Origin of the sequence: Streptomyces sp. NPDC020299 (assembly GCF_044387825.1) — a bacterium.
GTDB lineage: Bacteria > Actinomycetota > Actinomycetes > Streptomycetales > Streptomycetaceae > Streptomyces.
In genome coordinates, this window is record NZ_JBIRWL010000006.1 from 179856 (window position 1) to 236545 (window position 56690).

Here is a 56690-nt window from a genome sequence, read left to right on the forward strand (position 1 = left end):
CCACCCTCACCGGCAGCGACTGTGCCTGTCGGGGGACGACCCCCGGACCCCCGGCCGAAGGCCCGCCGGCCACCCTCACCGGCAACGACTGTGCCTGTCGGGGGACGACCCCCGGACCCCCGGCCGAAGGCCCGCCGGCCACCCTCACCGGCAACGACTGTGCCTATCGGGGGACGACCCCCGGACCCCCGGCCGAAGGCCCGCCGGCCACCCTCACCGGCAACGGATACGGCGGGGGAGTACCACCGAACTCCGGACAGTGCGCCTGGTGGTCGCACCAGCCACACAGCTTCGTCGGCCGCGGCCGCCACTCACCGGTCCGCGTCGCCTCCTGGATCGCCTCCCACAGCGCCAGCAGCTTGCGCTCCACCCGCTCCAGGTCGGCGAGGGCCGGGTCGTACGTCACCACGTCACCGCTACCGAGGTAGACCAACTGGAGCCGGCGCGGGATCACGTTCTTCAGCCGCCAGACGACCAGGGCGTAGAACTTCATCTGGAACAGCGCGCCCTCGGCGTACTCGGGTCTCGGCGCCTTGCCCGTCTTGTAGTCGACGATCCGCACCTCGCCGGTCGCCGCCACGTCCACCCGGTCGATGATCCCGCGCAGCCGCAGCCCCGACTCCAGCTCCGCCTCCACGAACAGCTCGCGCTCGGCCGGCTCCAGGCGGGTCGGGTCCTCCAGCGTGAACCACCGCTCGACCAGCCGCTCGGCCTCGCCCAGCCAGCGGGCCAGCCGCTCGCCCTCCGGATCGTCCGCGAACAGCTCGACGACCTCCGGCCTGGTCTCCCGCAGCCGGTCCCACTGGCCGGGGATCAGCGACCTGGCGCGGGGCGCGGTCCGCTCGGTCGCCGGCGCGTCGAAGAGCCGCTCCAGCACCGCGTGCACCAGCGTGCCCCTGGTCGCCGCCTCGCTCGGCTTCTCCGGCAGCCGGTCGATCACCCGGAACCGGTACAGCAGGGGGCACTGCATGAAGTCACTGGCCCGCGAGGGCGACAGGGAAGCGGGCGGTACGACGGGGCGCCCGGCCGGGGCGTCCGCCGCGGTCGCCGTGTCCGGCACAGACGTCCCCGCGCCGCCCGCGAGCAGCGGATCCGCCTCCGCGCCCGCGCCGCCCCCGGCCTCCGCCGTGCCCTCGATGCTGCTGTCCATGACCACAGACCATACGGCCCGCCACTGACAGTCACCCAGTCGCGGGCCGCACCTGTGGACAACACCGCTCCCACACAGGGGGTGCCGGGGCGAAACGCACGACGACGGCCGCATACCATCGACCTCGAGACCCTTCCGCCCGGCACCCGGCAGACGCGGAAGACGCTTCGAACGAGGGGACACCGTGGACGTGAGCGGCGCGAGCGGGCAGCCGCGGTCCGGCGACGACAAGCCGACCGAGCACCCCGCGGGTCCTACGGCCCCGGCCACCGACCCCGGCCCCGGCCCGCACGAGACGCCTGCCGCCGACAGCCCGACCCCCACCCCGGAAGAAGCAGCGGACCCCACCCCCGCCACATCCGAACAGCCGACCGACCCCTCAGGCCCCCGCCCGGAGCCCGGCGAGAACACCCCCGCCGCCCCGGCGGCCCCCCCGCCCCACCAGCCCGGCGACGAGCCGGCCGCCCGCCCCGACGTGGAAGCCCACCGAAGGTCCGACGACCACGCCGGCGCACCGGCCGACCCGGACAGGGCTGCCCCGGGCACCGCACCACAGACCGGCGGCACGCCCGAGGACGCGCCCCCGCGGCAGGACACCCCCCGCCCGCACGCCGAGCCGGCGCCGACACATCCGCACCCGAGCGACACCACCCGCTCCGAAGCCCACACCGGCACCAGGAGGAGCCGCCCGCCCCGGCGCCCCCGCGAACCCGGCGGCGGCCTGCTCATGGGACGCCCCTTCGGCGTGCCGGTGTACGTCGCACCCAGCTGGTTCCTCGTCGCCGCGCTGATCACCTGGGTGTTCGGCGGACAGCTCGACCGCGTCCTGCCCGAACTCGGCGCCGCCCGCTACCTCGTCTCCCTCTTCTTCGCCGTCGCCTTCTACGCCTCCGTCCTCATCCACGAGCTCGCCCACACCGTCGCGGCCCTCCGCTTCAAACTCCCGGTCCGCCGCATCCAGCTCCAGTTCTTCGGCGGCGTCTCCGAGATCGAGAAGGAGGCCGAGACCCCTGGACGGGAATTCGTGCTGGCCTTCGTCGGCCCGCTGCTCTCCCTCGTCCTCGCCGGACTGTTCTACCTCGCCATGCTGCCCGTCGAACCCGGCACCGTCCCCGGCGTCCTGCTGGCCGGCCTCATGGTCTCCAACCTCATCGTGGCCGTCTTCAACCTCCTGCCCGGCCTCCCCCTCGACGGCGGCCGCATGCTCCGCGCCGTCGTCTGGAAGATCACCGGCAAACCCATGAGCGGCACGATCGCCGCCGCCTGGGTCGGCCGCGCCCTCGCCGTCACCGTCCTCATCGGCCTCCCCCTGCTCACCCAGTCCGGCGCGCTCGGCACCACCGCCGAGGACAACGTGGGCATGGACACCGTCACCGACGCCCTGCTCGCCGCGATCCTCGCCGCGATCATCTGGACCGGCGCCGGCAACAGCCTGCGCATGGCCCGGCTCCGCGAACACCTCCCGGAACTACGCGCCCGCAACCTCACCCGCCGCGCCGTCCCCGTGGAGTCCGACACCCCGCTCTCCGAGGCCCTGCGCCGCGCCAACGCCGCCGGCGCCCGCGCCCTTGTGGTCGTCGACGCCGAGGGAAACCCCCTCTCCCTCGTCCGCGAGGCCGCCATCGTCGGCGTACCCGAACACCGCCGCCCCTGGGTCACCGTCAGCGGCCTCGCCCAGGAACTCACCGACGGCATGCGCGTCTCCGCGGAACTGGCCGGCGAGGACCTCCTCGACACCCTGCGCGCCACCCCCGCGACCGAATACCTCGTCATCGAGGACAGCGGCGAGATCTACGGCGTCCTGTCCGCCGCCGACGTGGAACGCGCCTTCGTCAAGGCGATGGCCCGACCCACCCCGCAGTCCTCCTAGGAACCCCGCAGATGGTCGGCGACCCCCGCAAACGCCGGTAGGCTGGTCACATGTCCGAACCGACCGGTGCCGCCCGCAGGCGCGGGCCCTTCAAGGTCGGGGACCAGGTACAGCTGACCGACCCCAAGGGCCGCCACTACACGTTCACGCTCGAGGCCGGGAAGAACTTCCACACCCACAAGGGTTCCTTCCCGCACGACGAACTGATCGGCGCTCCCGAGGGCAGCGTTGTCCGCACCACCGGAAACGTCGCCTACCTCGCGCTGCGCCCCCTGCTCCCCGACTACGTCCTGTCCATGCCCCGCGGGGCAGCCGTCGTCTACCCCAAGGACGCGGGGCAGATCCTCGCCTTCGCCGACATCTTCCCCGGCGCGCGCGTCGTCGAGGCCGGCGTCGGCTCCGGCTCGCTCAGCAGCTTCCTGCTGCGCGCCATCGGCGACCACGGCATGCTGCACAGCTACGAGCGCCGCGAGGACTTCGCCGAGATCGCCAAGCAGAACGTCGAGCGCTACTTCGGCGGCCCCCACCCGGCCTGGCAGCTCACCGTGGGCGACCTCCAGGACAACCTGTCCGACGCCGACGTCGACCGCGTCATCCTCGACATGCTCGCCCCCTGGGAATGCCTGGAGGCCGTCTCCAAGGCACTGGTGCCCGGCGGCATCCTGTGCTGCTACGTCGCCACCACCACCCAGCTCGCCCGGACCGTGGAGTCCATCCGCGAGGTCGGCTGCTTCAACGAGCCGACCTCCTGGGAGACCATGATCCGCAACTGGCACATCGAGGGCCTCGCCGTCCGCCCCGACCACCGGATGATCGGCCACACCGGCTTCCTCCTCACCGCCCGCCGCCTCGCCGACGGCGTCGAGCCGCCCATGCGCCGCCGCCGCCCCGCCAAGGGCGCCTACGGCGAGGACTACGCCGGCCCCAACGCCGACGGAGGCGCCGGCCGCTGAGCCGTCACCTCCGGGCCGTCCCCTTCCGGTTGGTCGTCCCTTTCTGCGGCATTGCCACCCCTGTGACGGCATTTGCCGCCCAGCCGCACCAACGCACGGGCGCCCCGTCGAAGTTCCCGAGACCCAATCGGAACTCCGCCGGGGCGCCCGCGCGTTGACGGAGCACCAGGAACCGAGCGCCCAGCGGGCCGAGGAACCCCTGACCCTGCCGTTCCCCCGAACTGTGACGTGTGGCACCATGCTGGCCACCCCCACCGGCACAGCCCTCACAGGAGACGCTCCTAGTGCAGCAATCCGCCGTCCCGGAACTCGCTCACGCCCACCCCCGCCCGATCCACTGGCTCGCCACCGCCACGGCCGTCGCCGGAGTCGTGGCCCTCTCCTCGGTCCTCCAGCCCGGCTCCGCCACCGCCGCCCAGCCGAGCACCGGCACCGAAGCGAAGTCCGCCCCCGTGGCCGCCGCACCACCCACCACCGCGGGCGTCGCCTTCCCCCTCGCCTGCGGACGCGTGAAGGCCGTGGTGGCCAAGAAGGCGACCGGGGACCTCGACGGCGACGGCAGCCCCGAGACGGTCGCCGTGGTCCACTGCGACTCCGCCATGGGCACCCCACCCGACGGCGTCTACGTCCTCACCCGCGCCGCCGACACCAAGAAGCCGCGCGTCGTCGCCACCCTCGTCGACCCCAAGGAACGGCTCACCGTCTCCGACTTCACCGTCCGCGCCGGAGCCGTCACCGCCACCCTGTACGGCTACTCCTCGTCCGGCGTGCCCAGTTGCTGCCCCGACCTCAAGACCCCGGCCAAGTGGCAGTGGAAGGGGAACGCGTTCGTCCGCTCCACCCCGGACGAGGCCCGCGGCGTCTGAAACCGGCTCCCCGCGCGCGAACCATGTGAGAAATCAGACAATGCGCACGGCACGTGCCCGGAAGGTCACTCCGCGTCAGGACCGTAAACCTCTGTCCTGTCCGAAACCCGACGCACATGGATGCACTCGCCCGGACACTCCTTCGCCGAATCCACCACATCCGTGAGAAGCGGCAGAGGAACGGGCGTTGCGGCCCCCCTGGCCTGCAACAGCTCCTCGTCCGGGCCCTTCACGTAAGCCAGGCCGTCGATGTCCAGCTCGAACACCTCCGGCGCGTACTGGGCGCAGATACCGTCGCCCGTACACAGATCCTGGTCGATCCAGACCTCCAGCGCCTCTGTGCCGCTTCGGGTCTCCTGCTGCACGGTCATCTCTCCTGCCGTTTGATCGCCGAGCCGACGGGAATCCGGCCAGCTCTGACGGGTGTTGAACACCTCGACCCTACCCGTGGCGGCTTCCCGAGCATGTTCGGTGGGTATTCCCCTGATGCGAGGGAGAGCGCAAGGGTGAAGATCGGACACTCCTTGACAGTCTTTGTGATCTAGGGGTTTCAATCGACACCCACCCAGGTAGGGTCTGGAAGCGTCCAGCTCCCCTTGGAGGAGGTGAGGACCGTGGCAGCCCACGACGACGACATGAACCGCGGCATCCGCCCGGGACGAGGGTCCGACGACCCGTCCGGGCAGATCGCCTACCTTGAGCAGGAGATCGCCGTCCTGCGACGCAAGCTCGCCGACTCTCCGCGACACACGAGGATTCTCGAAGAGCGGATCGTCGAGCTGCAGACGAACCTGGCCGGCGTGTCCGCCCAGAACGAAAGACTCGCCAACACACTCCGCGAGGCCCGCGACCAGATCGTGGCCCTCAAGGAAGAAGTCGACCGGCTCGCCCAGCCGCCGGCCGGCTTCGGCGTCTTCCTGCAGGCCATCGAGGACGGCACCGCCGACATCTTCACCGGCGGCCGCAAGCTCCGGGTGAACGTCAGCCCGAGCGTCGAACTCGACGACCTCAGGCGCGGCCAGGAAGTAATGCTCAACGAAGCGCTCAACGTGGTCGAAGCCATGGAGTACGAGCGCGTCGGGGACATCGTCACCCTCAAGGAGATCCTCGAGGACGGCGAGCGCGCCCTGGTGCTGGGGCACACCGACGAGGAACGGGTGGTACGGCTCGCCGAGCCGCTGCTGGACGTCACCATCCGCCCCGGCGACGCCCTGCTGCTCGAACCCCGCTCCGGCTACGTCTACGAAGTGGTCCCCAAGAGCGAGGTCGAGGAACTCGTCCTCGAAGAGGTCCCCGACATCGGCTACGAGCAGATCGGCGGCCTCGGCGGCCAGATCGAGGCCATCCGCGACGCGGTCGAGCTCCCCTACCTCTACCCGGACCTGTTCAAGGAGCACGAACTGCGCCCGCCCAAGGGAGTCCTGCTCTACGGACCCCCCGGATGCGGCAAGACGCTCATCGCCAAGGCCGTCGCCAACTCGCTGGCCAAGAAGGTCGCCGAGGTCACCGGCCAAGCCGCAGGCAAGAGCTTCTTCCTCAACATCAAGGGCCCCGAGCTCCTGAACAAGTACGTCGGCGAAACCGAGCGGCAGATCCGCCTCGTCTTCCAGCGAGCCCGGGAGAAGGCCAGCGAGGGCACCCCCGTCATCGTCTTCTTCGACGAGATGGAATCCCTCTTCCGCACCCGTGGCTCCGGCGTCAGCTCGGACGTGGAGAACACCATCGTCCCGCAGCTGCTCGCCGAGATCGACGGCGTGGAAGGCCTGCAGAACGTGGTCGTCATCGGCGCCTCCAACCGCGAGGACATGATCGACCCCGCCATCCTGCGCCCCGGCCGGCTCGACGTGAAGATCAAGATCGAGCGTCCCGACGCCGAAGCGGCCAAGGACATCTTCGGGAAGTACCTCACCGAACGCCTCCCGCTGCACGCGGACGACCTCGGCGAGCACCAGAGCGACAAGTCCCTCACGGTCCAGAGCATGATCCAGACCGCGGTCGAGCACATGTACGCCGAATCCGAGGAAAACCGCTTCCTGGAGGTCACCTACGCCAATGGTGACAAGGAAGTCCTCTACTTCAAGGACTTCAACTCCGGCGCCATGATCGAAAACATCGTCGGACGCGCCAAGAAAATGGCGATCAAGGAATTCCTCGACAACAACCAGAAGGGCCTCCGCGTCTCCCACCTCCTCCAGGCCTGCGTGGACGAGTTCAAGGAGAACGAGGACCTGCCGAACACCACCAACCCCGACGACTGGGCCCGCATCTCCGGAAAGAAGGGCGAACGGATCGTCTACATCCGCACCCTCATCACCGGAAAGCAGGGCGCGGACACCGGACGCTCCATCGACACGGTGGCGAACACCGGTCAGTACCTGTAAAAGCAGGGCGGCTGCGGGTGCCCTCGACGGGTACCCGCAGCCGACTGCTTTTCGGGCACCGCCGGAGCAGGCAAATGACGCAAATGATCTCCCCACCAGCGCAAAGGCGTTCTAGGCTCTTTCCTACCGCCGAGTCGCGCAGTGCGGGGACGGGCACCGCACACGCACCGGAGCGCCAGCGGTACTTGAGCGGCGTCCACGACCGAGGGCGCCGCCGGGCAAGGAGGGCCGCATGACCGTACGGCGAGTAATGGGCATCGAGACGGAGTACGGCATCTCCGTCCCCGGCCACCCCAACGCCAATGCCATGCTCACCTCATCCCAGATCGTCAACGCCTACGCCGCGGCGATGCACCGGGCCCGCCGGGCCCGCTGGGACTTCGAGGAGGAGAACCCGCTGCGGGACGCCCGAGGCTTCGACCTCGCCCGCGAGGCCGCCGACTCCAGCCAGCTCACCGACGAGGACATCGGCCTCGCCAACGTGATCCTCACCAACGGCGCGCGCCTCTACGTCGACCACGCACACCCCGAATACAGCGCCCCCGAGGTCACCAACCCCCGCGACGCCGTCCTCTGGGACAAGGCCGGCGAACGGATCATGGCCGAGGCCGCGGAACGGGCCGCCCAGCTCCCCGGAGCCCAGCCGATCCACCTCTACAAGAACAACACCGACAACAAGGGCGCCTCCTACGGCACGCACGAGAACTACCTGATGAAGCGGGAAACCCCGTTCTCGGACATCGTGCGCCACCTCACGCCCTTCTTCGTCTCCCGCCAGGTCTTCGCCGGCGCCGGCCGCGTCGGCATCGGCCAGGACGGCCACGAACACGGCTTCCAGCTCAGCCAGCGCGCCGACTACTTCGAGGTCGAGGTGGGCCTGGAGACCACCCTGAAGCGCCCGATCATCAACACCCGGGACGAACCCCACGCGGACGCGGAGAAATACCGCCGCCTGCACGTGATCATCGGCGACGCCAACCTCTCCGAGATCTCCACCTACCTCAAGCTCGGCACGACCGCCCTGGTCCTGTCCATGATCGAGGACGGCTTCATCGCCGTCGACCTGGCCGTCGACCAGCCCGTGCGCACCCTCCACCAGGTCTCCCACGACCCGACGCTCAAGCGCCTGGTCACCCTGCGCAGCGGCCGCACACTCACCGCCGTCCAGCTCCAGATGGAGTACTTCGAGCTCTCACGCAAATATGTCGAGGAACGCTTCGGCGCGGACGCCGACGAGCAGACCAAGGACGTCCTCTCCCGTTGGGAGGACACCCTCAACCGGCTCGAGAACGACCCCATGAGCCTCGCCGGCGAGCTCGACTGGGTGGCCAAACGAGAGCTCATGGAGGGCTACCGCCGCCGCGACAACCTCGACTGGGACGCCGCCCGGCTGCACCTGGTGGACCTCCAGTACGCCGACGTACGGCCCGAGAAGGGCCTGTACAACCGTCTGGTGGCCCGCGGGCGCATCAAGCGGCTCCTGGACGAGGCCGAGGTCGAGCGGGCCCGTACGAAGCCGCCGGAGGACACCCGGGCCTACTTCCGCGGACGCTGCCTGGAGCAGTACGCCGACGACGTCGCGGCGGCCTCCTGGGACTCGGTGATCTTCGACCTGCCCGGGCGGGACTCCCTCCAGCGCGTTCCAACCCTCGAACCACTTCGCGGAACGCGAAATCACGTCAAGGCACTACTGGACCGCTGCCGCACGGCGGAAGACCTGGTCAGGGTCCTGTCAGGCGGCTGAGCGGGGCCTTTCCGGGTACTCGGACCGGCCCGGGCGGGCAGGGTGGAAATCCCGCCGCCCGGGAATCATCGAGGTGGCCCCCGCACGTTGTACGAACTGCGGGGCCGATGTCGGACCCGGCTTGTAGGGTCTGATCATCACCGATCGGCAGGAATGCCGACCTGTCGACCATGTCGGGCGAACTGAGCGGGGTGAGGGTTATGGCGACCAAGGACACCGGCGGCGGCCAGCAGAAGGCGACGCGCTCCACGGAAGAGGTCGAGGAGCAGACGCAGGAGGCGCAGGGCTCGGAGGACCTCAAGGAGCGCCACGAGAAGCTGAGCGATGACGTGGACTCCGTGCTGGACGAAATCGATGATGTGCTCGAGGAGAACGCCGAGGATTTCGTGCGCTCATTTGTCCAAAAAGGTGGGGAGTAGTACTTAATGTCCGATTTGAGTGTCGAGAAGCGACGCTCGGCATGCAAGCGGACACTTCCTGCCAGCGCATTCGCGGCCAACAGGTCCAAGCTCGAAGGGCTCCAGGATCGTTGCCGCGAATGCGGGGCAGAGGCCTACCGGCGGAGCCGCGAGGCTCAGGGCAAGAAGGTTCGCAGAGTGGATGTGCCCGAGGGGCACAAGCACTGCCTGGGCTGCGACGAGGTCAAGCCGTGGAGCGAGTGGCATAGAAACGCGTCGGCCTCCGACGGATTGTCGACGCGCTGTGAAGCGTGCCGAGCTGTCGCGGGACGCGAGCGTCACCTGAAGCGCCACTACGGCCTCACCCAAGCCGAGCGTGACGCATTGGTCGCCTCTCAAAAGAGGCTCTGTGTGATCTGCCTGAAGGCTTCGGCCGTACATGTGGATCACTGCCACAAGACGGGTAGGGTCCGTGGCGTACTGTGCTTCAACTGCAATTCGGCCATCGGCAAGTTGGGTGACGATCCCGCAGCCGTACGCCGTGCCGCTGCCTATCTGGAAGGAACCTCGTGGAAGCCAATACTCGTGGCACCGGGCGTCTACCAGCTGCCTTCCTGACGCCAGGATCCTCCTCCTTCATGGACTTCCTCTCGGACCACCAGCCCGAGATGCTCCCGGGCAACCGGCAGCTGCCCCCCACCCAGGGCGTCATCGAGGCGCCGCACGGCACCACGATCGTGGCCGTCAGCTTCCCCGGCGGTGTGGTGCTCGCCGGTGACCGCCGGGCCACCATGGGCAACATGATCGCCCAGCGGGACATCGAGAAGGTGTTCCCGGCGGACGAGTACTCCGCCGTGGGCATCGCCGGCACCGCCGGTCTCGCCGTGGAGATGGTCAAGCTCTTCCAGCTCGAGCTGGAGCACTTCGAGAAGGTCGAGGGCGCCCAGCTGTCGCTGGAGGGCAAGGCGAACCGGCTGTCGACCATGATCCGTTCCAACCTCGGCATGGCCATGCAGGGCCTGGCCGTGGTGCCGCTCTTCGCCGGTTACGACGTGGACCGCGAGAAGGGCCGCATCTTCTCCTACGACGTCACGGGCGGACGCTCCGAGGAGCACGGCTACGCGGCGACGGGCTCCGGCTCGATCTTCGCGCGCGGTGCCATGAAGAAGCTGTTCCGCGACGACCTGACCGAGGACCAGGCCACGACGCTCGTGGTGCAGGCCCTGTACGACGCGGCTGACGACGACTCGGCGACCGGTGGTCCCGATGTCGCCCGCCGGATCTACCCCATCGTCACCGTGATCACCGAGGACGGCTTCCGCCGGCTCACCGACGACGAGTCGTCGGAGATCGCCCGTTCGATTCTCGAACGGCGGCTGGAGCAGCCCGACGGTCCGCGGGCCGCGCTGCTGTAGCCCTCGGCCCTCCTCGCCCAGGTGATCGCAGTGACTTCCACAGAAAGGGACGGATAGCCGGTGTCGACGCCGTTCTATGTCTCACCCCAGCAGGCCATGGCCGACCGGGCGGAGTACGCCCGCAAGGGCATCGCCCGTGGCCGCAGCCTCGTGGTGCTCCAGTACGCCGACGGCATCGTCTTCGTCGGTGAGAACCCGTCCCGCGCGCTGCACAAGTTCAGCGAGATCTACGACCGGATCGGCTTCGCGGCCGCCGGCAAGTACAACGAGTACGAGAACCTGCGGATCGGTGGCGTGCGCTACGCCGACCTGCGTGGTTACACCTACGACCGGGACGACGTGACGGCCAGGGGTCTGGCCAACGTCTACGCCCAGACGCTGGGCACGATCTTCTCCAGTGCGGCCGAGAAGCCGTACGAGGTGGAGCTGGTGGTCGCCGAGGTGGGGGAGACCCCGGAGGGTGACCAGATCTACCGCCTGCCGCACGACGGTTCGATCGTGGACGAGCACGGCTCGGTCGCGGTCGGCGGCAACGCCGAGCAGATCAGCAGCTTCCTGGACCAGCGTCACCAGGACGGTATGTCGCTGGCCGAGGCGCTGAAGCTGGCGGTGCAGGCCCTGTCCCGTGACACCAACGGCAGTGAGCGGGAGATTCCCGCCGAGCGTCTGGAGGTGGCGGTGCTGGACCGTACGCGGCCGCAGCAGCGCAAGTTCAAGCGGATCGTCGGCCGGCAGCTCTCCCGGCTGCTGGCGGCGAACGGCGCGAGCACGGAGGCGGAGAGCGCCGAGGAGGACAGCTCCGAGGAGGAGTAGGTCCTCGTCCCGCACCCCGCCCGCCACGCGCCCCGGCCGATCCTTTCGGCCGGGGCGCGTCGCGTCAGAGAGCTCCAGAGGGCGTCGGGTGGCGTCAGAGGGCGTCAGGTGGCGCGTGGCGGCGCCGTGGAGCCCCGTACCACCAGTTCCACCGGTATGTCCCCGCCCTCTGGCCGCGCGCCCTCCAGGACCGCGAGGAGGGCGCGCATGCCGCGTTCGCCGAAGAGCTCGGCGTCCAGGCGGACGGTGGTCAGTTCGGGGTCGATGGCGGTGGCGAGGGCGAGGTCGTCGAGGCCGGTGACGGACATGTCGTCCGGGATGCGCAGGCCGAGGCGGCGCAGGGCCTTGTAGGCGCCTGCGGCGAGTTTGTCGTCGTCGCAGACGAGGGCGGTGGGGTGGGGGCCCGGGCCGGTGAGGGCGGCGGTGGTGGCGGCGAGGGCGCCTTCGATGGAGATGGGGGCGTGGACGGTGCGGATGTCGGTACCGGGGACGGCGCCGACGTGTGCGGCGAGCTCGCGGGCGCGTACCTCGAAGGTCCAGGAGGCGACCTCCGCGGCGAGGTGCAGGAAGCGCCGGTGGCCGAGGCCGAGCAGGTGTTCGGCGACCTGTCGTACGCCGTCCGCGATGTCCAGGTTGACGGTGGCGGCGCCGAGGCTGCCGTGGGGGTCGCTGTCGAGCATGACGAGGGGGAGCTGGTCGCCGCGGATGGCGGTGAGGGCGTCGGCGGCCATGGAGGAGGCGATGACGCCGTCGAGGGCGGCTGACGCGGAGGCGAAGGGGTCGCGGGCGGGGCCGATGCCTTCGGGGGAGGGGTAGAGGACGACGCCGAAGCCGTGCTGGGCGGCGACGCGGGCGGCGCCGGTGTAGACGCCGGCGAAGAATTCGGTGGTGAGGGCGGGTACGACGAGGAGTACGGTGCGGGTGCGGCCGAGGCGCAGGTTGCGGGCGGCGAGGTTGGGCCGGTAGCCGAGGTCGCGTGCGGCTTCGCGGACGCGTTCGGCGGTGGCCGCGGACACCCGGCCGCGCCATTTGTCGCCGAGGACGAGTGAGACGGCCGCTTGGGAGACTCCGGCGGCCTGGGCGACGTCACGGCTGGTCGGGCGCGTGTTGCTGGGTGCCACCGTGGGTGCGCTCCTTCGGCTGGTTCGTTGCCCCGGTCCTTCGTCTGGACGCGTGAACAGCGCACATGGTACGTATGGAAAGTTGACGTTATACGTAAAACTTGGAGGCAGTCGATGGCCGCGGGATACCTGGAGATCCTCAGAGCCAAGCACGCGGTCCGGCTGCTGACCGGCACCTTGGTGGGCCGTCTGCCGAACGCCACGGCGGCCATCGCGCTGGTGCTCTTCGTCCGCGGCCAGGGCGGCACGTACGGCCTCGCCGGGGCTCTGGCAGCGGTCTACGGTGTCGCGAACGCCGTGGGGCAGCCGGTCCTGGGCAGGCTCGTGGACCTCCACGGGCAGCCGCGTGTGCAGCTGCCCGCCGCGCTGGCCTCGGCCCTGGCGATGACGGCGTTCGCCTTTTCCGGCATCGACCCGCTGCCGTTCGCCTACGCCGCCGTCGCGGCGGCCGGGCTCTTCACCCCGCCCCTGGAGGGTGGTCTGCGGGCCCTGTGGCCGTCCGTGCTGCGGCGGGAGGAGCAGGTGCACACGGCGTACGCGATGGACGCGGTGGCCCAGGAGGTCATGTTCACGGTCGGCCCGCTGCTGGTGACGCTGTGCGTGTCGCTGTGGGACGAGCGGGCCGCGCTGCTGGTCCTGAACGCCGTGGGGGTGCTGGGCGCGCTCTCGGTGGTCGTCTCGCCGCCTTCGCGCGCGTGGCGGTCGGCTCCCCGGGAGGCGCACTGGCTGGGCGCCCTGCGTTCGCCGGGCTTGCTGGCGTTGCTGGGTGCCTTCCTGTTCGTGGGTGTCGCGCTGGGTTCCATCACGGTGGCCTCGGTGCCGTACGCCGACGGGCACGGCGGGGACGCGGTGTACGGCTGGCTGATGGCGGCGCTGGGCCTGGGCGCGCTATTGGGCGGCACGGTGTACGGGGCGCGGCAGTGGGCCGGGGTGCCGGAGCGGCGACTGAGGGCGCTGGTCGGTCTTCTGGCGGTGTGTTATCTGCCGCTGATGCTGATGCCGGGCGCGGTGGCGATGGTGCTGCTGACGGCGGTCTCCGGGGTGTTTCTCGCGCCGTGCATCGCCTGTGCGTTCATCATCGTGGACCGGCACGCGCCGGCGGGTACGGTCACCGAGGCGTTCTCGTGGCTCGTGACGACGTTCACGGTGGGTGCGTCGGTGGGAACGGGCCTGGCGGGCCCGGTCGTCGAGGCGGGCGGGGCGCTGTGGGGATTTGCCGTGCCGGGTGCCGCGGGTGCGGTGTCGCTGCTGGTCCTGGTGGCCACCGGGCGGGTCCTCGCAGCTCCTGCCGGGGGTGCGGTCGTTGCGGCTTCATCGGAAAATGATCCAAATCGTGCTGCCGAACCCCGTTTCAGCTCGGGGGATCGGGCGTAATGTTCACTCATGGACCGCCGCATTTTCGGGCTGGAGAACGAGTACGGCGTCACGTGCACGTTCAGGGGACAGCGCCGCCTGTCGCCTGACGAGGTGGCGCGGTACCTCTTCCGCCGTGTCGTGTCATGGGGCCGCAGCAGTAATGTCTTTCTGCGAAACGGCGCCCGGCTATATCTCGACGTGGGGTCACATCCGGAATACGCGACACCGGAATGTGACAATGTGACCGAACTGGTCACCCACGACAAGGCCGGCGAGCGCATTCTCGAGGGACTCCTGGTGGACGCGGAACGACGCCTGCACGAGGAGGGAATCGCGGGCGACGTCTACCTCTTCAAGAACAACACGGACTCGGCGGGCAACTCTTATGGTTGCCACGAGAACTATCTGGTGGCGCGGCACGGGGAGTTCTCCCGGCTCGCGGACATCCTCATTCCGTTCCTGGTCACCCGGCAGCTGCTGTGCGGCGCCGGCAAGGTGCTGCAGACCCCGCGTGGCGCGGTGTACTGCGTCAGTCAGCGGGCGGAGCACATCTGGGAGGGCGTCTCCTCGGCGACGACCCGCTCCCGGCCCATCATCAACACGCGTGACGAGCCGCACGCGGACGCCGAGCGCTATCGCCGCCTGCATGTCATCGTGGGCGACTCGAACATGTCCGAGACGACCATGCTGCTCAAGGTCGGTGCCACCGATCTGGTGCTGCGCATGATCGAGGCGGGCACGGTGATGCGCGACCTGACCCTGGAGAACCCGATCCGGGCGATCCGCGAGGTCAGTCACGACATCACCGGCCGGCGCAAGGTGCGTCTGGCCAGCGGCCGGGAGGCCTCCGCGCTGGAGGTGCAGCGGGAGTACTACGAGAAGGCCGTGGACTTCTGCGAGCGCCGCGGTATCCGTACCGGCACGGTCGAGCAGGTGCTGGAGCTGTGGGGCCGCACGCTGGACGCGATCGAGACCGAGGACCTCGACCGTATCGGCACCGAGATCGACTGGGTGATGAAGTACAAGCTCATCGAGCGGTACCGGGCCAAGCACAACATGACGATGTCGCATCCGCGGGTCGCTCAGATAGACCTCGCGTACCACGACATCCACCGTCGTCGTGGCCTGTACTACCTGCTGGAGAAGAAGGGTCAAGCCGCGCGGATCTGCAACGACTTGAAGATCTTCGAGGGCAAGTCGGTTCCTCCGCAGACCACTCGGGCGCGGTTGCGCGGTGACTTCATCCGGCGGGCGCAGGAGCAGCGCCGGGACTTCACGGTCGACTGGGTGCACCTGAAGCTGAACGACCAGGCACAGCGGACCGTGTTGTGCAAGGACCCGTTCCGTTCGGTGGACGACCGGGTGGAGAAGCTGATCGCCGGAATGTGAGCCGGGTGTTGTTGTGACACGGGCGCCGTACGTTTCCCGTACGGCGCCCGTGTCACGCCGTAGAGTTGCGCGCACGCCATCCACAAGATCGACCGATTACGAGGCTCCCCCCGTGCGCCGACGCTCCCTCCTCCTTGCCGCCGTACCCGCAGGTCTGGTCACGCTCGCCGGTTGCGGCGACGACTCGTCCGAATCGAGCAAGGCCTCCGCGTCGCCGTCGGCCTCCGCCTCCTCCGTGCCGCCGCCGAAGATCGTGGACGGGCCGCTGCCCGCGATCACGGCGGGCAAGAAGTTCGGTGAGAAGCCGACGGTGGCCAAGGGCACGGGGGAGCCGTCGAAGAACCTGGCGGTCAGGACGGCGATCGCGGGCAGTGGGCGCGTGGTCGCGGAGAACGACTTCATCGTGGCGAACTACCTGGGCCAGATCTGGGCGACGGCGAAGGTCTTCGACAATTCCTACGACCGTAAGGCGCCCCTGGTCATGCAGCTCGCCCAGGGCAGCCTGATCGACGGCTGGCGGTACGCCCTGGCGGGCAAGAAGGTGGGCAGCCGGATCGAGATGGCCGTCCCGCCGACCTGGGGATACGGCAAGTCCGGTAACCCGGACGCGGGTATCAAGGGCACCGACACGCTGGTCTTCGTCGTCGACCTGGTGGATGCCTTCAACTCCAAGAGCTCCAGCAAGGGCAAGCCGGTGGCGCAGTCGGACGCGAGTCTGCCGACGGTCGGCACCAATACGGACGGCGGTGCTCCCTCGGTCGAGATCCACCAGCCGGATCCGCCGAAGAAGCTCGTGTCGAACTATGTCCTGGAGGGTGACGGGCCGGAGGTCAAGGCGAGCCAGACCATCCTGTGCCAGTTCCAGGGTCTGGTCTGGAAGAAGGGCAACAAGGGCAAGCCGTTCGTGGCGACGTACGGTACCGGGCGGCTGAGTCAGCTCTCCCTGGAGCAGATGCAGCAGGTCGTCAAGGGTCTGACCGATGGTGTCACGGGCAAGAAGGTGGGCAGCCGGGTCCTGATCGTGGTGCCCCCGGACCAGGGCTACGGTGACACCCCGCCGAGCGGAAGCCCCATCAAGAAGGACTCCACGCTGGTGTTCACGGTGGACATCCTGGCGGCGATGTAGCGCGCGCCGTGGTCCGCCCGCCGCGGGCGCTGGCGGCCTGGAGATGAAAGACTGTCCGCGTTCCGAGTCGTACACAAGCAGGAGCTTTAGACGTGAACATCGAGAAGCCCGAGATCGACTTCCCGGGCGGCGAGCCCCCGGCCGACCTCGAGATCAAGGACATCTGGGAGGGGGACGGCGAGGTCGCCGCGGCCGGTGACTTCGTCAAGGTTCACTACGTGGGCGTCGCGTTCTCCACCGGCGAGGAGTTCGACGCCTCCTGGAACCGCGGCACCCCGCTGGACTTCCAGCTCGGCATCGGCCAGGTCATCCAGGGCTGGGACAAGGGCGTGCAGGGCATGAAGGTCGGCGGTCGTCGCCAGCTGGTCATCCCCGCGCACCTCGCGTACGGCGACCGGGGTGCCGGTGGCCGGATCGCCCCGGGCGAGACGCTGATCTTCGTCTGCGACCTGGTGGGCGTTGCCAAGCGCTGACCGATCCTGGTCGAACGAGGGCCCGTGCTGTGCGCATGGGCCCTCGGTTCTGCATCGGCTTTTGCCGCGACGCTCCGGAGCGGTACGGTCATCGGTTGGAACCACCATAGGGAAGGCGAAGGGCGTCGATGGCCATTGCCAAGGCCGAGCGGTTGATGAACCTGGCGCTGTGCTTGCTGGGGACACGGCGGCCGCTCAGCAAGCGCGAGCTGCGCGAGTCCATCGAGGCCTACCTCGAAGCAGGCGGTGACGACTCCTTCAGCCGGATGTTCGAGCGCGACAAGGATGATCTGCGCGAGCTCGGTCTGGTGATCGAGACCGTCGAGAACATGGACGGTGAGGTCGGCTATCTGGCCCGCCGTGACAGCAACCGTCTGCCGCCCATCACGCTGGACGCCGAGGAGGCCGCCGCCCTGGGCCTGGCCGCCAAGGTCTGGCAGCAGGCCCGGCTGGCCGGCGCGGCCAGCGGTGCCCTGCAGAAGCTGCGCGCGGCCGGCCTGCCCGAGGATGTCGATCCGTACGAGGCGCACGGCGCTCTGGAGCCGCGCATTCCGGTGCACGAGGCCGCCTTCGAGCCGCTGATGCTGGCCTGCCGTGACCGCCGCCCGGTCGTCTTCGACTACCGCAAGGCCTCCGCGGCCCACCCGGAGCCCCGGCTTGTGGAGCCGTGGGCCCTGGAGTGCTGGCGCGGCCACTGGTATCTGGCGGGCTGGGACCGCGACCGGGGTGCCGAGCGCGTGTTCCGGCTGTCGCGGATCACCGGGAAGGTGCGTAACCGGGGCAACGGTTTCACCGCTCCGGTCCCCGACGTGGTCACGGTCCGTGAGACCGTGGCGAGCTGGGCGGGCGAGATCGCTGATCGTACGGCCCTGATCAGGCTGCGTTCGGATGCCGGGTACCCCCTTCGGGCGAAAGCCACATCGGTGCGGGAACTCGAAGACGGCTGGGACGAGTTGGAGATTCCGTACGGGCACGGTCTGGACGCCTGGCTGGTGGAGTTCGGTCCGGACGTGGTGGTCCTGGAGCCCGCCGAGCTGCGGGCCGATGTGGTGGACCGGCTGCGTGCCGTGGCCAAGGGCTGAGGGGAGGGAAGCAGAACAGTGGCAGGCAAACCGGTCAGGTCCGTGAACGCCATCGACCAGACCAGGCGGATGCTCTCCCTGGTGACGTATCTGCGTGAGCGCCCCGGAGCCCGGGTCGCGGACGTGGCGCGCGCCTTCGGGATCACCGAGGACGAGCTGGTCTCCGACCTCGACGTGCTGCCCATGTGCGGTACCAGTTTCCGTGGCGGCGACCTGCTCGACATCGACACCGACGGCGAGCGCATCTGGTGGCACAACCCCGCGGCGCTCGGTGCGGAGGCCGCGGAGCCGCTCAGGCTCGCCGCCGACGAGGCCACCGCGCTGCTGGTGGCCGCCCGGGCCGTCGCCACCCTGCCCGGCCTGCGGGAGGGCGACCGGCAGGCGCTGCTGCGGGCCACGGCCAAGGTGGAGGCCGCGGCCGGCGAGGCGGCCGGCGCCAGCTCCCGGCTGTCGGTGACCTTCGAGTCCGAGGGCGGTGTCTTCGCCGATGTCGACCGGGCGATCTCCGAGCGCCGCCGGCTGTGGATCCGCTACTACTCGCCCGCCCGGGACGAGGTGACCGAGCGCGAGATCGACCCCATCCGCCTGGTCAGCGTCGGCCATACCTATGTCGAGGCCTGGTGCCGCCGCTCCGAGGCCCGGCGTACTTTCCGGCTCGACCGGGTCGCCGAGATCAGGATCCTCGACGAGCCGTCGGCGCCGCCGGAGATAGAACTGCGGGACCTCTCCGAAGCGCTGGTCCAGCCCGCCGCCGAGGACCCGGAGGTTGTCGTCGAGGTCGGTCCCGGTGGCCGCTGGGTGGCCGAGTACTACCCGCACGACAGCGCGGATGAGCTTCCCGACGGCGGACTGCGTATTACCTTGCGCACCCCCGATCCGGCGTCGCTCAGACGCCTGGCACTGCGGCTGGGCCGCGACGGCCGGATCGTGTCGCCGCCCGAGCTGGCCGCCAGCGCCCGTCAGGCGGCGACCGAGGCGCTCGCGGCGTACGACGCGCCGCAGGCGTGACGCATGCGGTGCTTGGCGTTCATGACCGGTGGGAGTGTGCCGCTGGGGGCGCGCCGGCTGTGGCGCCCCGGTGGCGGGCGCCCAGAAATAGAGGAGCTGGGGTTTTGAGCGAGTCTGCGGGGTCCGGTGCGAGGGACATGACGGTCGCGGCGGCGTTCGCCGGGATGAAGAGAGTGGTCCCCGTGGTGTTCAGGGCGGGCTGCCCGGACTGCCGGGGCCGCTTCGAGCTCTCCGCGAGCGCTCTGCGCCTGGCGATCGGCGCCAGCAGCCGTACGACGTTCTACTCCTTCACCTGCCCCGAGTGCGGCGCGTCCGTCCGCAAGCCCGCGGGGGAGCGCATCGTCGAGCTGCTGACCGGGGGCGGGGTCAGGACGCTGCGGCTGCACTCCACCGTTTAGGCTCGGCGTCATGTTCTGGCCGATGTTCGCGGTAGTTGTGGGTTTCCTGGGACTTGCCGTCCTCGGTGTGCTGGCCGTCCGGGTCTTCCTGGAGGCGCAGCGCCTCGGCAGGCAGGTAACGGACTCCGCGCGCCGTATCAGCAGGGCGGCCGAGGATCTGGAGCGGGCGTCCGCGAGTGCCGCCCGCGCTGTCGACGCGCTGTGAGGGCTGCTGTGGCGGTTCTGTGAGTCTTGAGGCGCACGCGTTTTGGGTCACTTCGCCCTGTCACCAGGGCCCCTGCGGCAGGTACGCTGCTGGTCGCGGTGCGAAGAACGAGGCGCGTACCGCTGACCGGGAGTACGCACGGGGATTGCACCACGTTCACCCCTGGGCGTTACGATCGCTGCCAGCATGATGTTCGGACATGTGTCCGACTGGTCGGACAGGCCCGTCGCCCCGCCTCGGTGAGAAGGTGAAGATTTATGTTCCGCAACGGACTTGAGCCGTGGCACCTGCTGATCCTCGTTGTGGTCATCCTCCTCGTGTTCGGTTCCAAGAAGCTGCCGGACATGGCGCGCTCCCTCGGTAAGTCCGCCCGCATCCTGAAGAGCGAGGCGAAGGCGATGAAGGAGGAGGGCAAGCAGTCCGGCACCGCCGAGTCCGCCTCCGAGGAGCCCGCTCCCGCTCAGCGCACGATCCAGGCCGCGCCCGGCGACGTGACCAGCTCACGCCCGGTCAACGAGCCGACGGACACGACCCAGCGCTGACGCGAGGACCGGGGACATCCGGTCCACTGCACGAGATGAGGATGTGGGTTGCCCAAGTCTGCCCGCAACAAGGAGAGGGATCCCGAGGGCCGGATGCCGCTCGCGGATCACTTGCGTGAGCTGCGCAACCGGCTTGCCAAGGGTGTCCTGGCGATCCTCGTTGTCACGATCGTCGCGGCCTTCTTCTACAGGGACATCATCGATGTCATCACCAGGCCGATGCTCGACGAGATCGGCTGTGGCCAGTCCTTCGGGGAACTGAACCAGGCCAAGAACGTCCACTGCGCGCACATCACCGTCAGCGGCCTGCTGGCTCCGTTCACCCTGGCCCTGAAGGTCGCCCTGATGGCCGGTGTCGTGCTCGCGTCGCCGGTCTGGCTTTACCAGCTGTGGGCGTTCGTCGCGCCGGGCCTGCACCGCAACGAGAAGAAGTACGCCTACGCCTTCGTCGGCTTCGGTTTCCCGCTCTTCCTCACCGGTGGCTACCTCGCGTTCCACGTGCTGCCCACCACGGCCAAGGTGATGATCGGCCTCACGCCCGACGGTGCCGAGAACCTGTTGCCGCTGGACGATCTGCTGGACCTGGTCACCCGCATGATCGTCGTCTTCGGTCTCGCCTTCGAGATGCCCTTGCTGCTGGTCATGCTCAACCTCACCGGTGTGCTGTCCGGAGGACGCATGCTCGGCTGGTGGCGCGGCATGGTCATCGGCATCACCGTCTTCGCGGCCGTGGCCACACCCAGCCCCGACCCGATGACGATGCTGGCGCTGGCGGCGCCGATCTGGGGGCTCTACTTCATCGCCGTGGCCATCGCGCTGCTCAACGACCGGCGCCGGGCGCGACGCGAGGCCCAGGGACCGGGCGACGACGAGGCCTCCGAGCTGGACCTCACCCCCGAGGACATCGGCGAGGTCGAGCCGGTCTCCGCCGGCCGGGTGGTGCCCGAGCAGGCGGGCCCGGACCGGGTCAACGGCTATGACGACGTGACCTGACAGGTCCCTTCACCCACTCACGAGCGGTGCCCGCGTCCCCAGGGACGCGGGCACCGCTCGTTGTGGTTGTCCCACGTTCCGGATAATGATCGTCCTGTTGTCAGTGGGGCCCGGTAACCTCGAAAGCACGATGACAGAGGACCTCTCACCGGCCGAGCGGTACGCGGCAGCCCGCAGGCGGGCAGCCGAGCAGGCCACCGCACTCGCGTCCTTCCGCGAGATGTACGACTTCGGCCTCGACCCCTTCCAGATCGAGGCCTGCCAGGCGCTCGAGGCGGGGAAGGGCGTGCTGGTGGCCGCCCCCACCGGCTCGGGCAAGACGATCGTCGGCGAGTTCGCCGTCCACCTCGCCCTCCAGCAGGGCAAGAAGTGCTTCTACACGACACCCATCAAGGCGCTGTCGAACCAGAAGTACTCCGACCTGTGCCGCCGTTACGGCACACAGAAGGTCGGCCTGCTGACCGGCGACAACAGCGTGAACCCGGACGCCCCGGTGGTCGTGATGACCACCGAGGTACTGCGCAACATGCTGTACGCGGGCTCGCGGACCCTCCTCGGCCTCGGGTACGTGGTCATGGACGAGGTGCACTACCTCTCCGACCGCTTCCGCGGCGCCGTATGGGAGGAGGTGATCATCCACCTGCCCGAGTCGGTGACCCTGGTGTCACTGTCGGCGACGGTGTCGAACGCCGAGGAGTTCGGCGACTGGCTCGACACCGTCCGCGGCGACACCGAGGTGATCGTCTCCGAGCACCGGCCCGTGCCGCTGTTCCAGCACGTACTCGCCGGGCGGCGGATGTACGACCTGTTCGAGGAGGGCGAGGGCCACAAGAAGGCCGTCAACCCCGACCTCACGCGGCTGGCACGGATGGAGGCCAGCCGCCCGTCGTACCAGGACCGCAGGCGGGGCCGCGCCATGCGCGAGGCCGACCGGGAGCGGGAACGCAGGCAGCGTTCGCGGGTGTGGACGCCGGGCCGGCCCGAGGTCATCGAGCGGCTCGACTCCGAGGGTCTGCTGCCCGCCATCACCTTCATCTTCAGCCGCGCCGCCTGCGAGGCCGCCGTCCAGCAGTGCCTGTACGCGGGCCTGCGCCTCAACGACGAGGAGGCGCGGGAAAAGGTGCGCGCCCTGGTCGAGGAGCGCACGGCGGCCATCCCCACCGAGGACCTGCACGTCCTCGGCTACTACGAGTGGCTCGAGGGCCTCGAGCGCGGCATCGCCGCCCACCACGCGGGCATGCTGCCGACCTTCAAGGAGGTCGTGGAGGAACTGTTCGTCCGCGGCCTGGTCAAGGCGGTCTTCGCCACCGAGACCCTCGCGCTCGGCATCAACATGCCCGCCCGCTCGGTCGTGTTGGAGAAACTCGTCAAGTGGAACGGCGAGCAGCACGCCGACATCACCCCGGGCGAGTACACCCAGCTCACCGGCCGCGCCGGCCGCCGTGGCATCGACGTCGAGGGCCACGCGGTCGTGCTGTGGCAGCGCGGCATGAGCCCCGAGCACCTGGCGGGACTGGCGGGCACGCGCACCTACCCGCTGCGCTCCAGCTTCAAGCCGTCGTACAACATGGCGGTCAACCTGGTCGAACAGTTCGGCCGGCACCGCTCGCGCGAACTGCTGGAGACCTCCTTCGCGCAGTTCCAGGCCGACAAGTCGGTCGTCGGGATCTCCCGGCAGGTGCAGCGCAACGAGGAAGGGCTGGAGGGCTACAAGGCCTCCATGACCTGCCACCTCGGCGACTTCGAGGAGTACATGCGGCTGCGCCGCGAACTGAAGGACCGGGAGACCGAACTCGCCCGGCAGGGCGCGGCGCAGCGGCGTACCGAGGCCGCCGTCGCGCTGGAGAAGCTCAAGCCGGGTGACGTGATCCACGTACCGACGGGCAAGTACGCGGGGCTGGCGCTGGTGCTCGACCCGGGTCTGCCCGCCGGCCGTTCCAACGGGCACCGCGGTTTCGAGCACCACGACGGGCCGCGTCCCCTGGTGCTGACCGCCGAGCGGCAGGTCAAGCGGCTGGCGTCCATCGACTTCCCGGTGCCGGTCGAGCCGTTGGAGCGGATGCGGATCCCGAAGTCCTTCAATCCGCGCTCGCCGCAGTCCCGTCGGGACCTCGCCTCCGCGCTGCGCACCAAGGCCGGGCACATCCCGGCGGAGCGGGCCCGCAAGAAGCGCTCGCAGGCCGCCGACGACCGCGAGATCGCGCGGCTGCGCACGGCGATTCGCGCGCACTCGTGTCATGGCTGCAACGACCGGGAGGATCACGCCCGTTGGGCCGAGCGGTACCACCGGCTGCTGCGGGACACCTCGCAGCTGGAGCGACGGATCGAAGGCCGTACGAACACCATCGCGCGGACCTTCGACCGGATCGTCGCCCTGCTGACCGAGATGGACTATCTGCGCTCCGACGAGGTCACCGAGCACGGCAGGCGGCTCGCCCGGCTGTACGGCGAACTGGACCTGCTGGCCAGCGAATGCCTGCGCGAGGGGGTCTGGGAGGGCCTGGCTCCGGCGGAACTCGCCGCCTGTGTGTCGGCGTTGGTGTACGAGGCCCGGGTCGGGGACGACGCGATGGCGCCCAAGGTGCCGTCGGGCAAGGCCAAGGCGGCGCTGGGGGAGATGGTCCGGATCTGGGGGCGGCTGGACGCTCTGGAGGAGGAGTTCCGGATCACCCAGACCGAGGGTGTCGGCCAGCGCGAGCCCGACCTCGGCTTCGCCTGGGCCGCCTACATGTGGGCCAGCGGCAAGGGGCTCGACGAGGTGCTGCGTGAGGCGGAGATGCCTGCGGGGGACTTCGTGCGGTGGTGCAAGCAGGTGATCGACGTGCTCGGGCAGATCTCGGCCGCTTCGCCCGTGGAGGGCTCGACGGTGGCGAAGACCGCGCGCAAGGCGGTCGATCAGTTGCTGCGGGGCGTGGTGGCCTACTCGTCCGTGGGGTGAGGCATCGGCCGGCGGGAGCCGGCCTCGGAACGAGGTGATGTCCCCGGTTTCCTGTGCGCTCGGCTCGCACGGGGAAGCCGGGGACATCTGTCTTCACTCGTTACGGTGAGTTATCTTCGTACGCCTGTCTCTAGCTACGCTGAGTGTGCGATTGTTGGCGCAGAGTGCAAATGGGGCTGAGCGTACTCGCGTGGCGTGGGCGATTTCAGGCGCTTGCCGAATATGACACGGCGATGATCCGGTCGGACTAAGCTCGCCCGCGGCGCACCGAGTTGAGGTGAATTCGTGCGCTTGTTCCCAAAGATACCGAAGATCCAGGCTGCTCCACGAATCTTCCCCCTGAAAGCTCCCCCGACACCCCGCCGATTAGTCACAGAGGCATACATGGTGAGTGTTCAATCCCCTCCCGGTGGCCGCGAACTGTCCTACGCGCGCGTGCTGTTGCTGCCGGCCATAGTGATGGCCGCGGCGACCGGAGCCGCCGTCGCCGTGGTCTCGGCGCCGGCCCGGACCGCGGTCGGCCTGTGCGGCGCCGTCGCCACCCTGCTGGTGATCGCGGCGGCGGCCGAAGCGGTGCGCCGCGGTCGCAAGCTCCGTGAGGTACGGGCGGAACACGCCCGTCACACCGCGTATCTGGAGCGGCGCCTCGCCGCCCAGGAAGCCGATCTCCTCCGCTTCCGCACGGAGGTCGTGCCGACCGCGCTGTACCGGCTGCGCGCCGGTGAATCCCCCAGAGAGGCGATGCACAAGGTCCTCGACGCCGACCCGGAAGCACGTCACCTCCCCGACGCGCTGCGCGACCTGCTCAAGGCCCTGCTGAAGGTCGTGGACGAGGAGGAGACGGCGCGCGACGCCGCGCAGCAGGCGTTCGTGAACATCGCCCGCCGCGTCCAGGCCATCGTCCACCAGCAGGCCCACGAACTCCGCGAGATGGAGGAGGACCACGGCCGCAATCCCGAGGTCTTCGACGACCTGCTGCGCATCGACCACGGCACCGCGCTGATCGGCCGCCTCGCCGACTCCATCTCCGTACTCGGCGGCGGCCGTCCCGGGCGGCAGTGGCCCAACCCCGTGGCGCTGTACAGCGTGTTGCGCGGAGCCATGTCCCGGATCCTCGAGTACCGCCGGATCGACCTGACCTCCATCGCCCATGTGAACATCAAGGGCACCTGTGTCGAGCCGGTCATCCACGCCGCGGCCGAACTCCTCGACAACGCCACCCGCTACTCGCCGCCCCAGACCAAGGTGCACGTCACGGCCACCGAGGTGCAGACCGGCGTCGCCATCGAGATCGAGGACGCCGGGGTCAGCCTCAACGAGGAGGCCCGGGCCCGGATCGAGAACATGCTGGAGGCGGCCAAGGCGGGCGTCGACCTGCAGACCCTCGGCACCACCCCGCGCCTCGGCCTGGCCGTCGTCGGCCGGCTGTGCTCGACGTACAACATGCAGGTCTCGCTGCGCGCTTCCGCGTACGGCGGGGTCCGTGCCGTCCTCATCGTGCCCAGCAGCATGATGACCACCGAGCCGGCCCCCGGCCTCGCCCACGGCATCGGTGCCACCGCCGTGCCCAAGGCCGAACTCGGCGCACTCGAGGGCCCCAAGCGCGCACCCAAGAAGCGGCGCCCCACCAGCCCGCGCATCCCCGCCGGGATCTCCATGGAGGACGACGTCCCCGAGGTCACCGAGTGGACCGCGGGCGGCCTGCCACAGCGCCGCAGCAGGATGAAGATCCCGCTCAGCCGTCGCCTCGCCGAACAGGCCGCCATCGAGCGGGCCGAACGCGAGGGCAAACCCACCGTCTGGTCGCAGCACAAGCCCGGGCCCGAGCCGGAGAAGAAGAAGGACGACCGCGAGCCCGGACTGTGGGTCGAGGCCTTCTGGGAGGGACTCAAGAAGGACAACCCGGGCCACCCGACCGACTTCACGCGGAACCCGACCGCGTACCTGCACCTGATCAACGATCCGGCCACCCACCACACCGAGGCCGACGACGAGGGGGACCTCAAGTGATCCAGCAGCGAGCGAACTTCGACTGGATGCTCAAGGAGCTCGCCGACGGCGTACCGGGCATCGAGATGATCGTGGTGCTTTCCGCCGACGGCCTGCGCATCGCCCGCTACGGCGGCGACCCCGACGCCGCCGACCGCGTCGCCGCGGCCTGCGCCGGCGTGCAGAGCCTGGCCGGCGCCGTCGCCCAGGAACTCCCCGGCAGCGACGGCGACATGAAGCTGGTCGTCATCGAGATCGACGGCGGCTACTTCTACCTGATGGCCGCCGGAGCCAACGCCTACCTCGCGGTCCTCGCCGACGTCGTCTGCGAGCCCGGCCGGATGAGCGGCATGATGCGCGACCTCGTCGTCCGCATCGGCGCCCATCTCACCAGTCCGCCCCGGCGCAACGGGCAGACCGTATGACTCCTCCGCAACGAAAACGTCGGCTCCCGCAACCGGAACCGCAACCGGAACCACTGCCGGAACCCCTCGGGGCGGGCCGGCCGACCGGGGCCAAGAAGAACCCCGAGCGGTTGTACGTCATCACCGGTGCCACCGACGGGGGACGCGCCGAGCTGGACCTGGTGACGTTGATCGTGGCGCGCGCCGACCCACCGCCCTCCGTCCCGCCCGAGCAGGCGGCGCTGCTCCGGCTCTGCACAGCCCCGCTGTCCGTGGCCGAACTCTCGGCCTACCTCAATCTGCCCTTCAGCGCGATGACCGTACTGATCACCGAGATGATCACGGCCGAACTGGTGCAGGCGCGCGTTCCGATCGTCCGCCAGGCGCTGCCCGACCGTTCACTCCTCGAAGCGGTGATGCATGGACTTCAAAAACTCTGACACCATCCCGGGCCCACGCTCCGCGGACCACCTGCCGCACACGGCCCAGGCCGCGGTGAAGATCGTGATCGTGGGCGGATTCGGAGTGGGCAAGACCACCATGGTCGGCTCGGTCAGCGAGATCAAACCGCTGACCACCGAAGAGACCATGACCCAGGCCGGCATCGGTGTCGACGACGACTACGGCTCCGAGACGAAGACCGCCACCACCGTGGCCATGGACTTCGGCCGCATCAGCATCACCGAGAAGCTGGTGCTCTATCTCTTCGGCACGCCCGGCCAGGAGCGTTTCTGGTTCCTGTGGAACGGCCTCTTCGAAGGCGCCCTCGGCGCCGTCGTGCTCATCGACACCCGCCGTCTGGAAGTCAGCTTCGACGTCATAGGACGACTGGAGGAGCGCGGTGTGCCCTTCGTCGTCGCCGTCAACTCCTTCCCCGACGCGCCTCGTCACCCCCTCGAGGAACTGCGCACCGCGCTGGACCTGCCGCCGGAGATCCCCATCATCGAGTGCGACGCGCGCCGCCGGGCCTCCAGCCGCGACACGCTGATGACCCTCATGCGCTTCCTGCACTCGCTCGCCATGACCGGCGCCCTCACCTGACCCCCTCCCGACTCTCCCCTCACCCCGATCCACTCCTCGGAGCGACCACTGTGACGCCTGAACCCCATACCCCGACCGGTACGGACGATCCCACGCTCGGCCCGCCCCCCGGCTGCCCCGCGCACGGCATCGGGCCCGGGGGACTGCACCGGCTGTACGGGCCGGACGCGGACGACCTGGGCGAGCTGTACGACAAGCTGCGGGCGGACTACGGGCCCGTGGCGCCGGTGCTGCTGCACGACGACGTGCCGATGTGGGTGGTCCTCGGACACACCGAGAACCTGCACATGGTGCGCAGCCCCTCGCAGTTCACCCGGGACAGCCGCGTCTGGACCCCGCTGGCGGAGGGCATGGTCAAACCCGACCACCCGCTGATGCCGCACATCGCCTGGCAGCCCATCTGCTCGCACGCCGAGGGCGACGAGCACCAGCGGCTGCGGGCGGCCGTCACCGGCGCCATGTCGACCATCGACCACCGCGGCATCCGCCGCCACATCGGCCGCTACACCCAGGTGCTGGCCAACGAGTTCTGCGAGGTGGGCCGCGCCGACCTGGTCGGCCAGTTCGCGGAGCACCTGCCGATGGCGGTGATGTGCGAGATCCTCGGCATGCCCGAGGAGTTCAACGACCGCATGGTGCATTCCGCCCGGGACGCGCTCAAGGGCACCGAGACCGCCATCGCCAGCCACACCTACGTCATGGACGCGCTCAGCCGGCTCACCAGCCGCCGTCGCGCCCGGCCGGACGAGGACTTCACCAGCCACCTCATCACCCACCCGGCCGGACTGACCGACGACGAGGTCCGGGAACACCTGCGCCTGGTGCTCTTCGCCGCCTACGAGGCCACCACCAACCTCCTCGGCAACGCGCTGCGCATGGTCCTCACGGAACCGGGCTTCCGGGCCCAGCTCAACGGCGGGCAGATGACGGTGCCCGAGGCGGTCGAACAGTCCCTGTGGGACGAGCCGCCGTTCAGCGCCGTCCTCGGCTACTTCGCCAAGCAGGACACCGAGCTGGGCGGGCAGCGCATCCGCCGGGGCGACGGGCTGCTGTTCGCCCCGAGACCGGGCAACGTCGACCCGCGGGTACGTCCCGACCTTGCCGCCAACATGCAGGGCAACCGCTCCCACCTCGCCTTCGGCGGCGGTCCGCACGAATGCCCCGGCCAGGACATCGGCCGTGCCATCGCCGACGTCGGCGTCGACGCGCTGCTGACCCGCCTGCCGGACGTCCAGCTCGACTGCGCCGAGGAGGAGTTGCGCTGGCGGTCGTCGATCGCCTCACGGCATCTGGTGGAACTGCCGGTGCGTTTTGAGCCGAAGCCGAAGCAGGATGTGACGCTCAAGCCCAGCCCCGCGCCGATCCCGCCGCAGCGCGCCACCTGGCAGGTCGGCACCACCCCTGCCGGACCCGCACCGGCCCCCGCCCCCGAAGCCGAGATGGCGGCGCCGCCGCAGTCGGCTCCCGCACCCGCCGAACCGGCCCGCCGGGGCGGCGTGTGGCAGCGCCTCAAGAGGTGGTGGCGCGGCCACTGACCGGTCCGCCGGCCAGGCCGCCACGCCTTCGGTGACCGGCCTGACCGGCAGCCCACTCGGCGGGCGACGACCAGGCCTGCAGCGCCCGCCCGCTGACGAAGCGGTGCTCCCTCCCCGTGACCGGATCGGTGAACTCCAGCCGCCGCGCGAGCAGTTGCAGCGGACACCGGAAGTCACCGGCCGGTACGGGGCCGGTCACCTCCGGGTACAGCGGATCGCCGAGGAGAGGCACGCCCAGGGTGCTCATGTGCACCCGCAGCTGATGCGTCTGGCCGGTGGCGGGGACCAGCCGGTACCGGCCCAGCCCGTCCCGCTCCCGGTGCTCGACCAGTTCCACCAGGGTCACCGCGTTCGGCTCGCCCGGCACCTCCTGGGCGGCCTGGACCCCGCGCTCCTTGACGATCCGGCTGCGCACGGTCCGCGGCAGGGCCAGACCGGGGACGTACGGGGCGACCGCCTCGTACTCCTTGCGTATCCGCCGGTCGCGGAACAGCGACTGGTAGGCACCGCGGTCCCCGGGCCGTACCGTGAACAGCACCAGTCCGGCCGTCAGCCGGTCCAGACGGTGCGCCGCCGTCAGCGTCGGCAGCCCGAGTTCGCGCCGGAGCCGCGCCAGGGCGGTCTCGGCGACATGGCTTCCGCGCGGGGTCGTGGCGAGGAAGTGCGGCTTGTCCACGACGACGATCCGCTCGTCCCGGTACACGACCTCCAGCGGGAACGGCACCGGCACCTCGGCGGGCAGCTCGCGGTGGAACCACACGTACATCCCTGGTACGTACGGGGCGTCGGCGGCCACCGGCCGGCTGTCCGCACCGACGACCAGTCCCGCCTCCAGCATCCCCGCGACCATCCCGGGGCCGGCCCCGCTGAGCCGCTCCACCAGATGCTCACCCACCGTGGCCCACGCCCCGCCGAGCGGCAGCCGCAACCGCACCGGATCCACCCCGCGACGCTGTGGCAGGGGCGAGGGCGGCGTGCGCGACTTGCGTCTCATCAGGGCACCAGCCTAGGCGCTGGGCCCGGGGCACCGAGTCGCCGCCCGCCTCAGCCCGCTCAGGCCGCCGCCGCGCCGCCCTCCTGCTCCGCCTCGATGCGCGCGTTCCAGTCCCGCTTGGAGGCCTGCCAGCCGTCCTCGTTGTGGCCCAGGCGCCAGTAGCCGGAGATCGACAGGTCCTCGCGCGGGACGGCGAGCTCGACGCGCAGCAGCCGCCGCAGCTCCTTCACGAAGGCCGCCTCGCCGTGCACGAAGGCATGCATCCGGCCCTCGGGGAACTCCAGCGCCCGTACCGCCTCGACCAGCGCCGCGCCGACCGGCCGGTCACCGCGGTGCAGCCAGACGACCGGCACGTCGGAGTCGATCTTCTGCTCCTCCTCGGGTCCGGAGACCTCCACGAAGGCGTGCGCCCTGACGCCCCCGGGCAGCGACTCCAGGGCGCGGGCGATCGCGGGCAGGGCGCTCTCGTCACCGGCGAGCAGATGCCAGTCGGCGCTCACGTCCGGCGCGTACGCCCCGCCGGGGCCCATGAAGCGCACGGTCTCACCCGGCTGCACGCGCGCCGCCCACGGCCCGGCCAGGCCCTCGTCGCCGTGGAGCACGAAGTCCAGGGCCAGTTCGCGCTGTTCGGGATTCCAGGCGCGCACCGTGTACGTCCGGGTCACCGGCCACTGCTCGCGCGGGAACTCCGCACGGATCCGCTCCACGTCGAAGGGCTCGGGATAGGTCACGCCCTCGGCGGGGAACAGCAGCTTCACATAATGGTCGGTGCAGGTGTCCGCGGCGAAGTCCGCCAGACCCTCACCCCCGAGCACCACCCGCTGCATGTGCGGGGTCAGCCGCTCGGTGCGCACGACCTGTGCGGAATGGGGCTTGCGCGGCTTGCGTCCCGGACGTTCTGCCATGACGGCCTCCCGGCTCCCTCGGTTGGGCGCTCCATTGGTTAGGTTCGCCTAAGTTAGCATCCGGGGCAAGTAAACACCCCTTCCTTCAGAGCTGGATGAGAGGGCACTTGCAGGAGGCCGAGGCCGCCGTGCGCGTCAGGCCCCGAGCGTCGTCAGCAGCCGCTGGAGGGAACCGCCCAGTCCCCAGCGCGCCGCCAGTTCCTCCAGGCCCGCCGCGTCGCGCGGCCCGCGCGGCACCGCCGTGTCGACGTCCGGCAGGGGGACGTCGGCGGCGACCCGGACGACCGTCGGCGCGACGGCGACGTACGGGCGGGCCTCCTCCAGCCGCTTGCGCTGCGACGGCGTGAGCCTGGACCCGGGGTCGTCGACCGCCGCCATGATCCCGGCCAGGTCGCCGAACTCGGCGAGCAGCTTGGCGGCCGTCTTCTCGCCGATCCCGGGCACCCCCGGCAGGCCGTCGCTCGGGTCGCCGCGCAGCAGCGCCAGATCCGCGTACCCGCTGCCGTCCACCCCATACTTCTCGCGCAGCCACGCCTCGTCGGTCAGCTGCAGCGTGCCGACGCCCTTGAGCGGGTACAGCACCCGGACCCCGCGGGCGTCGTCCACCAGCTGGTACAGGTCGCGGTCGCCGGTGACGATGTCGACCGGCCCGTCGGCGCGCGCGGTGAACGTGCCGATGACGTCGTCCGCCTCGTACCCGCCGACGCCGACCCGCGCGATGCCGAGCGCGTCCAGGACGGCCTCGATGACCGGCACCTGCGGGGAGAGCGTGTCCGGGACCTCCTCCTCGTCCGGTCCCGCCTCGTGCACCTCGGCGACCCGGTGCGCCTTGTAGGAGGGGATCAGGTCGACCCGCCACCGGGGCCGCCAGTCCGCGTCCATGCACGCCACCAGGTGGTCCGGCCGGTGGTCCTTCACCAGCCGGTCGATGAAGTCCAGCAGTCCGCGCACGGCGTTCACCGGCGTGCCGTCCGGCGCCTTCACCGAGTCCGGCACGCCGAAGTAGGCGCGGAAGTACAGGGAGGCGGTGTCGAGGAGCATCAGTCGTCCGGTCACGCCTCGCATCATGCCGTACCCGGCGGGCCTGTGAACTGGGCCACTGTCGTGTTTGCCGCCGGGGTGCCTGGGCAGGCGCCGCCTCCGAGCGGAGATAGTTGCTCATTTCAACGAGAGGTACGTGTGTCAGCCAGCCTTGAGGCCGAGCATCTGTACAAGGTGTTCGGCAGACGACCGGACCAGGCAGTGGAAAGACTGAAGCGGGGAGCCGACCGGGAGGAGCTGCGCGCCGACGGCACCACCGCCGCCGTGATCGACGCCTCCTTCATCGTGGACCCCGGCCAGATCTTCGTCGTGATGGGCCTGTCCGGGTCCGGCAAGTCCACCCTGCTGCGGATGCTCAACGGTCTGCTGGAGCCGACCGCGGGGCAGGTCCGCTTCGGCGGCCGGGACCTGACCGCGCTCACCGGCCGTGAACTGCGCGAGGTCCGCGCCCGGAAGATCAGCATGGTCTTCCAGCACTTCGCGCTCTTCCCGCACCGCAGCGTCCGCGACAACGCCGCCTACGGCCTCGCCGTGCAGGGCGTGCCCCGCGCCGAGCGCGAGCGCCGCGCCGACGAGGCGCTCGCCCTGTGCGGCCTGGCCGGCTGGGAGGACTCCTGGCCCGACGAGCTGTCCGGCGGCATGCAGCAGCGCGTCGGGCTGGCCCGCGCGCTCGCCACCGACGCCGAGCTGCTGCTGATGGACGAGTCCTTCAGCGCGCTCGACCCGCTGATCCGCCGCGACATGCAGGATCAGCTGCTGACGCTGCAGCAGACCCTCAAGAAGACGATCGTCTTCATCACCCACGACCTCAACGAGGCCATGCGCCTGGGCGACCGGATCGCCGTCATGCGCGACGGCCGGATCGTGCAGACCGGCACCGCCGAGGACATCCTGGTCCGTCCCGTCGACGACTACGTCGCCTCCTTCACCAAGGACGTGGACCGCTCCCGTGTCCTGACCGCCGCCGCCGTCATGGACACCGAGCTGCGCGGCGACGAGGCCGACTGCGGCTGCCCGGCCGCCTCGCCGGACACGCCGTTCACCGAGCTGTGCGCGCTCAGCGCCCGCCTCCCGCACCCGGTCGCGGTCCGCGACGACGCACGCAAGCTCGTGGGCGTCGTACCGAGGCAGCGCCTCGTCGGCTTCCTCGGCGACGCGTTCGACGAGCGGGACGAGATCACCGTCTGCGACGGCGGGCAGGACGAGACGAAGAAGGTGACCGCCGGTGCCTAGGATCCACCTCGGTGACTGGGTCGACTCCGGCGTCGACTGGCTGGTCGCCCATCTGTCCTGGCTGTTCGACGCGATCCGCGCGGTCGTGGAGGGCATGTACGACGGTATCGACGCCGTCCTGACCGCGCCCGCGCCGCTGCTCCTGGCGGGCATCCTCGCGGTGCTCGCCTGGTGGCTGCGCGGGCTGGTCGCGGGGATCCTCGCCTTCGCCGGGTTCGCGCTCGTCGACTCGCTCGACCTGTGGGACCGGGCGATGTCGACGCTCGCCCTGGTCCTCGTCGCCACGGTGATCGCCCTGGTGATCTCCGTCCCGCTGGGCATCTGGGCCGCCCGTTCCAAGGCGGTCAGCGCGGCCGTGCGTCCTGTCCTGGACCTGCTCCAGACCATGCCGTCGATGGTGCTGCTGATCCCGGCCATCCTCTTCTTCGGCCTGGGCACCGCCGCCGGCGTCATCGCCACGCTGATCTTCGCCCTCGCGCCCGGTGTCCGCATGACCGAGCTGGGCATCCGCCAGGTCGACGCCGAGCTGGTCGAGGCGGCCGAGGCGTTCGGCACCTCACCCCGCGACATCCTGCTGCGCGTCCAGCTGCCACTGGCGCTGCCGACCATCATGGCGGGCGTCAACCAGGTGATCATGCTGGGCCTGTCGATGGTCGTGATCGCCGGCATGGTCGGCACCGGCGGCCTCGGCGGTGCCGTCAACGAGGCCATCGGCCAGCTCGACATCGGCTTCGGCTTCGAGGCGGGCGTCGGCATCGTCGTCCTCGCCATCTACCTGGACCGGGTCACCGGCGCCCTCGGCACCCAGCTGTCGCCGCTCGGCCGCCGCTCCGCCGCGAAGGCCCGCGCGGCCGCCGGCACCAGGGTCTGGGCCCACCGCCCGCGCCCGGCGGTCGCGGTCGTCGGCGTGGTCGTGCTGGCCCTGGTGGCCGGCGGCATGGGGGTCTTCGGCTCCTCCGGCACCACCCAGGCCTCCGCCACGGACGTCGGCAAGGGCAAGGAGATCCGGATCGGCTACATCCCCTGGGACGAGGGCATCGCCTCCACGTACCTCTGGAAGGAGATCCTGGAGGAGCGCGGCTTCAAGGTGACCACCACCCAGTACGCCGCCGGCCCCCTCTACACCGGCCTCGCCACCGGCCAGCTCGACTTCCAGACCGACTCCTGGCTGCCCACCACCCACGCCGAGTACTGGAAGAGGTACGGCAAGCAGCTCGACGACCTCGGCAAGTGGTACGGCCCCACCTCACTGGAGCTGACCGTCCCGTCCTACGTGAAGGACGTGAACTCCCTGGCGGACCTCAAGGCGCACGCCTCCGAGTTCGGCGGGCAGATCATCGGCATCGAGCCCAGCGCCGGCATGATGGGCCTGCTCAAGAGCAAGGTCCTCAAGGAGTACGGCCTGACGGGCGCGTACGAGGTCGTCGACGGCTCGACCCCCGCGATGCTCGCCGAACTCAAGCGGGCCTACGCCAAGAAGCAGCCGGTCGTGGTCACCCTGTGGTCGCCCCACTGGGCGTACAGCGACTACGACCTGAAGAAGCTCAAGGACCCGCGGGGCGCCTGGGGCAAGGGCGACGGCGTACACACCATCGCCCGCAAGGGCTTCGCAGCCGACAACCCCGAGGCCGGTAAGTGGCTGCGGAACTTCTCCATGACGGAGCAGCAGCTCACCGGCCTGGAGGCGCAGATCCAGAAGGCCGGCAAGGGGCAGGAGCAGGACGCCGTCCGCACCTGGCTGAAGCAGCACCCCGGGCTGGTCGACACGTGGGCCCCGGTCGCCGGCCAGGGGACGAAGAGCCGGGCGGCCGGGTGACCTGACAGCACCCGGTTCCGCTCAAGCGAGGGGTGGGCAGCACGTTCCGGTGCGGCCCACCCCTCGTGGCGTACGGGGCGCGGTGGACGGAACGAGCCCGGACCCACCTACGGAAAGAATCCGGCCAACCACAGAGCGCTACGGCCTTGCCCAAACCTCGGCATCCTGCTGGCCCGCGCCCCCGATGTGTCACCGTCGGCCAACTCCCCAGCGCGCTCCCGGACTTCACCATCCGGCAGCACAGCCCCGATCGGAGGCCGGCGGGGGCTCGCGCGCTGGCGCGATCTAGGGGGGTGACGCGGCCCCCGCGTGACACCGATGTGACGGCCGCGTGAAACGGTTTGCCGAACATGCGTAGGGTGCAGAGAAGTCATCAGAAGTGGTGCGCCCGATGCGGGGCACCCGGAACCCGCGGCGGGCGAAGGAGGGAGCCGGAGCGATGGGCGACCACAAAGAGCAGCAGCCCCTCCGGGTGGGCGCGGCTGTCCGGCGGCGCCGCCGCGCGCTGGAGCTCACCCTCGCCGTCGTGGCCGAGCGCAGCGGTCTGTCGGTTCCCTTCCTGAGCCAGATCGAGAACGACCGGGCGCGCCCCAGCAGAAGCTCCCTGGAGAAGGTCGCCGACGCCCTGCGCACCACCGCCGTCGAGCTGCTCGCCGCCGCCGACCCGGCGTGCAGCGTGGACGTCGTCCGCGCCGAGGACACCGAGAACGGCTTCGACCCGCGGGTGCGTTCCCTGGTGCGCGGCCACCACCAACTGCACGCCTCCGAATTCACCGGCGACCACGACGCCGGCCGCGAATTCCAGCACCGCAACGACGAGTTGATGTACGTCGCCGACGGTGCCGTGGAGATCGAGGCGGAGGGCCGCGCCTATCGCCTCGGCCGTGGCGACACCCTCTACCTCACCGGTGGGGTCCGCCACCGCTGGCGGGCCACGGTCCCCGACACCCGGGTGGTCGTCGTCGCGGTGGCGGAACACATCGAGGCGGTCAAGGACCGCACCCGCTAGGGTTCGCCGCGTGCGGGTCGTCTCCCTCGTGCCGTCGCTGACCGAGGCGGTGGCCGTCACACTGCCCGGCGTCCTCGTCGGCGCCACGGACTGGTGCAGCCATCCGGCGGACCTCGGGGTCACCCGTGTCGGCGGCACCAAGAACCCCCGGCTCGACCGCATCGCCGCCCTCGCCCCCGACCTGGTCATCGCCAACGAGGAGGAGAACCGCGCGCCCGACCTCGACGCCCTGCGCGTGGCGGGAGCGACGGTTCTGGTCACCGAGGTACGGGACGTACCGCAGGCCTTTCGGGAGCTGGAGCGGGTGCTGACCGCGTGCGGGGCGCGGACCCGGCCGCGATGGCTGGACGAGGCCGAGGCGGCCTGGGCGGCGCCGCCGGTGCCGGACCGGCGTACGACGGCGGTCGTGCCCATCTGGCGGCGCCCTTGGATGGTGCTGGGCCGGGACACGTTCGCGGGCGACGTGCTGGCCCGGCTGGGCGTCGACCACCTGTACGCCGGTCACCCCGACCGCTATCCCCGCGTCCCCCTCGACGAGCTGCGGGCCGCCGCCCCCGGCCTGGTCGTCCTCCCCGACGAGCCGTACCACTTCACGGCGGACGACGGGCCCGAGGCGTTCCCCACCCTGCGCTGCGCGCTGGTCAGCGGACGGCACCTGACCTGGTACGGGCCGTCACTGGCTGAGGCGCCACGGGTGCTGGCCGGGGCCCTGCGGGCAGCCGTCCGCTGACCAGCCCGCGCACCGTGCCGACACCGGCCACGAGCCACGCGGCGACCAGCAGCGCGTACAGCCCGACCGCGAGGGCCTGGTAGGCGGCGAGCCCGGTGTGCCGGGCCAGGACGGCGGAGCCGGTGACGCAGGTGCCCACCGGGAAGGTGAACGCCCACCAGCTCATCGCGAACCCCATGCCGTGCCGCCGGGCCCGCACCACGTGCGCGGTGGCGAGCGCCAGCCAGAGCAGCGCGAAGCCCATGACCGGCACCCCGTACAGGACGGCGAGGGCGCCGAAGCCCCGGCCGTAGGGGGCGGGCAGGGCCCCGGGCGCGAGGTCGGCGATGTTGCCGACGGCGGTGGTGGACTGCCCGAGCGGCCCCAGCACCAGGAACAGCGTCGGGGTCAGCGCGAGGGGGAGCGGTCCGGCGGTGATCAGCCGGGCGAAGGCCAGCGGCAGCATCAGCAGCGTCGCGAGCAGGCTCAGCCCGAACAGCGCGAAACAGGCGAGCAGCAGCGTCTGGCGGGGCTGCCCCGGCGGCAGATGCGGCACCAACTGCGGCCCGAGCGCGGCCGACACCATGGGCGCGACCAGCGGCAGCAGCCACACCGGGGTGGCCTGACCCGGCTCGACGCGGTGGCGTACGGCCATGAGGTACGGCACGGCGACGGCGGCCGCCAGCCCGATGGCCGTACCGGCCGTGAACAGCACGGCGTCGAGGGCCACCGCCCGTTCGGTGCCGATCCAGTCCCGGCCCGCCCCCAGGGCGCCGCCGCCGACCGCCAGCAGGGCCATGGCGAGGCAGCCGTAGAACGGGACCGCCGCCGGGTCGAGGAGGTCGGCGCGGGCCTGGTCGCCGTGGTGGGTCCAGTGCAGGGCGCGGGCGGCGAGGAGGACCACCAGCATGACGAGCGAGAGGACCCAGACGCCGGCGCACAGCGGGCGCAGGCCGTCGACGCGGACGGGGAGCGCGGCACCGGCGGTGCCCACCACCGCGGTGCCCATCACGGAGGCGTACCAGTTGGGGCCGAGATGGCGGACTGCCGCTGCGGTGACCATGGACCCACGGTCGCGCGAACGGGCGCCGGCGACCAGGGAGCTCGCCCCTATGGGGGCATAAGCTGGTCTTATGAGCGAGGCGAGTGGTGCGGCGGAGGGACGACGAGGGGCCGGATCACTGGCGTACCGGGTGCCCGACCTGGGCGCGCTGGAACTGCTGCTGGCGGTCGCGCGGCTGGGCAGTCTCGGGGCGGCGGCCCGGGAGGTCGGCATCACGCAGCCCGCGGCCAGCAGCCGGGTCCGGTCCATGGAGCGCCAGCTGGGCGTGGCCCTCGTGGACCGCTCGCCGCGCGGGTCCCGGCTCACGGACGCGGGCGCCCTCGTCACCGACTGGGCGCGGCGCGTGGTGGAGGCGGCGGAGGCCTTCGACGCGGGCGCGCAGGCGCTCAGGGACCGCCGGGACTCACGGCTGCGGGTGGCGGCCAGCATGACCATCGCCGAATACCTGCTGCCGGGCTGGCTGATCGCGCTGCGCGCCCGCCGGCCCGACACCGCGGTGTCGCTGCTCGCCGGGAACTCGGCCGCGGTGGCCGAGCGGCTGCTCGCGGACGAGGCCGACGTCGGCTTCGTGGAGGGGCTGTCGGTGCCGTCCGGCCTGGACTCCGTGGTGATCGCCCACGACCGCCTGATCGTGGTGACGGCACCCGCCCATCCCTGGGCCCGCCGCCGGAGCCCCCTCGCGGCGCGGGAACTGGCGTCCACCCCGCTGATCCTCCGGGAGAAGGGCTCCGGCACCCGCCAGGTCCTGGACGCCGCCCTGGGCGGCCTGGCCCGCCCGCTGATCGAGCTGTCCTCCACCACCGCAGTCAAGGCCTCGGCGGTCAGCGGCGCGGGCCCCGCGGTACTGAGCGAACTCGCGGTGGGCGACGAACTCTCCCTGCGCCGGCTCGTGAGCATCCCGGTGGACGGCATCGCGCTCCAGCGCGACCTGCGCGCCGTCTGGCCCACGGGCCACCGCCCGGTGGGCCCCGCCCGAGACCTCCTCTCCCTGACCCGCTCCCGGCCCGACCGCCCGGCCTGAGAGCCCGCCCACGTCCCCGGCCACGCGCGCAGCGCCCGGAACGCTCGGCTTCGCACGGGCGGAGAACCCTCGCCGAGCGCGCTCCGGCTTAGGGGTCCTTGCACTATGCCCGCCCGGGTCACGCGGCCTGGCACCGCACCTCGCCGCGTTGCCGACCACGCGACCTGATCGGGCGCTCATAGTGCAAGGACCCCTTAGTCCGGTGGCGATGCCGCCGTGCGTGCGGGCCCGGGGGCGGGCCGGATCCGGAGGGGGTGGTCGCCGGGCCTCCCATGGGCCGGGACGCCGATCCGGGCGCGGTCACCGCCGCCCTGGCAGCCCTCGCCGGGTCCTTCCCGAGTCACTCGGTGCGGTGCCCGCCGCCGGGCATCCCCGCGGTCCCGCGCCTGCCGGCGGGCGCGGGGGAGGCGGGCGTCGGAGCGGCTCGGGAAGCGGCTCGCCGCCGGCTCAGGAGCGGTGCGGGGCCGCCGCGCCGGACGCCGCCCGGACCAGCGCCCGTACGACCCGGAGGTCCTCGCCCATCTCCGGATGCCACTGCACGCCCAGCACCCAGCCGGCGGACGGCAGTTCCACGGCCTCCACCGTGCCGTCGGCCGCGTACGCCGAGGGGACGAGGCCCTCGCCGAGGCGGTCCACGGCCTGGTGGTGGTAGGTGGGCACGGTCGTCTCCTCCGGCACGATCTCGCCGTACAGGGTGCCCGGAACCGGCTTGACCGGGTGGCCGCCGAACACGCCGACGACCTCCGCGTGCCCGTCGAGGTGCTGGACGAGCGTGCCGCCGAGGGCCACGTTCAGCAGCTGCATGCCCCGGCAGACGCCGAGCAGCGGGACGCGCGCGGCCAGTGCCGCGTCGACCAGGGCGAGTTCCCAGGCGTCCCGTTCGGGCGCGGGCGGGCCCGTGCGCGGAGAGCGTGCGGCGCCGTAGCGGGCGGGGTCGACATCCGGGCCGCCCGCGACGACCAGGCCGTCCAGCCGGGCCACCGCGGCCGCCGCGTGCGCGGGGTCGTCCGGCGGGAGCATCGCGGCCAGCCCTCCGGCCCGCTGCACCAGACGCGGATAGGCGGCGGGCAGCAGGGCGGCCTCCAGCTCCCAGACGCCCCAGCGCGCGCCCGTCTCCAGGTACGTGCTCACACCGATCAACGGTCGTCCGGTCACGTGGGCCTCTCAGCCATAGAATGGTTCATCGTCATACCTTTGCAGAGCCTGTTCAGGCCAGGAAGCCCCGCAGCAGCGCCGCCGTCCCCGCGCAGTGCTCCCGCATCATCTCCCGCGCCCCGTCCGCGTCCCCGTCCAGCACCGCCTCCACCAGCGCTGTGTGCTGCCGTTGCGAGTGCTCCAGGTTGCGGACCAGCAGCGGGATGCAGTCCAGCAGCTCGTTCACCGTCGCCCGGACGGCCGCGTACCGCGCGGTCAGCGTCGGCGAGCCGCACAGCTCGGCCAGCGTGAGGTGGAGCAGGGTGTCCAGACGACGGTAGTCGGCGAGCGGCGCGTCGTGCGTGCGGGCCAGCGCCCCGCGCAGCCGGACCGCCTGCGGGCCGGTCAGTCCGTGCGTCGCGCAGAGCCCCGCCGCCCCCACCTCCAGCACCTCGCGGAAGCGGAGCACGTCCTCGATGTCGACCTCGGCGATCCGGCGCCGCAGCTCGTCCTCGCCGCCCGCGTCCGTGCGCGGCAGCACGAACGTGCCGCCGTACCGCCCGCGCCGGGACTCCACAAGACCCTGGTCCTGGAGCACCTTCAGCACCTCGCGCAGCGTCACCCGGCTGATGCCCAGCCGCTCCGCCAGCTCCCGCTCGGCGGGCAGCCGTCCCCCGCCCGGCACCAGGCCTAGCCGGACCACCTGGAGGATCTGCTCCAGCGCCTCCTCGAAGCCGTTGCCCGCCCGTACCGGCCGCAGCACCGGTGTGAGCCGGTCGCCGAGACCGCCGTCGGCATCCACTGACATCCGGCCGCGCCCCCTTCCCAAGCAATGGTTCTCGGCAATACCTTATGGCTCCTGGCCCGGCCGAAGAAGCGCGAAGAAGCGCGAGAAAGCGCGAAGAAGCCTGAGGAGGCTCTCCCGTGGCAGACCGCACACCCCCGCTCGGCGTCGAGGAACTGCACGCCCTCGTCGCAGGCGGTGAGATCGACACTGTCGTCCTGGCCTTCCCCGACATGCAAGGGCGGCTCCAGGGCAAGCGGTTCGCCGCCCGCTTCTTCCTCGAAGAGGTCCTCCAGCACGGCACCGAGGGCTGCAACTACCTCCTCGCCGTCGACACCGAGATGAACACCGTCGACGGCTACGCCATGTCCTCCTGGGACCGCGGATACGGCGACTTCGCCATGCACCCCGACCTGTCCACCCTCCGCCGCGTCCCCTGGAACGAGGGCACGGCCATGCTGATCGCCGACCTCGCCTGGAACGACGGCTCCCCGGTGGTGGCCGCCCCCCGCCAGATACTGCGCCGGCAGCTGGAGCGGCTCGCCGAGCTCGGCTACACCGCGCAGGTCGGCACCGAGCTGGAGTTCATCGTCTTCAAGGACACCTACGAACAGGCCTGGGACGCCGGCTACCGGGGCCTCACCCCGGCCAACCAGTACAACATCGACTACTCCGTCCTCGGCACCGGCCGCATCGAGCCCCTGCTCCGCCGCATCCGCAACGAGATGGCCGGCGCCGGCCTGACCGTCGAGTCCGCCAAGGGCGAGTGCAACCCCGGCCAGCACGAGATCGCCTTCCGCTACGACGAGGCCCTCGTCACCTGCGACCAGCACGCCATCTACAAGACCGGCGCCAAGGAGATCGCCGCCCAGGAGGGCATGTCCCTCACGTTCATGGCCAAGTACAACGAGCGCGAGGGCAACTCCTGCCACATCCACCTCTCGCTCGCCGACGCCGACGGCACCAACGCGATGGCCGGCCCCGAGGGGATGTCCGAGGTCATGCGCCACTTCCTCGCCGGACAGCTCGCCGCGCTCCGCGACTTCTCCCTGCTCTACGCCCCGAACATCAACTCCTACAAGCGCTTCCAGTCCGGCTCCTTCGCCCCCACCGCCGTCGCCTGGGGCCACGACAACCGCACCTGCGCCCTCAGAGTCGTCGGCCACGGCCGCTCCCTGCGCTTCGAGAACCGCCTGCCCGGCGGCGACGTCAACCCGCACCTGGCGGTGGCGGGACTGGTGGCGGCGGGACTGTACGGCATCGAGCAGAAACTGGAACTGCCCGACGCCTGCCCCGGCAACGCCTACACCGCCGACTTCGCGCACGTCCCCACCACCCTGCGGGAAGCCGCCGACCTCTGGGAGAACAGCCCGATCGCCCGGGCCGCCTTCGGCGACGAGGTCGTCGCGCACTACCGCAACATGGCGCGCGTCGAACTCGACGCCTTCGACGCCGCGGTCACCGACTGGGAACTGCGCCGCTCCTTCGAACGCATGTGAAAGGCCACCACGTGTCCGACCCGCACGAGCTGAAGGTCCTCAACCCCGCCACCGAGGAGGTCGTCGCCACCGTCCCCGCCGCCACCGCGCAGGACGTGGACGCCGCCGTCGTACGCGCCGTACGGGCCCAGACGAAGTGGGCCGCCCTCCCGCCCGCCGACCGGGCCCGGCTGCTGCGCCGCTTCGCCGACACCGTCGACGCCCATGTCGAGGAACTGGCCCGGCTGGAGGTCCGCGAGGCCGGCCACACCGTCGGCAACGCCCGCTGGGAGGCCGGCAACGCCCGCGACCTGCTGCTGTACGCGGCCGGCGGCGCCGAACGCCTGCTCGGCAGGCAGATCCCGGCCCCCGGCGGCTGGAACGTCACCTTCCACGAACCCCTCGGCGTCGTCGGCGTGATCGCCCCCTGGAACTTCCCCCTGCCCATCGCCGCGTGGGGCTCCTTCCCGGCCCTCGCCGCGGGCAACGCCGTCGTCCTCAAACCCGCCGAGACCACCCCGCTCACCGCCCTCCGCCTGGCCGAACTGGCCCTGGAGGCAGGCCTGCCCGAGCACCTCTTCCAGGTGCTCCCCGGATACGGCCACACCGCGGGACGCGCCCTGGTCGACCACCCCGACGTCGCCAAGATCGTGTTCACCGGCTCGACCCGCACCGGCCGCGAGGTCATGGAGCGCTGCGCCCGGCTGGTCAAGCCGGTCACCCTGGAACTCGGCGGCAAGAGCCCGAACGTCGTCTTCGCCGACGCCGACCTCACGTCCGCCCTCGACCCCTTCTCCTTCCTGGACAACTCCGGCCAGGACTGCTGCGCCCGCACCCGCGTCCTCGTCCAGGAGACGGTGTACGACGAGGCCCGCGCGTTCCTCGCCGACGCCCTGGCCGCCGTGGTCGTGGGCGACCCGGCCGACGAGAAGACCCAGATGGGCCCGCTGATCTCCCGTCAGCAGCTGGACCGCGTACGGTCCTACGTCCCCGAAACCGCCCCGGCCCTGCGCGGCAGCGCACCGGACGGCCCCGGCTTCTGGTTCCCGCCGACCGTGCTCACCGGCGAACGGCCCGACTCCGCCGCGGCCCGCGAGGAGATCTTCGGCCCGGTCGCCGTCCTGCTGCCCTTCACCGACGAGGCGGACGCGATCCGCCTCGCCAACGACACCCCGTACGGCCTCTCCGGCTCCATCTGGACCCGCGACGTCGGCCGCGCGCTGCGCGTCTCCCAGGCCGTCCGCGCCGGCAACCTGTCCGTCAACTCCCACTCCAGCGTCCGCTACTGGACACCCTTCGGGGGCTTCAAGCAGTCCGGCCTCGGCCGCGAACTCGGCCCCGAGGCCCTGACCGCCTTCACCGAAACCAAGAACGTCTTCATCAGCACGGAGGCCTGAGCCGCACATGACCGCCGAAAACATCTGCCGCCGCCTGGTCGGCCGCACCGCCGTCGTCACCGGAGCCGGCAGCGGCATCGGCCTCGCCGCCGCCCGCCGGCTCGCCTCCGAAGGCGCGCACGTCGTCTGCGGAGACGTGGACGAGACCCGCGGCAAGGCCGCCGCCGAGGAAATCGGCGGGCTCTTCGTGAAGGTCGACGTCACCGACCCCGAGCAGGTCGAGGCCCTCTTCAAGGCCGCCCACGACACCTACGGCAGCGTCGACATCGCCTTCAACAACGCCGGTATCTCCCCGCCCGACGACGACTCCATCCTGGAGACCGGCCTGGAGGCCTGGAAGCGCGTCCAGGAGGTCAACCTCACCTCCGTCTACCTGTGCTGCAAGGCCGCCATCCCCTACATGCGCCGCCAGGGCAGGGGTTCCATCATCAACACCGCGTCCTTCGTCGCCCGCATGGGCGCGGCCACCTCGCAGATCTCCTACACCGCCTCCAAGGGCGGCGTCCTCGCCATGTCCCGCGAACTGGGCGTGCAGTTCGCCCGGGAGGGCATCCGCGTCAACGCCCTCTGCCCGGGCCCGGTCAACACGCCCCTGCTCCAGGAGCTGTTCGCCAAGGACCCCGAGCGCGCCGCCCGCCGCCTGGTGCACATCCCGGTCGGCCGGTTCGCCGAGGCCGAGGAGATCGCCGCCGCCGTCGCCTTCCTGGCCAGCGACGACTCCTCCTTCGTCAACGCCACCGACTTCCTGGTGGACGGCGGGATCTCCGGCGCGTACGTCACGCCGCTCTAGGGCCTGTCTGACAATTCCCGCCTGCCCCGCGACGCCTGGCACGCACTCCCCCACGCTCGGCTTCGCTCGCGCGGGGGGACCCCCATGCCGCGTTGCCGAACCGCCCACGTGGCTCCGCCACGAGGGCGCTCCGGCGCCTTGCGATCGCACGCACCAGACGCCGCGGGGCCCGCCCTTCGGGCGGACGACGGGAATTGTCAGACAGGCCCTAGGCGGCCCCGGGATACCGAGGGTCACAGGAACGTGTGGCCCTCGCCCCGGTACGTCGGCGCCGTCGCCGTCACCGCGTCCCCCTCGATCAGGTGCAGGACGTCGAACCGCTCGCACAGCTCACCGGCCTTCGCGTGCCGGAACCACACCTTGTCGCCGATCAGCAGATCGTCGGCGGGTGAGCCGAGCAGCGGGGTCTGCACCTCGCCGGGCCCCTCCTGGGGGTCGTACCGCAGCCCTTCAGGCAGGTACGGCACCGGCAGCCGGTCGGGGCCGGGGGCCCCGGAGGCGGGATAGCCGCCGCCGAGCACGGTGACGACGCCCACGCCCGGCCGCCGTACCACGGGCATGGCGAAGAGGGCGGCGGGGCGGCCGGTGAAGGACGTGTAGTTGTCGAACAGACGCGGCACGTACAGGCCCGAACCGGCCCCGATCTCCGTGACGGAGGACTCCGCCGCGGTGTGCTGCACACTGCCCGTGCCGCCGCCGTTGACGAACTCCAGCCCGGGCGCCACCGCCCGGACCGCCCGCACCACCGCGGCCCGCCGCTCGGCCAGTTCCCGGCGGGCGGTGGCCTGCATCAGCCGGACGGCGCGGGACCGGAAGGGCCGGCCCGCGACCGCGTCACCGACCCCGGCTATGTGCCCCTCGTACGCCATGATCCCCACCAGCCGGAAACCCGGCCGCCGGCTCACGGCCCGCGCCAGGTCGGCCACCTGGGCGGGGGAGTGCAGCGGCGAACGGCGCGCCCCCACCCGCACCCGCCCGCCCAGCAGCTTCAGCGAGGTGTCCAACTCCAGGCAGACCCGCACCACTTCACGGCCACCGGCACGGGCGGCGTCGATCAGATCCAGCTGGGCGAGGTCGTCGATCATCACCGTGACGGCGGCGGCGAGCTTGGGATCGCCCGCCAGTTCCGCGTAACCGGTCCGGTCGGCGGACGGGTACGCGAGCAGTACGTCGTCGAAGCCGGAGCGGGCGAGCCACAGCGACTCGGCCAGCGTGAACGACATGATGCCGGCGAACCCGTCCTTCGCCAGCACCCGCTCCAGCAGGGCGCGGCAGCGCACGGACTTGCTGGCCACGCGGATCGGCTTGCCGCCGGCCCGCCGGACGAGATCGTCCGCGTTGGCGTCGAAGGCGTCCAGGTCCACGATCGCGAGGGGGGCGTCGAGATGGGCGGTGGCCCTGTCGTAACGGGCCCGGTCGGAGGCGCGCGCAGTCATGCACGAAGCCTGCCAGACAGGATTACCGCAGGGTAGGGGGACGTTCCGGGCAGATGCCCCGGCCTCGTGGACTGGTTCCCGTTCGACCGTGGTCAAGCCGTAGAGTGACGCGCACACGCACAGTGGAACCACCCCGGCCGCTTGCTCCGCGCCGGGATGCCGGTCCGCGTGTGCGGGTATGCGTAACGGCACGAGGAAGCGGGGGGTGCATGAGCACGGAAGCGCGGCACGCCCCCGTCCCGCCACGCCCCTCCCACAACCCCACCCCGCCGGGCGCCGACATCCCGGAAGGGGAGTCGCGGCCGGAGGGCGCGCGGGAGAGCGGCCCCGTGCCGGATCCGGGCACGAACCCGCCGTACGGCCGCACGGCGACGACCGACACGGCTCCCGACCGCACCGACCGCCCCGAGCCCGGCGGCACCCCTTCGGCCACGCGTCCGGCGGGCGGCGCCGCTTCGTCCGGTCCGCGTCCGGCGGGGGGCGTGATGCCGTTGAGTTCTCGCCCGGTGGGCGGCGGTACTTCTTCCTCGGGGCGTCCGGCGGCCGGTGACGGCACCTCTTCTTCGCGTACGGCGGCCGGCGTTCCGTCCGGTTCGCGTCCGGCGGGTGGCGGCGCGGCTTCGGGTCCGCGTCCGGCGGGCGGTACCGCCAGTGCTTCCGCAGGGGCGCGTACGGTGCCCGGCGACGGCTCCTCCGGCACGCGCACGGCGACCGGCGGGGTGTCGGCCGGCTCGCGTCGGCCGAGTGCGCCGGTGCGGCCGAACTCCGGTGTGCCGGGGGCCCGGGGTGCGGGGGACCAGAAGGCGACCCGTCCCGGCTCGGGCGGCCCGGGCTCGCGGCCGGACTTCCCCTATGTCCGTCCCGCCTTCGCGGCGCGCAACCCCAGCCCGACGGCCACGACGGCCCCATCGACCCCGACGGCGCCGCCGCCACCCGCCTCCGCCCGCTTCCCCGACGCCCCGCCGACCGTAGGACGGGAGCCGCGCAAGCCCGGCACCCCCTCGGCGGACCGGATCCCGCCCCGGCCCGCCCGCCCCCCGGCCGAAACCCCCTCGGAGACGACGGCCCGGCTGCGCCGGATCCTGGCGGAGGCGAAGTCCGACGCGGCGAGCGCTGACGCATCCCGCGCGAGCGGTGACGCATCCCGCGTGGCCGCCGCCCAGGACACGCCGCGCACCCCGACCGTCACGGCCCCCGTACCGACCCCGGACCCGGCGCTCTCCTGGAGCGCGACGGTGCCGCCCGTCGTGACGTTCGGGCAGGCCGAGGGGTACGACGAGCGCGGGCGGCCCCGGCCGCTGGGCGCGCGGGTGCGGTCCAGCACCGTCGCTGCCGCCGCCTGTGTCGTCCTCGGACTCGGGCTCATCGGCGGTGCGGTGACCGGCAGTTGGCTCACCGGGGACGGTGGGGGCACCGGACCCGGGACCGGCTACACGGCTGCCGCCGACCTGTGGCACAGCGTGCCCGTCGACCAGCTCTTCCCGCCCACCGTGGAGGGCACCGGCGCGGGCCCCGGCGGCGCGGACCGCACCTGGATACGGATCGCCGTCGCCCCGGACACCGGCTGCGCGAACGCCTTCGACCCGCTGCTCGCCAAGGCGCTCGCCCCCGTCGGCTGCCGGCGGCTGCTGCGCGCCACGTACACCGACGCCACCCAGAGCTACGTCACCACCGTAGGCCTGCTCTTCACCAAGGCCGACAGCACCGCCATGAGCTCCCTGGCCGCCCGCTTCCAGAGTGAGGGCCTCGGCGGCCGGACCGACCTGATGCCCCGCCCGTACGCCGCGAAGGGCACCGCCGCCGCGGCCTTCGGCGCCAGGCAGCGCGCCTCCTGGACCATCTCCGTCCTCACCGACGCCCCGGTGGTCGCCTACGCCGTCTCCGGCTGGGCAGACGGCCGCACCGTCGACGACCCGCAGCCCGCGGCGCAGGCCATGCGCTCCGGCGCCACCTCGGCCCCCGCCCAGGCGGGGCTCGGCAACGAGGCGCAGGGCCTGGCCGACCGCATCGAACGGCGCCTGCGCAAGACCGTCAGCTCGGCCACGGAGAGCCCCTCATGAACCGTACGACCGGCGGCGCGGCCCTGAGTCTTCTCCTCGCCGGCTCGATCGCCCTCCTGCCGTCCACCGCGGCGTACGCCGACGGCATCCGCGCCCAGCAGTGGGCCCTGTCGGCGATGCACACCCAGGAGGCCTGGCGCACCACCAAGGGCAAGGGCATCACCGTCGCCGTCCTGGACACCGGCGTCGAGGACGACCACCCGGACCTGGTGGGCAACGTCCTGCCCGGCAAGGACATGATCAACTTCGGCGCCCAGCGCGGCGACCGCGCCTGGGCCCGGCACGGAACCGCGATGGCCGGCATCATCGCCGGCCACGGACACGGTCCCGGCGACGGAGACGGCGTCATCGGTATCGCCCCCGAGGCGAAGATCCTCCCCGTCCGGGTGATCCTGGAGGACGGCGACTCCGCCCGCGGCAAGGCCCGCGCCACCCGCGGCGACGCCCTCGCCGAGGGCATCCGCTGGGCCGCCGACCAGGGCGTCGACGTCATCAACCTCTCCCTCGGCGACGACTCCGTCTCCGCCCACCCCGAACCCAGCGAGGACGAGGCCGTCCAGTACGCCCTGAAGAAGGGCGTCGTCGTGGTCGCCTCGGCCGGCAACGGGGGCAAGAAGGGCGACCACATCTCCTACCCGGCCGCCTACCCGGGCGTCATCGCCGCGACCGCCGTCGACCGCTACGGCACCCGCGCCGACTTCTCCACCCGCCGCTGGTACGCCACCGTGAGCGCCCCCGGCGTCGACGTCGTCATCGCCGATCCGGACCACAAGTACTACCAGGGGTGGGGGACGAGCGCGGCCTCCGCCTTCGTCTCCGGCGCGGTCGCGCTGGTCAAGGCCGCCCACCCCGGTCTGACCCCGGCCCAGATCAAGAAGCTCCTGGAGGACACCGCCCGGGACGCGCCCAGCGGCGGCCGCGACGACTCCCGCGGCTACGGCATGATCGACCCCGCCGCCGCGATCAAGGCCGCCGCGCGCCTCGGGCCGGAGGGTATACGGACCGCCTCCCACAGCGAGAAGTACTTCGGCTCCGGCCCGGACACCGCCGAGGCCACCGGCGGCGCGTCGGACTGGGCGGGACCGCTGGCCGGCAGCACCGGCGGGGTGCTCCTGGTGGCGGCGGGCGTCCTGTGGCGGCGGCGCCGCGAGGGACAGGAGCAGGGACAGGACGGCTTCTGAGCCGCCGCCCGTCACCCCCGCTCGGACGCTGTGGACGAAGCCGTGGGCGAGGCCGACGGCGTGGCGCCGTTGCCGGTGAACACCGACACCGTCGCCTTGGCCGCCGCCTCCACCAGTGAGATGCCCGTCGCCTGGCCGGCGTTGCCGTTCGACAGCACGGCGACCAGGTAGTCGTCGCCGCCCGCCGTGACGCGCCCGATGCTGTTGACGTCCCACAGACCGGTCGTGCTGCGGGCCAGCCAGCCGTTCTTCAGCGCCCACGCGGAGCCGTCGGCCGCTGCGGAGACACCCCAGTCCTGGTCCGGCTCGATGGCCTTCATCAGCCCCTGGACATACGCCCGCGAGGCCTCGCTCAGCCTCGAGTCGTCCCCGAACACCTGCTGGAGCAGCACGAGTTGGTCCGCCGCGGTGGTCTGGGTCAACCCCCACAGCTCGCCGTCGCCGCCCGCGGTGTCCGTGAGCCCGAACCGCTTGTTCGCCGCGTCGAGCCCGTCCGCCGCCCCGATGGCGTGCCACAGCGCCGTCGCGGAGTCGTTGTCGCTGTTCTCGATCATCTTCGTGGCGTACGCCTTCTCCGTCGCCGTGAGATTCCGGCCCGCGTCCTGGGCCTGCAACAGCAGCGTCGCCAGGATGTCGACCTTGACGATGCTCGCCGTGTCGAAGAGGGCGTCGCCGTACGTGGCGCTCGCACCCGAGTCGAGGTCCAGCACGGCCGTCGACACCTTCGCGGCCGACGGCACGGTGACCGCCTTCATGGCCTTCGCCAGCAGCGCTTCGCGGTCCGCCGACGGCTCCGCCACGGGTTCCACCGATGCCTCCCCACCCGCCGGGGCCGAGGAGGAGGCCGACGGTGACGCCGCCGAGGATACGGGGCCGGTGTGCGCCCGTGCCTTCACGTACGCGGTCCCCGCGGCCGTGCCGCCGACCATGGTGACGGCGGCGAGCGCCGTGCAGAGGAGCGGACGGCGCCGGGACGGGCGCGCGCGGCGGCGCCGGCGGGCTCTGGAAGACTCCATGCCCGCGATGCTCGGGGCGGGGGCTGTGCGCTCCGTTGGACGCAAGTGAGAACTGCGTCAGGGAAAACTGAGATTCCCGTGAAAGCCGTGACCGCGGGGTGTCAGGGGCCGCACGAGCCCGGCAGCTTCCCCCCGATAGGGTCGGTGACCGTGGCGAACAAGAACATTCCCGACCCCGGCTTCTCCGACGACGACGGCTCCGCCGACCCCCGGCTGAGCGCCGCGCTGGCCGCGTGGGCCGAGGACCGCACCGCCGTGGGACCCGTCCTGGAGGCGCTGAAGGGCGCCCGGTTGCTGGTTCCGGTCGTGGCGGTACTGGGCGAGGTCGAGGAGGACAGTCAGGAGGGGCGCGAAGCTCCTGGGCTGCGCCGCGAGAAGACCAGCGACATGGCCGTGCCGACCCTGAAGGCCGGTTCCCGCACCGCCCTGCCCGCCTTCACCTCCACCGACTCGCTGGCCCGCTGGGACCCCGGGGCCCGGCCCGTCGCCGTACCCCTGCACCAGGCACTCCAGGCCGCCGCGCACGAGAAGGCGGACACGATCGTGCTGGACATGTCGGGTCCGGTGCCGTTCGAGCTGACGGGCCCCGCGCTGCTCGCGCTGGCCGAGGGCCGTACGACGACCGACCCGCTGGCCGACCCCGCCGTCGTCGAGGCCGTACGCGCCGCCGTGGCCGCCGAGCCCGCCGTGCTCCGCGCCCACCTCGGCCCCGGCCGGGCGGACGGCACGCTCGCCCTGGTGCTCGACCCCGCCGCCGCCCCCGACGAGGCCGCGGGCGCGGTGGCCCGGCGCCTGGCCGCCGACGACACACTCAGGGCCCGCCTGGTGCACGGTCTCGACCTGGCGCTGCTGCCGGCCGGGACGACGCCCCCAGGCGAGCCCTTGTTCGTACGCGGATGAGGTGGCGCGGGACGGACTAGCCGTAGACCGGGCCGGTGTACTTCTCACCGGGGCCCTGGCCCGGCTCGTCGGGGACGAGCGACGCCTCGCGGAACGCCAGCTGGAGCGACTTCAGGCCGTCGCGCAGCGGGGCCGCGTGGAAGGAGCTGATCTCGGTGGCGCTCGCGTCCAGCAGACCGGCGAGGGCGGTCACCAGCTTGCGGGCCTCGTCGAGGTCCTTGTGCTTGTCGCCCTCCTCGGTCAGGCCCAGCTTCACGGCGGCGGCGCTCATCAGGTTGACGGCGACCGTCACGATCACCTCGACCGCGGGGACCTCGGCGATGTCGCGGGTCATCTCGTCGAAGTCGGGCTGCTCGGCGGGGCCGGAGGGGGAGGTCTCACTCATGCCCACACGATAAGCGGTCACCTGCGACGCGTTCCGATTAGCCCTTCCCCACCGTTGCTGCTAACCTTGTGTAACGACCGGCTGGACACCTGGATGTCCGGCCCACAAGTGGAGGCTCCGATCTCCCACCTGACCGCCCCCCGGGACGGCAGGTCACCCGGTCAGGCGGCCACCATCGTTCCGTACGGACGATGGAGTCGCCCGAAAGCGCGCCCCGCGTTCACCGCGGCGGTGCTCCGGTAGTCATTGGAGCCCCGCCTGTGATCGTCCGGGGCATTTTTTGTGCTTCGGCGCGGTTAGGTCTTAACGCATAAGACGTTACGCGGCTGTCCGCCAGACCGTCGCGTGGTGCTACCGAGGAGGATCCATCAGCGCCGAGCCCCGCATCAACGACCGGATTCGCGTTCCCGAGGTGCGACTTGTCGGTCCCAGTGGCGAGCAGGTGGGCATCGTCCCGCTGGCCAAGGCACTGGAGCTTGCGCAGGAGTACGACCTGGACCTGGTCGAGGTCGCGGCGAACGCCCGTCCGCCCGTGTGCAAGCTCATGGACTACGGGAAGTTCAAGTACGAGTCGGCCATGAAGGCCCGTGAGGCGCGCAAGAACCAGGCGCACACGGTCATCAAGGAGATGAAGCTCCGGCCGAAGATCGACCCGCACGACTATGACACCAAGAAGGGTCACGTCGTCCGGTTCCTCAAGCAGGGCGACAAGGTCAAGATCACGATCATGTTCCGTGGTCGCGAGCAGTCCCGCCCGGAGCTGGGCTACCGACTGCTGCAGCGTCTCGCGGAGGACGTCCAGGACCTCGGTTTCGTCGAGTCGAACCCGAAGCAGGACGGCCGAAACATGATCATGGTTCTCGGTCCGCACAAGAAGAAGACCGAGGCGATGGCCGAGGCCAGGCAGGCGCAGGAAGCCCGCAAGGCGGAAGCGAAGGCCAACCCCGGTCGGTCGCAGAACGCTGCCGAGTTCGAGGCCGAGGATGCTGCCGAGGCCGAGGTCGAGGCGCCGTCCGAGGAGCCTGCAGAGGCGTGATCCCGGGGGACGAGAGTCCCCAGGACGTAACCGATACAACAGCGACGCTCCACCGTGCCCGGTTTTCGCGACCGGGCATCGGAGCGCCACCCGACGAGGAGAGAACGGCGCTATGCCGAAGAACAAGTCGCACAGCGGTGCCAGCAAGCGCTTCAAGGTCACCGGCTCCGGCAAGGTGCTCCGTGAGCGCGCCGGCAAGCGCCACCTGCTCGAGCACAAGTCGTCCCGCGTGACGCGTCGCCTCACCGGCAACGCCGAGATGGCCCCGGGCGACGCCGCGAAGATCAAGAAGCTTCTCGGCAAGTGACGCGACGGCGCCGACCGAGCGCCGTGCGTCTGGACCGGGACCCAATCGTTTCCGGGTCGTGTGAGTACCCCCACGGCCCCGCTACAAGGAGTTAACAAGTGGCACGCGTCAAGCGGGCAGTCAACGCCCACAAGAAGCGCCGGGCGATCCTCGAGCAGGCTTCCGGTTACCGCGGTCAGCGTTCGCGTCTGTACCGCAAGGCCAAGGAGCAGGTCACCCACTCGCTGGTCTACAACTACAACGACCGCAAGAAGCGCAAGGGTGACTTCCGTCAGCTGTGGATCCAGCGCATCAACGCCGCTGCCCGCGCCAACGGCATCACGTACAACCGCTTCATCCAGGGTCTGAAGGCCGCGAACGTCGAGGTCGACCGCAAGATCCTGGCCGAGCTGGCCGTCAACGACGCGAACGCGTTCGCCGCGCTCGTCGAGGTCGCGCAGAAGGCGCTGCCGTCGGACGTCAACGCGCCGAAGGCCGCGTGACGCTGCGCTGGCTTCAGCCGACGTGACCACAGGACCCGCAGGCTACGAGCCTGCGGGTCCTGCGCTTGCGGCAAGCCGTACCCCGTCGGCGCCGGTGAGTGTCCTCCTGCGGTGAGTTCCACCGCTGCGCGTCGCAACGCCGGGTTCGGCACCGCCGAAGACCGCCGTCGTGGCGGAGCGCCGTCGCGGCGGAGAAAGGGTGCCGCGGCTGACGGGGACAGCCGATATGCCCCCCGGACAACCGATCGGCCCGGAGACGCGGCCGCCGCCCGGTCAACGACATCCGAACCCCGAAGGTGAACCCATGCCCCCCGCCACCCCCGAGCTGATCTCACCCCGTTCCGCACGTGTGGCTGCCGCGCGGCGGCTGGGGAAGCGGAACTTCCGGGGGAAGGACCGGCTGTTCCTCGCGGAGGGGCCGCAGGCCGTCAGGGAGGCCTCGGGGCATCGCGTGGACGGCACCCCCACCCTGGTCGAGCTGTTCACCACGGTCGAGGCCGCGGAGCGGTACGCCGACATCGTCGGAGCGGCCCGGGACGCAGGGGCCCGTGTGCACCTCGCCGCCGAGGACGTCATCGCCGACATCTCCACCACCGTCACCCCGCAGGGGCTGGTCGGGGTCTGCCGGTTCCTGGACACGCCCTTCGAGGACGTCCTCGCCCGCCGGCCCAAGCTCGTCGCCGTGCTCGCCCATGTGCGGGACCCGGGCAACGCCGGGACCGTACTCCGGTGTGCCGACGCGGCCGGCGCCGAGGCCGTGATCCTCACCGACGCCTCCGTCGACCTGTACAACCCGAAGGCCGTCCGCGCCTCCGTGGGCTCGCTGTTCCACCTGCCCGTCGCCGTGGGCGTGCCCGTCGAGCAGGCCGTGGCCGGGCTGCGGCAGGCAGGTGTCCGCATCCTCGCCGCCGACGGCGCCGGTGACCGCGACCTCGACGACGAGCTCGACAAGGGCGCCATGGGCGGCCCCACCGCATGGGTGTTCGGAAACGAGGCCTGGGGGCTCCCGGAGGAGACCCGCGCGCTCGCGGACGCCGTCGTGCGCGTCCCGATCCACGGAAAGGCCGAGAGTCTGAACCTCGCCACGGCCGCCGCCGTATGTCTCTACGCGTCAGCCCGTGCACAGCGCGCCTCCGGAGGGTGCCGCTCCGTCACCCACAGCTAGTAAGGTGACCAGCTCGGGGCCCTGCGCCGTCTGAGAGGTGGGGTACGGGGATGAGTGTCGTCGGCACCAGCACGGCGCCGGAAGGGCGGGACGTGCGACGCACACCCGCGTCCCGGCCCGCCGACCTCACCGAGCTCGGCATCGACCCGGACGACCTGCCCGACGGTCTCGTCGTCGCCGACGAGGACGGCCGGGTCATCTGCTTCAACGCCGCCGCCGAGCGCATCACCGCGGTCCGCGCCGCCGACGCCCTCGGGCAGCGCCTGGAGAAGGCCCTGCCTTTAGAGGACCTGGAGGGACGGCGCTGGTGGCAGCTCACCGACCCCTACGGCGGGCTCGCCATCCGGGTCCGGCAGCCCGAGCGCAACCTCCTGCTCCCCGGTGTCCGGGAGGTCCTCGTCTCCGTCCGCTATGTGCGCGCCGAACCCACCGGACCCGTCCGCCGCGTAGTGGTCACCCTCCGCGACACCGAGGCCCGCCGCCGCACCGAACGCAGCCACGCCGAGCTGATCGCCACCGTCGCCCACGAACTGCGCTCCCCGCTCACCTCCGTCAAGGGCTTCACCGCCACGCTGCTGGCCAAGTGGGAGAGGTTCACCGACGACCAGAAGCGGCTGATGCTGGAGACCGTCGACGCCGACGCCGACCGCGTCACCCGGCTCATCGCCGAGCTGCTCGACATCTCGCGCATCGACTCGGGGCGCCTGGAGGTCCGCCGCCAGCCCGTGGACATAGGCGCCGCCGTCGGACGGCACATCCAGGCCTATGTCGCCGCCGGACAGCCCGCCGACCGCTTCCTGCTCCGCATCGAGCAGCCGCTGCCCGCCCTCTGGGCCGACCCCGACAAGGTCGACCAGGTGCTCAGCAACCTCATCGAAAATGCCGTGCGGCACGGCGAGGGAACCGTCACCATTGACGTGACGCCCTCGGCATCCCCGCGCGAGGGCGAGGACGGCGAGAACGCAGCCACGTCGGTCACGGTGAGCGACGAGGGGCCCGGCATCCCGGAGGAGTCCATGAACCGCGTCTTCACCCGCTTCTGGCGGGGCAGCAAGCGCGGCGGCACCGGCCTCGGGCTCTACATCGTCAAGGGCATCGTCGAGGCCCACGGCGGCACCATCACGGTCGGCCGCGCCCCCAGTGGCGGCGCCGAGTTCCGATTTACGTTGCCCGTGGGCGCGCCGGCCTATCTGGCATGAGCCGCCCGCGGGCGCATCCGCGTTCCCCGGCCCCGTTAGACTCGGCCATTGGCACCTTTGTGTCCAAAACCAGAGACGGATCGTCCAGGTCTAGGTCCCGGTCCGGGTCGAAGACGGGGCACACCAGCCAGCCAATCGGAAGCACGGGAAGAGATGTCGGCACCGAATAAGTCGTACGACCCTGTAGAGGTCGAGGCGTTGAAACCGGAAGAGATCGAGCGCATGCGGGACGAGGCGCTCGCCGCCTTCGCCGCCGCGGACTCCCTCGACGCGCTCCACGAGGCCAAGGTCGCCCACACCGGCCCCGCCTCCCCGCTGGCCCTCGCCAACCGCGAGATCGGCGCCCTGCCCCCGCACGCCAAGGCCGACGCCGGCAAGCGCGTCGGCATGGCCCGCGGCGCCGTCAACAAGGCGCTCGCCGGCCGCCAGACCGAGCTGGAGGCCGAGCGCGACGCCCGCGTGCTGGTGGAGGAGGACGTCGACGTCACCCTGCCGTACGACCGCGTCCCGGCCGGCGCCCGGCATCCGCTGACCACGCTGTCGGAGCGGATCGAGGACATCTTCGTGGCCATGGGCTACGAGGTCGCCGAGGGCCCGCAGGTCGAGGCCGAGTGGTTCAACTTCGACGCCCTGAACATCGGCCCGGACCACCCGGCGCGTGGTGAGGCCGACACCTTCTTCGTCCAGGGGCCGAACGGCGGCACCGAGTCCGGCGTCGTGCTGCGCACCCACACCTCGCCGGTCCAGATCCGCTCCCTGCTGGGGCGCGAGCTGCCGGTGTACGTGATCTGCCCCGGCCGCGTCTACCGCACCGACGAGCTGGACGCCACGCACACGCCGGTGTTCCACCAGGTCGAGCTGCTCGCCGTGGACGAGGGCCTGACCATGGCCGACCTCAAGGGCACCCTGGACCACATGGTCCAGTCGCTGTTCGGTGCGGGCATGAAGACCCGGCTGCG

At 71.3% G+C, this 56690-nt stretch carries 54 protein-coding genes (1 of these 54 only partly in view); 42 read left to right on the top strand and 12 right to left on the bottom strand.

Translation table 11 applies throughout. From position 1 onward, the window contains the following. Positions 1-163 precede the first annotated feature (163 nt). Positions 164-1150 carry a RecB family exonuclease gene (locus ACH45E_RS17605; RefSeq protein ID WP_361440714.1) on the bottom strand — a complete coding sequence of 329 codons (987 nt, stop codon included), beginning with the start codon at positions 1148-1150 and terminating at the stop codon, positions 164-166. 184 nt (positions 1151-1334) lie between these two features. Between ACH45E_RS17605 and ACH45E_RS17610 the strand changes: the two genes are divergently transcribed. The 3 genes from ACH45E_RS17610 (at position 1335) to ACH45E_RS17620 (ending at position 4839) form a co-directional block, all read left to right on the top strand. Beyond that, the gene (locus tag ACH45E_RS17610) at positions 1335-3020 is read left to right on the top strand and encodes a site-2 protease family protein (protein ID WP_361440717.1); all 1686 of its coding nucleotides are present in this window, start codon (positions 1335-1337) and stop codon (positions 3018-3020) included. Between the two features lie 50 nt (positions 3021-3070). After that, positions 3071-3973, top strand: a complete 903-nt coding sequence (locus ACH45E_RS17615; RefSeq protein WP_361440720.1) for a tRNA (adenine-N1)-methyltransferase — start codon at positions 3071-3073, stop codon at positions 3971-3973. A 284-nt stretch (positions 3974-4257) separates the two neighbouring features. After that, positions 4258-4839: a hypothetical protein gene (locus tag ACH45E_RS17620; RefSeq protein ID WP_361440723.1), complete on the top strand. Its 582-nt coding sequence runs from the start codon at positions 4258-4260 to the stop codon at positions 4837-4839. Positions 4840-4904: 65 nt separating this feature from the next. On the opposite strand, the gene ACH45E_RS17625 is transcribed toward ACH45E_RS17620, so the two are convergent. Further along, positions 4905-5210, bottom strand: a complete 306-nt coding sequence (locus ACH45E_RS17625) for a ferredoxin (protein WP_361440726.1) — start codon at positions 5208-5210, stop codon at positions 4905-4907. A 243-nt stretch (positions 5211-5453) separates the two neighbouring features. On the opposite strand from ACH45E_RS17625, the gene arc reads away from it, so the two are divergent. From arc to prcA, 6 genes are all read left to right on the top strand, one after another. Beyond that, positions 5454-7220: a proteasome ATPase gene (gene arc / locus ACH45E_RS17630; protein WP_361440729.1), complete on the top strand. Its 1767-nt coding sequence runs from the start codon at positions 5454-5456 to the stop codon at positions 7218-7220. A 232-nt stretch (positions 7221-7452) separates the two neighbouring features. Next, complete coding sequence (gene dop / locus ACH45E_RS17635) at positions 7453-8964, top strand: depupylase/deamidase Dop (RefSeq protein WP_361440732.1); 1512 nt, start codon at positions 7453-7455, stop codon at positions 8962-8964. A 200-nt stretch (positions 8965-9164) separates the two neighbouring features. After that, complete coding sequence (locus tag ACH45E_RS17640; protein WP_361440735.1) at positions 9165-9383, top strand: ubiquitin-like protein Pup; 219 nt, start codon at positions 9165-9167, stop codon at positions 9381-9383. A gap of 6 nt (positions 9384-9389) precedes the next feature. Further along, positions 9390-9980 (top strand): endonuclease VII domain-containing protein, encoded by a 591-nt coding sequence (locus tag ACH45E_RS17645; protein ID WP_361440738.1) that lies wholly within the window; start codon positions 9390-9392, stop codon positions 9978-9980. After that, positions 9932-10777: a proteasome subunit beta gene (prcB, locus tag ACH45E_RS17650; RefSeq protein ID WP_361440740.1), complete on the top strand. Its 846-nt coding sequence runs from the start codon at positions 9932-9934 to the stop codon at positions 10775-10777. Before ACH45E_RS17645 ends, prcB begins: the two co-directional genes overlap by 49 nt. A 60-nt stretch (positions 10778-10837) precedes the next feature. After that, on the top strand, positions 10838-11590 hold the full coding sequence (gene prcA, locus ACH45E_RS17655; RefSeq protein WP_361440743.1) for a proteasome subunit alpha: 753 nt from the start codon (positions 10838-10840) through the stop codon (positions 11588-11590). Positions 11591-11694: 104 nt separating this feature from the next. On the opposite strand, the gene ACH45E_RS17660 is transcribed toward prcA, so the two are convergent. Continuing rightward, positions 11695-12711 (bottom strand): LacI family DNA-binding transcriptional regulator, encoded by a 1017-nt coding sequence (locus tag ACH45E_RS17660; RefSeq protein ID WP_361440746.1) that lies wholly within the window; start codon positions 12709-12711, stop codon positions 11695-11697. Between the two features lie 114 nt (positions 12712-12825). On the opposite strand from ACH45E_RS17660, the gene ACH45E_RS17665 reads away from it, so the two are divergent. The 16 genes from ACH45E_RS17665 to ACH45E_RS17740 all read left to right on the top strand — a co-directional run bounded on the left by ACH45E_RS17665 (position 12826) and on the right by ACH45E_RS17740 (position 29190). Continuing rightward, on the top strand, positions 12826-14085 hold the full coding sequence (locus ACH45E_RS17665; RefSeq protein ID WP_361440749.1) for an MFS transporter: 1260 nt from the start codon (positions 12826-12828) through the stop codon (positions 14083-14085). 9 nt (positions 14086-14094) lie between these two features. Continuing rightward, positions 14095-15456, top strand: a complete 1362-nt coding sequence (pafA, locus tag ACH45E_RS17670; RefSeq protein ID WP_194048080.1) for a Pup--protein ligase — start codon at positions 14095-14097, stop codon at positions 15454-15456. Between the two features lie 112 nt (positions 15457-15568). Beyond that, entirely contained in the window at positions 15569-16582 is a 1014-nt protein-coding gene (locus ACH45E_RS17675) for an FKBP-type peptidyl-prolyl cis-trans isomerase (protein ID WP_361440753.1), read from the top strand. 92 nt (positions 16583-16674) lie between these two features. Continuing rightward, positions 16675-17055, top strand: a complete 381-nt coding sequence (locus tag ACH45E_RS17680) for an FKBP-type peptidyl-prolyl cis-trans isomerase (protein WP_361440756.1) — start codon at positions 16675-16677, stop codon at positions 17053-17055. Positions 17056-17183: 128 nt separating this feature from the next. Beyond that, on the top strand, positions 17184-18137 hold the full coding sequence (locus tag ACH45E_RS17685; RefSeq protein WP_361440759.1) for a WYL domain-containing protein: 954 nt from the start codon (positions 17184-17186) through the stop codon (positions 18135-18137). Positions 18138-18155: 18 nt separating this feature from the next. Then, positions 18156-19145, top strand: coding sequence for a WYL domain-containing protein (locus ACH45E_RS17690; protein ID WP_361440762.1), 990 nt, complete (start codon positions 18156-18158; stop codon positions 19143-19145). A gap of 104 nt (positions 19146-19249) precedes the next feature. Next, entirely contained in the window at positions 19250-19543 is a 294-nt protein-coding gene (locus ACH45E_RS17695) for a hypothetical protein (RefSeq protein ID WP_361440765.1), read from the top strand. A 10-nt stretch (positions 19544-19553) separates the two neighbouring features. Continuing rightward, entirely contained in the window at positions 19554-19748 is a 195-nt protein-coding gene (locus ACH45E_RS17700; protein WP_361440768.1) for a hypothetical protein, read from the top strand. A 257-nt stretch (positions 19749-20005) separates the two neighbouring features. Then, positions 20006-20290, top strand: coding sequence for a Sec-independent protein translocase subunit TatA (gene tatA / locus ACH45E_RS17705; protein ID WP_361440771.1), 285 nt, complete (start codon positions 20006-20008; stop codon positions 20288-20290). A gap of 48 nt (positions 20291-20338) precedes the next feature. Then, positions 20339-21283, top strand: coding sequence for a twin-arginine translocase subunit TatC (gene tatC, locus ACH45E_RS17710; protein WP_361440774.1), 945 nt, complete (start codon positions 20339-20341; stop codon positions 21281-21283). 85 nt (positions 21284-21368) lie between these two features. Next, the gene (locus ACH45E_RS17715) at positions 21369-24221 is read left to right on the top strand and encodes a DEAD/DEAH box helicase (RefSeq protein ID WP_361440777.1); all 2853 of its coding nucleotides are present in this window, start codon (positions 21369-21371) and stop codon (positions 24219-24221) included. Between the two features lie 384 nt (positions 24222-24605). Next, positions 24606-26231 (top strand): ATP-binding protein, encoded by a 1626-nt coding sequence (locus ACH45E_RS17720; protein WP_361440780.1) that lies wholly within the window; start codon positions 24606-24608, stop codon positions 26229-26231. Continuing rightward, positions 26228-26635, top strand: a complete 408-nt coding sequence (locus ACH45E_RS17725; RefSeq protein WP_132853723.1) for a roadblock/LC7 domain-containing protein — start codon at positions 26228-26230, stop codon at positions 26633-26635. Before ACH45E_RS17720 ends, ACH45E_RS17725 begins: the two co-directional genes overlap by 4 nt. Further along, positions 26632-27054, top strand: coding sequence for a DUF742 domain-containing protein (locus tag ACH45E_RS17730; RefSeq protein WP_361440784.1), 423 nt, complete (start codon positions 26632-26634; stop codon positions 27052-27054). Before ACH45E_RS17725 ends, ACH45E_RS17730 begins: the two co-directional genes overlap by 4 nt. Continuing rightward, on the top strand, positions 27035-27655 hold the full coding sequence (locus tag ACH45E_RS17735; protein WP_361440787.1) for an ATP/GTP-binding protein: 621 nt from the start codon (positions 27035-27037) through the stop codon (positions 27653-27655). Before ACH45E_RS17730 ends, ACH45E_RS17735 begins: the two co-directional genes overlap by 20 nt. Positions 27656-27705: 50 nt before the next feature. Then, positions 27706-29190 carry a cytochrome P450 gene (locus tag ACH45E_RS17740; protein WP_361440790.1) on the top strand — a complete coding sequence of 495 codons (1485 nt, stop codon included), beginning with the start codon at positions 27706-27708 and terminating at the stop codon, positions 29188-29190. Here the strand turns inward: ACH45E_RS17740 and ACH45E_RS17745 are convergent. From ACH45E_RS17745 to ACH45E_RS17755, 3 genes are all read right to left on the bottom strand, one after another. Continuing rightward, entirely contained in the window at positions 29165-30184 is a 1020-nt protein-coding gene (locus ACH45E_RS17745) for an RluA family pseudouridine synthase (protein WP_361440793.1), read from the bottom strand. The two genes, ACH45E_RS17740 and ACH45E_RS17745, sit on opposite strands and share 26 nt — an antisense overlap. 59 nt (positions 30185-30243) lie before the next feature. Continuing rightward, on the bottom strand, positions 30244-31089 hold the full coding sequence (locus ACH45E_RS17750; RefSeq protein WP_361440796.1) for a siderophore-interacting protein: 846 nt from the start codon (positions 31087-31089) through the stop codon (positions 30244-30246). A gap of 135 nt (positions 31090-31224) precedes the next feature. Next, the gene (locus ACH45E_RS17755; RefSeq protein WP_361441468.1) at positions 31225-32154 is read right to left on the bottom strand and encodes a 5'-3' exonuclease; all 930 of its coding nucleotides are present in this window, start codon (positions 32152-32154) and stop codon (positions 31225-31227) included. 114 nt (positions 32155-32268) lie between these two features. Here ACH45E_RS17755 and ACH45E_RS17760 point away from each other — a divergent pair, with 114 nt between their 5' ends. From ACH45E_RS17760 to ACH45E_RS17775, 4 genes are all read left to right on the top strand, one after another. Beyond that, positions 32269-33363, top strand: coding sequence for a glycine betaine/L-proline ABC transporter ATP-binding protein (locus ACH45E_RS17760; protein ID WP_361440799.1), 1095 nt, complete (start codon positions 32269-32271; stop codon positions 33361-33363). Then, complete coding sequence (locus ACH45E_RS17765) at positions 33356-35179, top strand: ABC transporter permease/substrate binding protein (RefSeq protein ID WP_361440802.1); 1824 nt, start codon at positions 33356-33358, stop codon at positions 35177-35179. The genes ACH45E_RS17760 and ACH45E_RS17765 overlap by 8 nt, the downstream gene beginning before the upstream one ends. A gap of 439 nt (positions 35180-35618) precedes the next feature. Next, the gene (locus ACH45E_RS17770) at positions 35619-36188 is read left to right on the top strand and encodes an XRE family transcriptional regulator (protein ID WP_361440805.1); all 570 of its coding nucleotides are present in this window, start codon (positions 35619-35621) and stop codon (positions 36186-36188) included. Positions 36189-36198: 10 nt separating this feature from the next. Next, complete coding sequence (locus tag ACH45E_RS17775) at positions 36199-36918, top strand: helical backbone metal receptor (protein ID WP_361440808.1); 720 nt, start codon at positions 36199-36201, stop codon at positions 36916-36918. Here the strand turns inward: ACH45E_RS17775 and ACH45E_RS17780 are convergent. After that, entirely contained in the window at positions 36830-37960 is a 1131-nt protein-coding gene (locus tag ACH45E_RS17780) for a TDT family transporter (protein WP_361440811.1), read from the bottom strand. The genes ACH45E_RS17775 and ACH45E_RS17780 overlap by 89 nt on opposite strands. A 70-nt stretch (positions 37961-38030) precedes the next feature. On the opposite strand from ACH45E_RS17780, the gene ACH45E_RS17785 reads away from it, so the two are divergent. Continuing rightward, on the top strand, positions 38031-38981 hold the full coding sequence (locus tag ACH45E_RS17785; RefSeq protein WP_361440814.1) for a LysR family transcriptional regulator: 951 nt from the start codon (positions 38031-38033) through the stop codon (positions 38979-38981). 447 nt (positions 38982-39428) lie between these two features. Here ACH45E_RS17785 and ACH45E_RS17790 read toward each other — a convergent pair whose 3' ends face one another. Both ACH45E_RS17790 and ACH45E_RS17795 read right to left on the bottom strand, forming a co-directional pair. After that, positions 39429-40121: a gamma-glutamyl-gamma-aminobutyrate hydrolase family protein gene (locus ACH45E_RS17790; RefSeq protein WP_399041033.1), complete on the bottom strand. Its 693-nt coding sequence runs from the start codon at positions 40119-40121 to the stop codon at positions 39429-39431. 67 nt (positions 40122-40188) lie between these two features. Then, the gene (locus ACH45E_RS17795; protein WP_361440819.1) at positions 40189-40923 is read right to left on the bottom strand and encodes an FCD domain-containing protein; all 735 of its coding nucleotides are present in this window, start codon (positions 40921-40923) and stop codon (positions 40189-40191) included. Positions 40924-41039: 116 nt separating this feature from the next. Here ACH45E_RS17795 and ACH45E_RS17800 point away from each other — a divergent pair, with 116 nt between their 5' ends. From ACH45E_RS17800 to ACH45E_RS17810, 3 genes are read left to right on the top strand one after another with little or no spacing between them, the layout of a single operon-like run. Beyond that, entirely contained in the window at positions 41040-42398 is a 1359-nt protein-coding gene (locus ACH45E_RS17800) for a glutamine synthetase family protein (RefSeq protein ID WP_361440822.1), read from the top strand. 11 nt (positions 42399-42409) lie between these two features. Then, positions 42410-43774, top strand: a complete 1365-nt coding sequence (locus tag ACH45E_RS17805; protein ID WP_361440825.1) for an aldehyde dehydrogenase family protein — start codon at positions 42410-42412, stop codon at positions 43772-43774. A gap of 7 nt (positions 43775-43781) precedes the next feature. Then, positions 43782-44564 carry a 3-oxoacyl-ACP reductase gene (locus tag ACH45E_RS17810; protein WP_361440828.1) on the top strand — a complete coding sequence of 261 codons (783 nt, stop codon included), beginning with the start codon at positions 43782-43784 and terminating at the stop codon, positions 44562-44564. Positions 44565-44797: 233 nt separating this feature from the next. Here the strand turns inward: ACH45E_RS17810 and ACH45E_RS17815 are convergent, their stop codons facing one another. Further along, entirely contained in the window at positions 44798-46000 is a 1203-nt protein-coding gene (locus ACH45E_RS17815; protein WP_361440831.1) for an amino acid deaminase/aldolase, read from the bottom strand. A 209-nt stretch (positions 46001-46209) separates the two neighbouring features. Here ACH45E_RS17815 and ACH45E_RS17820 point away from each other — a divergent pair, with 209 nt between their 5' ends. Then, positions 46210-48060 (top strand): hypothetical protein, encoded by a 1851-nt coding sequence (locus tag ACH45E_RS17820; RefSeq protein ID WP_361440834.1) that lies wholly within the window; start codon positions 46210-46212, stop codon positions 48058-48060. Next, positions 48057-49241 carry a type VII secretion-associated serine protease mycosin gene (mycP, locus tag ACH45E_RS17825; RefSeq protein ID WP_361440837.1) on the top strand — a complete coding sequence of 395 codons (1185 nt, stop codon included), beginning with the start codon at positions 48057-48059 and terminating at the stop codon, positions 49239-49241. Before ACH45E_RS17820 ends, mycP begins: the two co-directional genes overlap by 4 nt. Positions 49242-49252: 11 nt before the next feature. Here the strand turns inward: mycP and ACH45E_RS17830 are convergent, their stop codons facing one another. Further along, positions 49253-50257, bottom strand: a complete 1005-nt coding sequence (locus ACH45E_RS17830; RefSeq protein WP_361440839.1) for a serine hydrolase — start codon at positions 50255-50257, stop codon at positions 49253-49255. Between the two features lie 150 nt (positions 50258-50407). Between ACH45E_RS17830 and ACH45E_RS17835 the strand changes: the two genes are divergently transcribed. Then, positions 50408-51157: an SseB family protein gene (locus ACH45E_RS17835; protein WP_361440842.1), complete on the top strand. Its 750-nt coding sequence runs from the start codon at positions 50408-50410 to the stop codon at positions 51155-51157. Between the two features lie 16 nt (positions 51158-51173). Here the strand turns inward: ACH45E_RS17835 and ACH45E_RS17840 are convergent, their stop codons facing one another. After that, positions 51174-51542 carry a DUF1844 domain-containing protein gene (locus tag ACH45E_RS17840; protein WP_361440845.1) on the bottom strand — a complete coding sequence of 123 codons (369 nt, stop codon included), beginning with the start codon at positions 51540-51542 and terminating at the stop codon, positions 51174-51176. Between the two features lie 367 nt (positions 51543-51909). Between ACH45E_RS17840 and infC the strand changes: the two genes are divergently transcribed. The 6 genes from infC to pheS all read left to right on the top strand — a co-directional run. Continuing rightward, positions 51910-52578 (top strand): translation initiation factor IF-3, encoded by a 669-nt coding sequence (gene infC, locus ACH45E_RS17845; protein ID WP_361441471.1) that lies wholly within the window; start codon positions 51910-51912, stop codon positions 52576-52578. A 112-nt stretch (positions 52579-52690) separates the two neighbouring features. Continuing rightward, positions 52691-52885 carry a 50S ribosomal protein L35 gene (rpmI, locus tag ACH45E_RS17850; RefSeq protein ID WP_004933563.1) on the top strand — a complete coding sequence of 65 codons (195 nt, stop codon included), beginning with the start codon at positions 52691-52693 and terminating at the stop codon, positions 52883-52885. A 98-nt stretch (positions 52886-52983) separates the two neighbouring features. Beyond that, positions 52984-53367: a 50S ribosomal protein L20 gene (rplT, locus tag ACH45E_RS17855; protein ID WP_006141703.1), complete on the top strand. Its 384-nt coding sequence runs from the start codon at positions 52984-52986 to the stop codon at positions 53365-53367. A 304-nt stretch (positions 53368-53671) separates the two neighbouring features. Then, positions 53672-54532, top strand: a complete 861-nt coding sequence (locus ACH45E_RS17860; protein WP_361440848.1) for an RNA methyltransferase — start codon at positions 53672-53674, stop codon at positions 54530-54532. A gap of 50 nt (positions 54533-54582) precedes the next feature. After that, positions 54583-55731: an ATP-binding protein gene (locus tag ACH45E_RS17865; RefSeq protein ID WP_361440851.1), complete on the top strand. Its 1149-nt coding sequence runs from the start codon at positions 54583-54585 to the stop codon at positions 55729-55731. A gap of 153 nt (positions 55732-55884) precedes the next feature. Continuing rightward, a protein-coding gene (gene pheS, locus ACH45E_RS17870; protein ID WP_361440854.1) for a phenylalanine--tRNA ligase subunit alpha crosses the window boundary here: on the top strand, positions 55885-56690 show its 5' portion. It continues 316 nt past the right edge of the window; the window shows 806 of its 1122 coding nt (coding positions 1-806); it begins with the start codon at positions 55885-55887; the stop codon falls past the right edge of the window.

What these genes read in the sequence shown, in the direction of transcription:
- ACH45E_RS17625 (WP_361440726.1), bottom strand. Translation starts at nt 5,210, where the DNA reads ATGACCGTGCAGCAGGAGACCCGAAGCGGCACAGAGGCGCTGGAGGTC.
- rpmI (WP_004933563.1), top strand. Translation starts at nt 52,691, where the DNA reads ATGCCGAAGAACAAGTCGCACAGCGGTGCCAGCAAGCGCTTCAAGGTC.
- ACH45E_RS17730 (WP_361440784.1), top strand. Translation starts at nt 26,632, where the DNA reads ATGACTCCTCCGCAACGAAAACGTCGGCTCCCGCAACCGGAACCGCAA.
- ACH45E_RS17795 (WP_361440819.1), bottom strand. Translation starts at nt 40,923, where the DNA reads ATGTCAGTGGATGCCGACGGCGGTCTCGGCGACCGGCTCACACCGGTG.
- ACH45E_RS17640 (WP_361440735.1), top strand. Translation starts at nt 9,165, where the DNA reads ATGGCGACCAAGGACACCGGCGGCGGCCAGCAGAAGGCGACGCGCTCC.
- ACH45E_RS17715 (WP_361440777.1), top strand. Translation starts at nt 21,369, where the DNA reads ATGATCGTCCTGTTGTCAGTGGGGCCCGGTAACCTCGAAAGCACGATG.
- ACH45E_RS17735 (WP_361440787.1), top strand. Translation starts at nt 27,035, where the DNA reads ATGGACTTCAAAAACTCTGACACCATCCCGGGCCCACGCTCCGCGGAC.
- ACH45E_RS17645 (WP_361440738.1), top strand. Translation starts at nt 9,390, where the DNA reads ATGTCCGATTTGAGTGTCGAGAAGCGACGCTCGGCATGCAAGCGGACA.
- ACH45E_RS17820 (WP_361440834.1), top strand. Translation starts at nt 46,210, where the DNA reads ATGAGCACGGAAGCGCGGCACGCCCCCGTCCCGCCACGCCCCTCCCAC.
- tatA (WP_361440771.1), top strand. Translation starts at nt 20,006, where the DNA reads ATGTTCCGCAACGGACTTGAGCCGTGGCACCTGCTGATCCTCGTTGTG.
- ACH45E_RS17700 (WP_361440768.1), top strand. Translation starts at nt 19,554, where the DNA reads ATGTTCTGGCCGATGTTCGCGGTAGTTGTGGGTTTCCTGGGACTTGCC.
- ACH45E_RS17665 (WP_361440749.1), top strand. Translation starts at nt 12,826, where the DNA reads ATGGCCGCGGGATACCTGGAGATCCTCAGAGCCAAGCACGCGGTCCGG.
- dop (WP_361440732.1), top strand. Translation starts at nt 7,453, where the DNA reads ATGACCGTACGGCGAGTAATGGGCATCGAGACGGAGTACGGCATCTCC.
- ACH45E_RS17745 (WP_361440793.1), bottom strand. Translation starts at nt 30,184, where the DNA reads ATGAGACGCAAGTCGCGCACGCCGCCCTCGCCCCTGCCACAGCGTCGC.
- ACH45E_RS17815 (WP_361440831.1), bottom strand. Translation starts at nt 46,000, where the DNA reads ATGACTGCGCGCGCCTCCGACCGGGCCCGTTACGACAGGGCCACCGCC.
- ACH45E_RS17780 (WP_361440811.1), bottom strand. Translation starts at nt 37,960, where the DNA reads ATGGTCACCGCAGCGGCAGTCCGCCATCTCGGCCCCAACTGGTACGCC.
- ACH45E_RS17615 (WP_361440720.1), top strand. Translation starts at nt 3,071, where the DNA reads ATGTCCGAACCGACCGGTGCCGCCCGCAGGCGCGGGCCCTTCAAGGTC.
- ACH45E_RS17720 (WP_361440780.1), top strand. Translation starts at nt 24,606, where the DNA reads ATGGTGAGTGTTCAATCCCCTCCCGGTGGCCGCGAACTGTCCTACGCG.
- ACH45E_RS17755 (WP_361441468.1), bottom strand. Translation starts at nt 32,154, where the DNA reads ATGCGAGGCGTGACCGGACGACTGATGCTCCTCGACACCGCCTCCCTG.
- ACH45E_RS17830 (WP_361440839.1), bottom strand. Translation starts at nt 50,257, where the DNA reads ATGGAGTCTTCCAGAGCCCGCCGGCGCCGCCGCGCGCGCCCGTCCCGG.
- ACH45E_RS17865 (WP_361440851.1), top strand. Translation starts at nt 54,583, where the DNA reads ATGAGTGTCGTCGGCACCAGCACGGCGCCGGAAGGGCGGGACGTGCGA.
- ACH45E_RS17860 (WP_361440848.1), top strand. Translation starts at nt 53,672, where the DNA reads ATGCCCCCCGCCACCCCCGAGCTGATCTCACCCCGTTCCGCACGTGTG.
- ACH45E_RS17770 (WP_361440805.1), top strand. Translation starts at nt 35,619, where the DNA reads ATGGGCGACCACAAAGAGCAGCAGCCCCTCCGGGTGGGCGCGGCTGTC.
- mycP (WP_361440837.1), top strand. Translation starts at nt 48,057, where the DNA reads ATGAACCGTACGACCGGCGGCGCGGCCCTGAGTCTTCTCCTCGCCGGC.
- pafA (WP_194048080.1), top strand. Translation starts at nt 14,095, where the DNA reads ATGGACCGCCGCATTTTCGGGCTGGAGAACGAGTACGGCGTCACGTGC.
- ACH45E_RS17840 (WP_361440845.1), bottom strand. Translation starts at nt 51,542, where the DNA reads ATGAGTGAGACCTCCCCCTCCGGCCCCGCCGAGCAGCCCGACTTCGAC.
- ACH45E_RS17605 (WP_361440714.1), bottom strand. Translation starts at nt 1,150, where the DNA reads ATGGACAGCAGCATCGAGGGCACGGCGGAGGCCGGGGGCGGCGCGGGC.
- ACH45E_RS17785 (WP_361440814.1), top strand. Translation starts at nt 38,031, where the DNA reads ATGAGCGAGGCGAGTGGTGCGGCGGAGGGACGACGAGGGGCCGGATCA.
- ACH45E_RS17685 (WP_361440759.1), top strand. Translation starts at nt 17,184, where the DNA reads ATGGCCATTGCCAAGGCCGAGCGGTTGATGAACCTGGCGCTGTGCTTG.
- ACH45E_RS17810 (WP_361440828.1), top strand. Translation starts at nt 43,782, where the DNA reads ATGACCGCCGAAAACATCTGCCGCCGCCTGGTCGGCCGCACCGCCGTC.
- ACH45E_RS17750 (WP_361440796.1), bottom strand. Translation starts at nt 31,089, where the DNA reads ATGGCAGAACGTCCGGGACGCAAGCCGCGCAAGCCCCATTCCGCACAG.